A 55327-nucleotide genomic window follows, 5' to 3' on the forward strand; every position below is an offset into this window, starting at 1 on the left:
GACAGCCGCCGTACCGTCTCCTGCCAGGCGGTGCCCCGCGCGCCCCCGCCGATCAGCAGCAGTGGCGTGGTGCGGTCCGCGTCCTCGTCGAGGACCAGGTCGAGTGCGCCGAGCAGGGCGTGCACGGCACCGTCGTAAGCGGCCTGGAGGAGCTGGCCGCCGGTGGTGTCGTGGCGCAGGCCGTGCAGGAGGCCCGAGGCGTTGGGGAGGTTCGGGGTGCGCTCGCCGTCCAGGTAGGGGAGCAGCGTGACCGATGTGCCGGGTTCCACGGCATTCCGGTCCAGGCCGAGCAGGGTCGCGATCCGGTCGACGGCGAGGGTGCAGTTCAGGGTGCAGGCCAGAGGCAGCCAGTCGCCGTGCGCGTCGGCGAAGCCCGCGACCGTGCCGGACGGGTCGGCAGGGCGGTGCCTCGACACGGCGTACACCGTGCCCGAGGTGCCGAGGCTGAGCACGGGCGCGCCGGGGCGCAGGCCCAGGCCCAGCGCGGCGGCCGCGTTGTCGCCGGTTCCGGGGGCGACGAGCGTGCCCTTGGAGAACGGCAGGTCGTGGCAGTCCCGCACCGTGCCCGCCACCTCGCCCGGCCGCACCACCCGGGGCAGCAGCGCCGGGTCGAGCCCGACATGCCGGAGGATCTCCTCGTCGTACGACTCGGTCCCCGAGGCCCACCAGCCCGTGCCGGAGGCATCGCCGCGGTCGGTGGTGCCCTGGCCCGTGAGCCGTTCGGTGAGGTAGTCGTGGGGGAGACGGACGGCCGCCGTGGCCCGTACCGCCTCCGGCTCGTGCTCGGCGAGCCAGGCCCACTTCGTGACCGTGAAGGAAGCCCCGGGCACGCTGCCGGTGCGCTCCGCCCAGGCCTTCGGACCGCCCAGTTCCTCGATCAGACGGGTGGCCTGCGGCGCCGACCGCACGTCGTTCCACAGCATGGCCGGGCGCACCGGCTCGCCCTGCGCGTCCAGGGTGACCAGGCCGTGCTGCTGGCCGCCGATCGACACGGCCGCCGCTTCGTGGGCCGCGTCCCCGCACTGGCGCAGGGCCTCGCACAGGGCGTCCCACCACTGCCGGGGGTCACTCTCCCGGCCCGCCCCCGAGGAGACGGTGTGCGGCGCCTGGCCACTCGCGACGATCTGGCCGGTGGACACGTCGACGACCAGTGCCTTGGTGGACTGCGTGGACGAATCCACGCCGACGACGAGCGGACCCTCGGCTGCTGACATCGGGTTTCTCCCTTGTGTGCGGCATGTGTCTCCGCCCGGAGACACATTGTCCCTTCCCAGGGACGCTCCGGCATACTAATTTGTAAACTGCCATGACGAAATAGTCGGAGCGAAGCAACAAGGAGCCGCATCATGAACTACCAGCCCACCCCCGAGGACAGGTTCACCTTCGGCCTGTGGACCGTCGGCTGGCAGGGAAGGGACCCGTTCGGCGACGCCACCCGCCGTGCCCTCGACCCGGTCGAGACGGTGCAGCGCCTGTCCGAGCTGGGGGCCCACGGTGTGACCTTCCACGACGACGACCTGATCCCCTTCGGGTCCTCGGACACCGAGCGCGAGGCGCACATCAAGCGCTTCCGCGAGGCCCTCGACGCGACCGGCATGAAGGTGCCGATGGCGACCACCAACCTCTTCACGCACCCCGTCTTCAAGGACGGCGCGTTCACCGCGAACGACCGCGACGTGCGCCGCTACGCCCTGCGCAAGACGATCCGCAACATCGACCTCGCCGTCGAACTCGGCGCCGAGACCTACGTCGCCTGGGGCGGCCGTGAGGGCGCCGAGTCCGGCGCAGCCAAGGACGTACGCGTCGCGCTCGACCGCATGAAGGAGGCCTTCGACCTCCTCGGCGAGTACGTCACCGAACAGGGCTACAACCTGAAGTTCGCCATCGAGCCCAAGCCGAACGAGCCCCGCGGCGACATCCTGCTCCCCACCGTCGGCCACGCCCTGGCGTTCATCGAGCGCCTGGAGCGCCCCGAGCTCTACGGCGTCAACCCCGAGGTCGGCCACGAGCAGATGGCCGGGCTCAACTTCCCGCACGGCATCGCCCAGGCCCTGTGGGCGGGCAAGCTCTTCCACATCGACCTCAACGGCCAGTCGGGCATCAAGTACGACCAGGACCTGCGCTTCGGCAACGGCGACCTGCGTGCCGCCTTCTGGCTGGTCGACCTCCTGGAGAGCGCCGGTTACGCCGGCCCGAAGCACTTCGACTTCAAGCCGCCGCGCACCGAGGACCTCGACGGCGTGTGGGCGTCGGCGGCCGGCTGCATGCGCAACTACCTGATCCTGAAGGAGCGTTCGGCCGCGTTCCGTGCCGACCCGGTGGTCCAGGAGGCGCTGCGCGCCTCGCGTCTGGACGAGCTGGCCCAGCAGACCGCGGCCGACGGCCTCAAGGCGCTGCTCGCGGACCGCTCGGCGTTCGAGGACTTCGACGTGGAGGCCGCCGCCCAGCGCGGGATGGCCTTCGAGCAGCTCGACCAGCTAGCCATGGACCACCTCCTGGGAGCACGCGGCTGACGGCACGCACGCGTGCGTCACTCGAACCCCAGGCTGTGACCGACCCCCGCGCGGAATGCTCCGGAATCATGCGATCCACGGCATGAGTCCGTATCAACCACCGCGCGGGGGTCGCGTCATGACCTCCACGAGACGACTCTTGTCGGTATGGCCATGCCGCCCGTACCGCCTCGACCGCCCGGGCCACCGGACGCCACCCCGCCTCAAGGAGGCGGCTTCGGACCACCTCCCGGAGACTTCGGGCACGGATCGGGAGGGGGCTACGGAGACTATGAACCGCCGCCCCGCAGGCGCCCCCGACCGCTCTTCGTCCTGCTCACCGTGATCGTGGCGGTCGGAGCCGTCGTCGCCGTCGCACTGATGGTCTTCGGGGGACACGACTCACCGGACAAGAAGCAGCCGGCGGAGAGCAGTTCGAGCAAGAGCCCGTCCCTGAGCCTCCCGACGAAACTCCCCACCAGTCTGCCGACCAAGCTCCCGACGGCGCTCCCCTCGAACCTCCCCTCGGAACTGCCGAGCGAGGTCCCGAGCGACATCCAGTCGCTGCTCCCGTCCCTGCTCGGCTAGTTCCCTCAGGAGCCGGCGCGTCCTAGACGCCGTGGGGGAGCTTCAGGTACACCAGGGTCGTCTCGATACCGCTGTCGACCAGTCGCCCCTGTGCGTCGAACGCGCCCGCGCTGTCCGTCATCCCGAAGTCGTTGTCATTGATCAGGGCGAGCGTGTCGTGATCCACGCGCGCGATGCCCTCGATCTTCTGCGGCACCCCGGAGACGGTCCCCAGGTCCACGACCAGCTTCTTGGCCAGCACCGGGACACCCGCGGCGGCGGGGTCGTCGAGCTGCTCCAGCGACGGGGACGTCGTGTCGTCGTCGTAGCGCCCGCCCAGGATGTTCGACTTCCGCTCCAGCTCGACGAGTTGGAGCCGGGCGGCCTTGTCGGTGCGCTCCTCGACCAGCAGCCGGTCGTCGCCCACGGCGACCACCGATGAGATCTTCAGTTCGGAGGTGTCGTCCTCGCTGGGGTCGACCACGTTCACCGGGTCGAAGCGGTACGCGTACTCCGCCGTGACCGCCTTCTTCTTCGTGGAGAAGCGCAGCAGACGGGTGTTGAGCGACGCGTTCCCGGCGTCCCCGTCCGGCAGCGACAGCGGGCTCTGCAGGGCCATCACCAGGTCACCGCCGGGCAGTTGGGTGAGTCCCTCGAAGCCGCGGTTGATCTTCCGGTGCAGCAGTACGGCCGGCAGCGCCTCCACCACCGGATAGTCGGCCCCGGTCAGATGCAGCCCCTTGGGCACGTACCGCGTGAGCACCTTCCCGCGCGCGGAGACATGCACCAGGGAGGGGCCGTACTCGTCGACGAGCCAGAACGAACCGTCCCCGGCCCGCACGATGCCCTCCGTGTCCAGCCCGTTCGGGTTGTACGACAGTGGCGTCTGCGCGTCGTAGGAGTACGGCGCCTCGTCGCGTCCCTGCTGGTTCGAGAGCCCCGTGACGCCCTTCCCGGAGGAGGTGGTGATCGGGATGGCGTCCAGGACCTTGATCGTGTCCCCGGAGACACGGATCTTCACGATCGCCGGGTCGAAACCGGGCACCGGGAACGTGCGGCGCTTCGTCCCGCTCGCCTTGATCTGGCCGTTGGGCCCGCGGTCGGTGATCGTCCAGTACTCGCCCTTGCGGCCGGCAGGGTAGAGGTCGCTGCCGATGCCGCCGAGGTCCACTCCCCGGTCGTTGTCCACCGACCCGGGCAGCAGCGCGTCGCTGAACGCGCCGAGCGGAATGTCGCCCAGTGTCGCCGTGCGGGTGACATGGGCGGCCCCGCTCCCGGAAGGGGCTCCGGCGGCGGTACCGGCCGCCATGAGGGCGACCGCCACGGCGAGCGGAACGCCCGCCACGACGGGACGACGGACGCGGCGCCGGGCGGGGGCGTGCGGGGACATCTGGCCTCCTGAGGGCAAATTCGTTGACAGCGGCCAGAGTTGGTCCTCAGGAGGAACCGCGGTCGACGGCCGGATGAATCCAGGGTGTCGGCCGCTCGTCGGGCAGGCGCGGGTTCGAGGGCCGCACTCAGCGCGCGGGACCGAACCACGTGGGCAGCCGATCGAGCAGGTCCTTCTGATCGTCACCGACCCAGGCCACATGACCGTCGGGCCGCAGGAGCACGGCGGGTACGTCCAGTTGGGCTTCCACGCCGACATCGACGACGTGGTCGACACGATCCGTCCACCCGGCCACCGAGAGTTTGCCCGTCTGGTCGAGCAGCAGCCCCCGACCGCCGTGCATCAGCCCGTAGAGGTGCCTCTGCGTCAACTTCACGTCCCGCATCCGTCGGCCGACGAGTTCATGGTCGTCGCCGAAGTCGTAACGGATGCCGACCGCGGTGATCATCTCGGTCACGTACCGGTTCACCTCCTCGAAGTCCATCAGCGTGGAGAACAACTCCCGTAGTGCGGTCGCACCCGGATCGGTCGCCAGGAGCGTGATCTGCGCGCGCGTGTTGTCGAGAACGCGGGCGCCCACCGGATGCCGTTCGACGTGGTAGCTGTCCAACAGCCCTTCCGGAGCCCACCCGTTGACCGCGGCGGCCAGTTTCCAGCCGAGGTTGAACGCGTCCTGCACGCCGAGGTTGAGCCCCTGCCCGCCGGTCGGCGGATGGATGTGCGCCGCGTCGCCGGCCAGCAGTACCCGGTCGACCCGGTAGCGCTCGGCCTGCCGCGTGGCGTCGCCGAACCGGGACAGCCAGCGCGGCGAGTGGACGCCGAAGTCGGTGCCCGCGACGGCCCGCAGCTGCCGCTTGAAGCCCTCCAGGGTCGGCAGTGTCGCACGGTCCTCGGCCACGCCGTCCGCGGGCACCACGACGCGGTACATGCCGTTCTCGCCGGGGCTGAGGCCGAACCGCAGTTGGGTCTTGCGGACTTCCTCGACGACGGCGGCGATCGTGGCCGGATCCTCGGCCACCGCCATCTCGCCCAGGAGGGTCTCGACCGTGGCGGGCTCCCCGGGGAAACCGACGCCGAGCGACTTGCGTACCGCGCTGCGGCCACCGTCGCACCCGACGAGGTAGCGCGAGCGCAGGCGCGTACCGTCCGCCAACTCGGCGGTCACCCCGGCCGCGTCCTGACTCAGCCCGACGACTTCGCAGCCGCGCCGGATCTCGGCACCGAGTTCGACGGCACGCTCGCCGAGCAGCCGCTCGGTGACCGGCTGCGGAGTGGCGACGCCATAGGGGTGCCCCGTGTCCAACCGGTCCGGCCAGGGCTTGACGATGCCACCGAAGAGACCACCGACAGCGAACTTCTCACTCACGGCGAGAAACCGGTCGAGAAGACCGCGCTGATCCATGATCTCGACACTGCGCGCGTGCAGACCCTGCCCGCGGGACTCCCCGGTCGGCTCGGTCAACTTCTCCAGAACGACCACGCGCACGCCGTGCAGCCGCAATTCGCAGGCCAGCATCAAGCCGGTCGGTCCGCCGCCGACCACGATCACGTCCGTCATCGAAACACCCATCTAACGAGATTGGTTCCGGTCGGCCGCCCTGAGGGCAGCCGGTCCGCGAACCCTGCGTTTCCGCAGGTCCTGGCCTCGGTCGGCCATTTTGCGGCACTACAGGGGCCTTGCCGCAAGCCCCGTACTGCGCTATACGTTGGGTGTGGCAAGGAGTGGACGACCTCCTTGCCATTGCCTTTTTCCGACGCCTTTCCGACGGACTTCTCCGGGCATCCGATTTCTTGGGACCGGGTCATCGGGGGTGTCGTCAACCCCCCTGGGAGGACCCTGGTGACCCCCGTACGGACACGGGGGGTGCCGCCATGGTCGCGACCGGTCACCGATTCGTACGTTTGCTCAGGTCACCCCGTTGCCTGAGAGAGCCGGAGACCGGACATGTCCCAGACCACCGCAGTCGTCGGCGCGCATGATCCCGGGGATGCCGTCACGGCGTCCCCAGGAAGCGAGTTCGCGCCCCTCCTGCGCACGGTCAGGAGCCGCTGCCTACTGGAGCGGCGGCGCCTCTGGTACGCGTTCTGCGTCTCCGTCAACGCCCTCGCGCTGGCCGGCATCGTGACCGGCATCGTTCTGACCGGCGACTCCTGGCTGACCCTCCTCCTGGCCCCGCTGCTCGCCGTGTTCGGCGCCCGGACGGCCTTCATAGGCCACGACGCGGGCCACTCCCAGATCGCCGGCGGCAAGGCCGCCAACCGCCTCATCGGCCTGATCCACGGCAACCTGCTGCTGGGAATGAGCTACTCCTGGTGGAACGACAAGCACAACCGCCACCACGCCAACCCCAACCACATCGACAAGGACCCGGACGTCGTCGCCGACATCCTCGTGTTCACCGGTGAACAGGCCAAGGACCGTTCCGGCTTTCGGCGTTGGCTCACCCGCAACCAGGCGTGGCTGTTCTTCCCGCTCACCCTGCTCGAAGGCGTCGCCCTCAAGGTGCACGGTTTCCAGGACCTGCGGCGACAGCCCCGGCGCGAACGGACCGTCGAAGGCGTGCTCCTGGTGAGCCATGTCGCGGCCTACGCCACGCTGCTGCTGACCTCGATGTCCCCGGGGAAGGCGCTCGCGTTCGCCGCACTCCACCAGGCCCTGTTCGGACTGCACCTCGGTCTTGCCTTCGCCCCCAACCACAAGGGCATGGAGATGCCGGACCCGAACGGCGAGCGTTGGGGCCATCTCCGTCGCCAGGTGCTCACCTCACGGAACATCCGGGGCGGCCCCCTGACGGACTGGTTCCTCGGCGGGCTCAACTACCAGGTCGAACACCACCTCTTCCCGAGCATGCCGCGGCCCAGTCTGCGGCTCGCCCAACCGCTGGTGCGCGCCCACTGCGAGGATGTGGGTATCCCCTATGTGGAGACCGGGCTCGTCGACTCCTACCGACAGGCCCTGCGCCACCTCCACGAGGTGGGGGAGCCGCTGAGGCCGGAGTGGACGGAGTGACGACGGAGCGTTGACGGCTCGGGGACAGGTGGCCCTCGGGGACCAGTAGGGGAGGCGTCTCAGGGATGTCTCAGGGTCGCGGTCCGGAACTGTGGGAAGCGCGGACCCGTTTTCAGATCAGAGAGCGGCCGCGGCCGCGGAGGAGGCGACACATGTCGAGAAACACGAAGGTCGTTGTAGGAGGCGTGGCGGTCGGACTGATCCTGTTGATCTGGCTGCCCTGGTGGGTCTCATTCCTGATAGTCGTGGGAGTGCCGACGGCCGCGTATCTCACGCTGGATCCCGCGCAGCGGCGTCGGCTGCGCCGCGTCGCGGGCAAGGAGATCGGCCGCTGACACCGACACACCGATGCCCCACCGCGCTCCCGCCCGGCCCGCGGGAGCGGAGAACAGCACAACGCCGTCCGCGCGGCTGCGGACAGCAGCTTCGCGGACGGCGCCCCACCATCTGACGCAAGTGCCCGAGGGCTCAACTGGGCCTTACGGCAAGCTTGTCCAGTGCCTCCAGGAGGCCCGGCAACTCGGGGCCCCGACCCACCGGCAGCACCTCGCCCGGCTCCTCGTCGAGCAGGACGAACGCGATGTCGTCGGTGCGGGCCACCATCGACCAGCCGGGGCCGTCAGCACGCAGCGTGCGCGCCTCGCCCGGCGCGAAGGACGATCTGACGCGGCCGAGAGGCGGCGGGGCGTCCACATACGCCCGGGCCTCCGTCAGCACCCTGCGGACCCCGCTGTGGCCCGTCTGCGGGCCTTCCCCGGTGTCGTCCGAAGCGACCTCGTCCGCCTCGGACGCGTCTTCGGAGGTGACGTTGTCGGACGACGGCTCCGCAGCCTCGCCCGCCTCGCCCTGGACGGGGAAGGTCGAGTCGTCGATCTGCTCCCGCCACAGGGCCCACTGCAGCGCGATCTCGTCGGCACCCAGCCGCCGCTGCGCCGGGCCCCATGTGGTGGTGTCCGGCGGGGCCAACGGCGGCCGGTCCACGAGGTCGGGATCCGGATCGTGCGGCGCGGGCACATTGGGAGCCGCCACCGCGACCGCGAGCGGCCAGCCCGGCAGCGCCGCGACCACCGTGCGCTCGCTCGGCGACAGGTCGTACTCCATGCCGCAGTCCCAGGACGCGATGGCGACCGCGACCAGCGACACATCGTCGATGACGACCGTCCACCGCGCACCTTCGCCGTCCTGGCCGAGCACCAGGCCGTACCCGTCGGCGAGCGGCGCCATACCGAGCGCGGCGCAGGCCTCCGGATAGTCGTCACCCAGCACACTCGGGAACTTCGCCGGCGTCAGCAGCACCGCCGTGAGCACATAGAGCGCGTCGTCCTCGGCGGCGACGGCCTCTTCATCCGTGTCGGCCATCCCAGCCTCCCCATCGTTCGTCCAACGGCGCGCACCCTAGTGTGCGCGGAAGCCGCTTGTCACGACTCCCAAGTACACCCGGAGCTGCAGTTTTCCGTCTGGACGGGGCGAAACAACCACCGGCAACCCGAAGTGTCAGGCCGCGGGGAGCCCGAGAAGGGCCCGGGCCACCGCCCGCGGCGACTCGTCACGCTCCCTGGCGAGCGCGACCACGGCCCGGCACGCCAGCTCACTCACCCCGAAGGACAGCGCCTCCGGCGACACCCAGCCCGCGGCCTCGTCGATCCGGTCCTGGTCGTCCTCCGCGCGTGCCGACACATAGACGGCCGCGGCCTCGAAGAGGTTGTGCGCCCGCCGTTCGGGTCCGTCGCCGGCCTCCGTGCGCGTGGAGGCGAGAATTCTGGCGAAAGTCTTGCGGGGCCTGTCGAACATGCTGACCACCTTCCCCCTGCGTGGTGTTCCGTCGTCGACCGTCCATTTACTGCTACCCAACATAGAGTTGGAGTTGCGGCGACAGCAGGGCGACGTTGCGGTGAAGCGCTTCGGGCCTCCCGCAGTCGCACGACTCAGTCCTCGCGCACGGCCAGCGCCAGGAAGTGGACGTCCTCGTCGGTGTACGAGGTCATGCGCCACCCCGAACAGGCGAGCAGCGGACGGAGATTGGGCTCCGCCCGCAGGTCGTCCGGGGTGATCTGCCGCCCCTGACGCGCCGCGAGCGCCGCGCGGCCGATCGGATGGAACAGGGCCAGCGTTCCGCCGGGGCGCACCACACGCGCCAACTCCCGCAGATTCGACTCCGGTTGAGGCAGATGCGCGATCAGGCCCGCCGCGAACACGGCGTCGAGCGATTCCGAGCGCAACGGCAGCGCGGCGACATCGGCGAGCAGCAGGCACCCTTCACGACCGCGTCCTGCCCGTACGGCGGCCTCCAGCATGGCCGGGGTCAGATCGGCCCCCACCACCACTCCCGAAGGCCCCACGGCCGCACGCAGCGGCGGCAGCGCGCGTCCCGTCCCGCAGCCCGCGTCGAGCACACGGTCCCCCGCGCGCAGCGCCAGTTCGTCGACAGCAGCCGCGTAGGCGGGGCCGTCGTCCGGGAAGCGGCTGTCCCAGTCCGCGGCGCGCGCACCGAAGAACTCCCGGACATGCGTGTGGTCGTCGTTCATGTTCCGCATGATCCCTCACCGACATGGATGACGCTTCGGTGCACACGTTCGAACGTGACGCGGTCGTTCAGGCACCTCTCTGCGTCATATTGCAACACCTTTCGAAATGCGCCCCCTTTGTGCGCCCATGCCCCTACTAGCGTCCCCTGGTCATGGGACACCTGGACCACGCGACCTTCGGTTGGCTGACCCCCGTGCTGTCATACGTGATGGCCTGCATGGGCTCCGCACTCGGACTGCGGTGCACCGTCCGCGCGCTCGGCGCCACCGGCCGGTCGCGCCGCAACTGGCTCATCACCGCCGCCTCCGCGCTCGGTACCGGCATCTGGACCATGCACTTCGTGGCCATGCTCGGCTTCGGAGTCAGTGGCACCGACATCCGCTACGACGTGCCACTGACCGTGCTCAGCCTCGTCGTCGCCATCGTCGTCGTCTGCGCGGGCGTCTTCGTGGTCGGCTACGGCCGCGACCGTGGCCGCGCGCTCGTCCTCGGCGGCCTGGCCACCGGACTGGGCGTCGCGAGCATGCACTACCTGGGAATGGCTGCCGTGCGACTGCACGGCGATGTGACCTACGACCCGATGCTCGTCGGGCTCTCCGTCGTCATCGCCGTCGTCGCGGCGACCGCGGCCCTGTGGGCGGCCCTCAACATCAAGTCGCCCATCGCGGTCACCGTCGCCTCACTCGTCATGGGGGCGGCCGTCGCCAGCATGCACTACACCGGGATGTTCGCGGTGCGCGTGCACGTCACCCCGTCCGGCGCGGTCCTGCCCGGGGCCACGGCGATGCAGTTCATCTTCCCCCTCGCCGTCGGCCTCGGGTCCTACCTGTTCCTGACCTCGGCGTTCGTCGCACTGTCGCCGACGACGGGAGAACGCGAGGCGACCGCCTCGGCCGAGCGGCCGGTCGAAAGCGTCGCCCACTGACAAGCGGCCCGACCGACCAGGGCCCGCCACGGCACGCCCGAACCACTCCCGAGCGAGGAGGCCATGCGTAACCCCCGTAGGACCCCGAGAACCGGCGTCGAGGCGCCGCCGCCCGTGCGCGGTCGCCGCGCACACGCCGGACCACCCGCAGAAGAACTCTTCGACGAGCTCGACGCACCGCAGGACGAGATGCCCCCGCGCGCGGGACGCTGGCGGATGCGTCCCCGCACCGTACGGGCCAAGATTGTCTGCCTGCTGATGGTGCCGGTCGTCTCGCTGCTCGCCCTGTGGGCGTACGCGACCGTCAGCACGGCCCAGGACGTCGCCCGGCTACGGCAGTTGCAGCGCGTGGACTCGACCGTACGCAGCCCCGTCGCGGTCGCCGTCGCCGCGCTGCAGGCCGAGCGGTCGGCCGCGGTGCGCTACGCCACCGACCCCGGCGCCGAGCCGAGCGGTGACCTGAGGAAGCTGGCCGCGAACACGGACCGGGCCGTCGCCCGGCTGCGGCTCGGCGACACCAGCACCGTCGCCGACGGCGAGGAACTGCCGGCCGGAGTCGCCCAGCGCCTGGAGACCTTCGTCACCGGAGCCGAGCGACTGCGCTCGCTGCGGGCCGACGTACTCGCCCACCGCGCGGGATGGGACGAGACGTACGGGCAGTACACGAGAACCATCTCGTCGGCCTTCGCCGTGGGCGGAGCCCTCACCGGAATCCAGGACGCCGCCTTCGGCTCCGACGCGCGCGTGCTGCTGGAGTTCTCCCGGGCCGCGGAATCGCTGTCCCAGGAGGACGTGGTGCTCGCCGGCGCCCGGCTCGACGGCCGCCTCGACAGGGAGCGGCTGCGGCTGTTCACCGGCGCGGTCGACACGCGCCGTACCCTCACCGACTCCGCCACCGCTGATCTGCGCGGTTCCGAACGCACCGCCTGGCGGAACCTCGCCGACTCCGGCGCCTACACCGTCATCGGCGCGGTCGAGGACAAGGTCCTCGCCGCCAACTCGGCCACCCGCGCGATCGGTTCGGCCCCGGAAACCACCTGGAACAACGCGCACGCACGCGTGCAGGACGGGATGCGCGCAATTGAAGCGGACGCGGGCAGCGGAGTCGCGGACCGCGCCGATCCGTTCGCACGAGGACTGCTCACCCCGGCCGGCGCCGCCGTCCTGCTCGGACTCGCCGCCGTCATCGCGTCGCTCGTCATCTCGGTGCGCATCGGACGCGGTCTCGTCGTCGAGCTGGTGAGTCTGCGCAACGACGCCCTGGCGATCGCCCGCCACAAACTCCCCGAGGCCATGCGGAGACTGCGCGCGGGGGAGGAGATCGACGTCCGCGCGGAGGCTCCGCCCGGACCGGCCGCGGAGGACGAGACCGGACAGGTCGCCGAGGCCCTGGGCACCGTGCACCGCGCCGCCCTGCGGGCCGCCGTCGAACGCGCCGAACTCGCGAGCGGCATCTCCGGGGTCTTCGTCAACCTCGCCCGCCGCAGCCAGGTCCTGGTGCACCGTCAACTCAGCCTTCTGGACAGCATGGAGCGCCGCTCCGAGGACCCGAACGAACTGAGCGACCTGTTCCGCCTCGACCACCTCACCACCCGTATGCGACGGCACGCCGAGAGCCTGATCATCCTCTCCGGCGCGGCACCCGGCCGGGCCTGGCGCATGCCGGTCTCCCTCACCAACGTCGTCCGCGCCGCAGTGTCCGAAGTCGAGGACTACGCGCGCGTGGAGGTACGCCAACTCCCCGAAGCCTCCGTCCTCGGAACCGCCGTCGCCGACCTCACGCACCTGCTCGCCGAGATCGTGGAGAACGCCGCCCAGTTCTCGCCGCCGCACACGCGCGTGCGGGTCACCGGTGAACCCGTCGGCAACGGGTACGCCGTAGAGGTCGAGGACCGAGGCCTGGGCATGGGCCCGGAGACGCTGGCCGAGGCCAACCGCCGCATCGAGCAGTCCGAGGCCCTCGACCTCTTCGACAGCGACCGGCTCGGCCTGTTCGTGGTCAGCAGGCTCGCCGCCCGCCACGGCATCAAGGTGCACCTGCGGACCTCGCCCTACGGCGGAACGACAGCTGTCGTACTGCTGCCGACGGCCCTGCTGCACGGCGGCGCGGCCGAACGCTCCCCCCGCGCGGCGGTGGACGACGGACAGCGGGCAGTGGTACGCGAGTACGCGCGCGTGCCGTCCCCGCCCCAGCACCAGGAGTCCGTCCCGGCGCAGGCCGACCGCCCCGCCCTGGCGTCCCCGCCCCGGGCCTCGGCGGAGCCGGCGAACGGCACCCCGCCCCCTGGAGTCACCACCTTGCGACTGCACCGTCCTCCCGAGGACACCGAAGGCCCCGAGGACGGCGACGACCTCCCCCGCCGGGTACGGCAGGCGAGCCTCGCACCCCAGCTCCGCGAACAGCCCACCGCGGACCGGGAACGGACGCCCGCCGCGCCACACGACGAACACCGCAGTCCGGAGGTCGTACGGGACCGGATGGCGGCCTACCGCGAAGGCTGGACGCGCGGCGGCGGCAGGAAACCGGGCCGTGGCGTCACCCCAGGCCCCGCGACGGGCAGCGACAGCAGCGAAGGAGACCCCGCATGATCCAGGACCCGAGCATGAGGGCCGCCCAGCGGTCCGGTGAACTCGACTGGCTGCTGGACGACTTGGTGCTGCGCGTCGGCGAAGTACGGCACGCGGTCGTGCTGTCCAACGACGGCCTCGCCATCGGCGCCTCCACCGACCTCGACCGCGAGGACGCGGAACACCTCGCCGCGGTGGCCTCCGGATTCAACAGCCTCGCCAAGGGCGCCGGGAGGCACTTCGGCGCCGGCGGAGTGCGGCAGACCATGGTGGAGATGGACGACGGCTTCCTGTTCGTGGCAGCGGCCGGAGACGGCTCCTGCCTCGCCGTCCTCACCTCTGTGACCGCCGACATAGGCCTGGTGGCGTACGAGATGGCACGGCTGGTCAAGCGCGTCGGCGAGCACCTGTACACGCCGCCGCGCGTCGGTGCGCGGCCACCCGCCGCCGGATGAGGCGAGAAGGCGGTCCGTTCCGATGACCGAAGACATGACCGGTGTCCCGCACGAGCCGGGCAGCCAGTGGTACGACCAGGAGGCCGGGCCTCTCGTCCGCCCCTACGCCATGACGGGCGGACGTACCAAACCAGGCCCTACAGGAGTGAAGTTCGACCTGATCGCCCTGGTCACGCTGGACGCGGGCGCGCCCGGTTTCGACGACGACACCGGGCTCGGACCGGAACACCGGGCCCTCATCGACCTGTGCCGCGCGGAAACACAGTCCGTCGCCGAACTGGCCGCCGGAGCCGACCTTCCCCTGGGGGTGGTCAGGGTGCTCCTGGGCGACCTGCTGGAGCTCGGCTGTGTCACCGTCAGCCGTCCGGTGCCGCCCGCGCAGCTTCCTGACGAACGGATTCTGCGCGAGGTGATCGAAGGACTTCGGGCACTGTGATGAAACTTCAGCACCACTCGAACGCGTACGACGACGACTTGTGCAGCCATCCGGACACCGAACAGGTGCGAGACGGTCACATCGGGCAAATAGCGGTCCAACCGCCCAGTGCGAGGCCGTACTTGTCAGGATGCACACCTACGGACGTCGACCGTTGCCGGTACTCCCGAGAGAAGTGATCGATGGTCTCCGAGCACTCCGATGCCGAAGGCGGCGAGACGACCGCCCTGGCGTTGAAGATCCTGGTCGCCGGCGGATTCGGCGTGGGCAAGACCACCATGGTGGGCGCGGTCAGCGAGATCAGGCCGCTGCGCACGGAGGAACTGCTCAGCGAGGCCGGCCAGTTGGTGGACGACACCGACGGCGTGGACCAGAAGGTCACGACGACCGTCGCCATGGACTTCGGCCGCATCACCATCAGGTCCGGCCTCTCCCTCTACCTGTTCGGCACACCGGGCCAGGACCGCTTCTGGTTCCTGTGGGACGAACTGTCGCAGGGCGCCCTGGGAGCAGTGGTCCTCGCGGACACCCGGCGCCTTGAGGACTGTTTCCCGGCGGTCGACTACTTCGAGCACCGGCACATCCCGTTCGTGGTGGCCGTCAACTGCTTCACGGGCGCGCGCAGTTACGGCGCCCACGACGTCTCCCGCGCCCTCGATCTCGACCGGGGAACACCGGTGGTCCTGTGCGACGCCCGGGACCGCGACTCGGGGAAGGAGGTGCTGATCCGGCTGGTCGAGTACGCCGGGCGGATGCACACCGCCCGGATGCTCGACTCGGTGAGCTGACCGGAGCTCTCACTCCGAGATCCCCTTCAGGGCCACCACCTTCTCGACCGTGACGCGGACGAGGAGTTCGCCCGGCACCCCGTTGCGGGCGCCGAACTCCTCGGCGCGCTCCTCGCCCATGTACCGGGCCCCGATCCGGGCGGCCCAGTACCGGAGTTCGCCCGGTTCCTCCGACAATGCGGCGCGCCCTTGCAGCACCACGAAGTCGAACGGCGGCCGATCGTCGTCCACGCAGAGGGCGACTCGCCCATCACGGGCCAGATTGCGCCCTTTTACCGTTCCTTTCGCGGTGTTGAACACCACGTCGTCCCCGTCGAGCAGGAACCAGATCGGCGCGACATGTGGGCTCCCATCGGCGCGAACGGTCGACAGCTTGCCCGTGCGCGTGCCGTGCGAGACGAACGCCCGCCACTCCTCGTCGGTCATGTTCTGTGCCATACCCCTATCCTCCTTGCCCGGGCGACGGGCGTGGTGAAGGCTGGCGGGAGTTCCTCCGGCCAGGGGGAGACGCGACACGGGGAGGCGGAACATGGCGCAGAACCAGGGACTGAGCTGGCTGCTGGACGATCTGACCGAGCGCGTCGAGCATGTGCGCCACGCTCTGGTCCTCTCCAACGACGGACTGGTGACCGGCGCCAGCACGGGACTTCGCCGCGAGGACGCCGAACACCTCGCCGCCGTCTCGTCCGGACTGCACAGCCTGGCCAAGGGCTCGGGACGCCACTTCGGCGCCGGCGGGGTGCGGCAGACGATGATCGAGTTCGACGATGCCGTCCTGTTCGTCACCGCCGCGGGCAGCGGCAGCTGTCTGTGCGTTCTCAGCGGCGCGGACGCGGACATCGGCCAGATCGCCTATGAGATGACACTGCTCGTCAACCGCGTCGGCGAACACCTTGGCGTGGATGCCCGACAGCCCGAGCGAACTCCCGTCACAGAACTCTGACCTGCGAGTTCTCCCCTTCCGTGGAGTTATCCACAGGCTCGCCACGAGATTCTTCGAACCGGCTACGGTTTGTCCATCGCGAACGCACACAGCGTGAGCAACGGACTCCGCGGGGGAGATCGACCATGGCAGGCAACACCATCACCACACCGCCGGAACTCTCGTGCACGCCGAGTCGTGCGGCACGGGAACTGGGTCTCAAACGAGGCGAGTTCGACCTCGCCGTCCATCTCGGCCGCATCCGCACCGTGCCCGACGAAGGGGGCGGCGGCCGACGCGTCGCCCGCACCGAGATCGACCGACTGCGCTCGGCGGAAGGGTTCCCGGAATCGCTCGCGGAGAGCGTCAGGACCGTGGGCACCACGGACGGCGCGGCCCTCATGGAAGTCACCTCCGCCAGGTTCACCCGCCTCGCGCGGCTGGGACTGGTGGTGCCGGTGAGGTTCTATCTGAACCGCTACCGAGCCGTGGTCTGGCTCTATCTCGCCGAAGAACTACGGCAGTTCGCCACCGACAAGAATCACACCTCACTACTGAACGGCCGTACGCCCGAAGGACTGCGCGACCAACTCCGAGAGGGTCTGGACCTACGGTCCCGCAACTGGCGCGGACGCCATCTGGGGTTCCTGCTGCGCGAGGCGGACGGCCCGTGGGAACGCGCGGGCGCCCTGTCCGCCTTGCTCGACCCCGTCCAGGTGGCCGAGATCGTCAAGGATCCCTACGAGCGTGCCCACGTGAACCGGTTCCGGCCCGACCCGCCCGCCCACGGCGCTCCGGGCTCGCCCTCCGCTCACCTCGCCGAGCGGATCATGACGGCGGCCGACCCGGACGAGATCAGCTGGCTGCGGGCGGACCTGGCTCAGGTACTGGACGAGGCGCGACTCCATCGCCCCGCACCGCGACCCGCTGCCCAACCGGCCGCACCGCTGCTGCCCGCGAGCGAGCACTCGTCCGAGCACTCGCCCGAGTCGGCTGCGGAACCCGAGCGATCACGCGGCATGTTGAGCTGGCTGCGCCGCAGAAGCGCGTGAGCCGCGGCGTGAACCCACCGATTACAGTGCTCTGAACAGCCCTTCCTGGACGACCGAGACGAGCAGGCGTCCCTCCAGGTCGTAGATGCGCCCGCGGGCCAGACCGCGGCCGCCCGTCGCGATCGGGGACTCCTGGTCGTACAGGAACCACTCGTCCGCGCGGAACGGCCGGTGGAACCACATGGCGTGGTCCAGCGACGCCATGTCGAAGTTCCGCGGTCCCCACAGGGGTTCGACGGGGATCCGGACGGCGTCCAGGAGCGTCATGTCGCTGGCGTACGTCAACGCGCAGGTGTGCACCAGCGGATCGTCGCCGAGCGGCCCCACCGCGCGCATCCACACGGCGCTGCGCGGCTCGGCGTCCTTGATCTCCTCGGCGCTCCAGCGCAGCCCGTCCGCGTACCGGATGTCGAAGGGCTGACGGCGTGCCATCCGCTCCAACTGTTCGGGCAGTACGCCCAGATGGGCCCGGACCTCCTCAGACACCGTCGGCAGGGACTCCGGGTCCGGGACCTCGCGGGCCGGCAGCTGGTGCTCGAAAGGACCTTGCTCAGGTTTGTGGAAGGAGGCGGTGAGATTGAAGATCGTGCGGCCCTGCTGCACGGCGGTGACCCGACGGGTGGTGAACGACCGCCCGTCCCGCACCCGCTCGACCTGGTACACGATCGGCACGCCCGGCCGACCCGGGCGCAGGAAGTACGCGTGCAGCGAGTGCACGGGGCGGTCGCCCTCCGTGGTGCGCCCGGCGGCGACCAACGCCTGGCCGGCCACCTGGCCGCCGAAGACCCGCTGGAGGGACTCGTGCGGGCTGCGGCCACGGAAGATGTTGACCTCGATCTGCTCCAGGTCGAGCAGGTCGACGAGCCGCTCTGCCGGGTTCGTCATGGGTGCGATTCTCCTGTGTTCACAGCTGGCCGACGTCGGTGACACGGACGACCGCACGGCCCTCCGCGTCGGAGGCCGCGAGATCGATCTCCGCGCTGATGCCCCAGTCATGATCGCCGTTCGGGTCGGCGAAAATCTGCCGAACGCGCCACAGGTTGTGCTGCGGCTCCTCCTCGATGAGCAGCAGCTTGGGCCCGCGGGCGTCGGGGCCGGTGCCGAGGTCCTCGTACTCGTCCCAGTACTTGTCCATCGCCTCGCCCCACGCGTCCTCGTCCCAGCCGGACTCGGCGTCCATCTCGCCCAGTTCCGCGACATGGTCGAGGGCGGCCAGCTCGACACGGCGGAACATCGCGTTGCGGACGAGGACCCGGAAGGCACGCGAGTTCGCGGTGACCGGTTTGACCTGGTCGGCCTTCTCCTGGGCCTCCTCGGCGGTCATCTCCTCCGGGTTGGCCAACTGCTCCCACTCGTCCAGCAGGCTGGAGTCGACCTGGCGCACCATCTCGCCGAGCCAGGCGATCAGATCCTCCAGGTCCTCGGACTTGAGGTCGTCCGGGACGGTGTGATCGAGGGCCTTGAAGGCACCGGCGAGGTAGCGCAGCACGATGCCCTCGGTGCGGGCCAGCTCGTAGTACGAGGTCAACTCCGTGAAGGACATGGCCCGTTCATACATGTCCCGGATCACGGACTTCGGCGACAGCGGGTGGTCACCGACCCAAGGGTGGCTCTTGCGGTACGTGTTGTACGCGTGGAAGAGCAACTCCTCCAGCGGCTTGGGGTAACTGACGTCCTGGAGGCGCTCCATGCGGTCCTCGTACTCGACGCCGTCCGCCTTCATCGCGGCCACTGCCTCGCCGCGCGCCTTGTTCTGTTGGGCGGCCAGGATCTGCCGGGGGTCGTCCAGAGTGGACTCGACGACGGACACCATGTCCAGCGCGTACGACGGCGACTCGGGGTCAAGCAGTTCGAACGCGGCGAGCGCGAAGGTCGACAGCGGCTGGTTGAGCGCGAAGTCCTGCTGCAGGTCGACCGTGAGGCGCACGATGCGGCCCTCGGCGTCCGGGGTGTCGAGTTTCTCGACGATGCCGCCGTCCAGGAGCGAGCGGTAGATCGCGATCGCCCGCCGGATGTGCCGCAACTGCTGCTTGCGCGGCTCGTGGTTGTCCTCCAGGAGATGCCGCATCGCCTCGAAGGCGTTGCCCGGTCGTGCGATGACGGACAGCAGCATCGTGTGCGTGACCCGGAACCGGGACGTCAGCGGTTCCGGCTCGGAGGTGATGAGCTTCTCGAAGGTGCCTTCCGTCCACCCGACGAAACCCTCGGGCGCCTTCTTGCGGACGACCTTCCGGCGCTTCTTCGGGTCGTCGCCCGCCTTGGCGAGCGCCTTCTCGTTCTCGACGACATGCTCCGGAGCCTGGGCGACCACGAGCCCCGCCGTGTCGAAACCGGCACGGCCCGCGCGGCCCGCGATCTGGTGGAACTCACGGGCGCGCAGCGTGCGCACCCGGACGCCGTCGTACTTGGCCAGCGCCGTGAACAGCACCGTGCGGATGGGCACGTTGACGCCCACCCCGAGCGTGTCCGTACCACAGATGACCTTCAACAGGCCCGCCTGCGCGAGCTTTTCCACCAGGCGCCGGTACTTGGGCAGCATGCCGGCGTGGTGCACACCGATGCCGTGCCGCACGTAACGGGAGAGATTGCGGCCGAACTTGGTGGTGAAGCGGAAGTTGCCGATCAGCTCGGCGATCTGGTCCTTCTCCTCACGCGAGGACATGTTGATGCTCATCAGCGCCTGCGCCCGCTCCACGGCCTGCGCCTGCGTGAAGTGCACGATGTAGACCGGCGCCTGCCGGGTCTCCAGCAGTTCGGTCAGCGTCTCGGTGAGCGGAGTCAGCTTGTACTCGTAGGACAGGGGCACCGGCCGGACCGCCGAGCGGACCACCGAAGTGGGGCGCCCGGTGCGCCGGGTGAGGTCCTTCTCGAACATCGCGACGTCGCCGAGCGTGGCCGACATCAGGATGAACTGCGCCTGCGGCAGCTCCAGGATCGGGATCTGCCAGGCCCAGCCGCGGTCCGCCTCCGCGTAGAAGTGGAACTCGTCCATGACGACCTGGCCGACGTCGGCGTGCTTGCCGTCGCGCAGCGCGATCGACGCGAGGACCTCCGCGGTGCAGCAGATGATGGGCGCGTCCGAGTTCACAGACGCGTCGCCGGTCAGCATGCCGACGTTCTCGGTGCCGAACATCTTGCACAGTTCGAAGAACTTCTCCGAGACCAGCGCCTTGATCGGGGCGGTGTAGAAGGTGACCTCGTCACGGGCCAGCGCGGCGAAGTGCGCACCGGCGGCGATCATGCTCTTGCCGGAGCCGGTGGGCGTCGACACGATCACGTTCGCACCGGAGACCACCTCGATCAGCGCCTCCTCCTGATGGGGGTAGAGCGTGAGACCGCGCTCCTGGGCCCACGACTCGAAGGCTTCGTAGAGGGCGTCGGGATCTGCGGTCGGCGGCAACTGGTCGATGAGGGTCACGACCCCATCTTGCCTGGCGTCCCGGTCGATGGGGGAATCGGCTGCGGAGATGAAGATCGCTACCGCTACGCTGTGTCGCCGACAGAGTGTCAGGGCGCCCGAGCAACTGACCGGCGGCGTAAGAGGAATGGGGCGGGGAACGGCCATGATGGGACCAGCACACTCACTGTCGGGAGCGGCGGCCTGGCTCGGCGTCGGAGCGGCGACCGCCGCGGCCGGGCATCCCATGCCCTGGCCGGTGATCCTGGTCGGCGCCCTGATCTGCGCCGGCGCCGCGCTCGCCCCGGACCTCGACCACAAGGCGGCGACCATCTCCCGGGCCTTCGGACCCGTCTCGCGGACCGTGTGCGAGGTCGTCGACAAGCTCTCGTACGCCGTCTACAAGGGGACCAGGAAGCAGGGCGACCCGCGCCGCAACGGCGGGCACCGCACGCTCACCCACACCTGGCTGTGGGCGGTCCTGATCGGGGCGGGGAGCGCGGCCGTGGCGATCCTGGGCGGTCGCTGGGGAGTGCTGGCGATCCTCTTCGTGCACATGGTGCTGGCCATCGAGGGCCTGCTGTGGCGGGCGGCCCGCGGCTCCAGCAGCGACATCCTGGTCTGGCTGCTGGCGGCGACCAGCGCGTGGATCCTCGCCGGAGTACTGGACAAGCCGGGCAACGGTTCGAACTGGCTGTTCACGGACCAGCACCAGTACCTCTGGCTGGGACTGCCGGTAGTGCTGGGCGCACTGGTGCACGACATCGGGGACGCGCTGACCGTCTCCGGCTGCCCGATCCTGTGGCCGATCCCGCTGGGCCGCAAGCGCTGGTACCCGATTGGGCCGCCGAAGGTGATGCGGTTCCGCGCGGGCAGCTGGATCGAGCTCAAGGTGCTGATGCCGGTGTTCATACTGCTCGGGGGAGTGGGCTGCGCGGCGGCCCTCAACGTGATCTGAGGTCCGGCCCCGACCTCGGTTCCGGCGCCGACGCGAGCAGTGGCTCACGCCTCGCCGGAGCCTTGGCCGCCGCCGTAGCGCCGCTCGAACTGGGCGATGCGGCCCTCCGAGTCCACCGTCCGGGCCTTGCCGGTGTAGAAGGGGTGGCTCTCCGAGGAGATCTCCACGTCCACGACCGGGTAGGTCTCGCCGTCGTCCCAGTCGATGGTCCGGTCGCTGGTCGCGGTGGACCGGGTCAGGAAGGCGTATCCGGCGGAGCGGTCGCGGAAGACCACGGGGTGGTAGTCGGGCTGCTTGTCCTGCTGCATGGCTGCTCCTCCTGCTGCGGGGATGTGGGCGACGGCCGAGGGACGGCGAGGTCAGCCGTAGAGCGAGTCCTCGTCCTCGCCGACGATGTGCATCGCGGCCTCCTCGGCGGATGCGGCCGCGCCGTCGATGCCCACGTCGGTGGCGACCAGACCGCTCTCCTCGTCCTCGTGCGCCCCTTCGTCGGGTGCCACGAGCCGGCCGGAGCGAAGGTCACCGACCTCGGTGTCCCGGAGTTCGCCGTCGGTGTCCTCGGAGTCGCCGAGGCCGTCACCGTCGGACACCACGAGATCCGGGACCTCCTCGGCGAGGCGCTGGTCGAGCGTCTCACCGTGCTGACGCTCGGCGGCCGTGACATCGGCGCGCTCCACCGCCCAGGGGCGGTCCGGTGGGGACCAGCCGCGGTCGAGTGGGTCCTCGACACCGTCGGCCAGGAGCGTGTCCTCCGCGTCGAGCAGGCCCGCGTCGTCCTGAACCTCGGATCCGTCGGGCTGGTAGACGTCGTCTCCCCATCCGTCGACGCTGTTCACGGGTACCTCCAGGTGGTGGGGACCGGCCCGTACTCACCGCGCTCGGCGGCGGGCCGCCACTGTGCGGGGCACAGGCGGAGCCCGGCACGAACCACATGGTTCCCGGGCACTCCCCGAACCGGTGCCGCTCCCCAGACTTCCACCCCTTTTCCCCCGCGCGCAACGGCACGGGCCCGGACCGGGGGTCCTGGCGCGCCGGGACCGTGCCCCGTCAGGGGCGCGGGGAACTGCGCGACCAGCCCCCACCGGTCCGCAGTCAAGCCACCGGCCCGCAGACCAGTCACCGCTCAACCGGCGGAGCTACCCGTGCCAGGACCGCCAGAGCGCCGCGTACGCACCCTCCGCCGCCACCAGCTGATCGTGGCTGCCCAGTTCGCTGATGCGGCCGTTCTCGACCACGGCGATGACGTCCGCGTCATGGGCGGTGTGCAGCCGGTGGGCGATCGCGACGACCGTGCGGCCGTCGAGGACGCGGGCCAGGGAACGCTCCAGATGGCGGGCCGCACGCGGGTCGAGGAGCGAGGTCGCCTCGTCCAGGACCAGCGTGTGCGGATCGGCCAGCACCAGCCGGGCCAACGCGATCTGCTGGGCCTGGGCCGGGGTGAGGGCCAGCCCGCCCGAGCCCACCTCGGTGTCGAGGCCGTCGTCCATGGCCCTTGCCCAACCGTCCGCGTCGACCGCGCCCAGCGCCGCCCACAGCTCCGCGTCCGCCGCGTCGGTCCGGGCGAGCAGGAGGTTGTCGCGCAGGGAGCCCACGAAGACGTGGTGCTCCTGATTGACGAGGGCCACATGGGAGCGGACGTGTTCCGCGGTCATCCGGGAGAGTTCGGCGCCACCGAGGGTGATCCGGCCGTCCCGGGGCGCGTAGATACCGGCGAGGAGCCTGCCCAGGGTGGACTTGCCCGCGCCCGACGGGCCGACCAGGGCCAGCCGGGTGCCGGGCGCGACCTCCAGGGACACCTTGCGCAGCACGTCGACGCCCTCGCGGTAGCCGAAGTGCACCCGGTCCGCGTGCACGTCCCGGCCCTCCGGGGACAGCGCGGTGTCCCCGGCGTCGGGCTCGATGTCCCGGACGCCGACCAGCCGGGCCAGCGAGACCTGGGCGACCTGGAGCTCGTCGTACCAGCGCAGGATCAGGTTCACCGGGTCGACGAGCATCTGCGCGAGCAGGGCGCCCGTGGTCAGCTCGCCCACTCCGATCCAGCCGTGCAGGACGTACACCCCGCCGAGCATCAGGACCGAGCAGAGCACCGTGACATGAGTGATGTTGATGACCGGGAAGAGCACCGACCGCAGCCAGAGCGTGTAGTTCTCCCAGGCCGTCCACTCCTTGACCCGGCGCTCCGTGAGGGCGATGCGCCGGTCGCCGAGGCGGTGTGCCTCGACGGTGCGTCCCGCGTCGACGGTCTCGGCGAGGGCCGCGGCCACGGCGGCGTACCCGGCGGCCTCGGAGCGGTAGCCGGCGGGTGCGCGCTTGTAGTACCAGCGGCAGCCGACGACCAGCAGCGGCACCGCGATCAGTACGGCGGGCGCCAGCGCCGGCACGGTCACGACAAGGCCGCCGAGCAGCAGCAGCGCCCATACGACACCGATCGCCAGCTGCGGTACGGCCTCGCGCATCGCGTTGGCGAGCCGGTCGATGTCGGTGGTGATGCGGGACAGCAGGTCGCCGGTGCCCGCCCGTTCCAGGACTCCGGGAGGGAGCCCGACCGACCGTACGAGGAAGTCCTCGCGCAGATCGGCCAGCATCCGCTCGCCGAGCATCGCGCCGCGCAACCGCACCTGCCGGATGAAGAAGGCCTGGACGGCGAGCGCGATCCCGAACAGCCCGATGGTGAGGCCCAGATGAAGTTCCCGCGCTCCGTCCGACACCCGCTCGACCAGGTCGCCGAGCAGATACGGGCCCACCATCGACGCGACCACCGCGACCGTGTTCACCGTGACGAGGAGAAGGAAGGCTCGGCGATGCCGACGGAACAGTTCGGACACGTAGGCGCGTACGGTCGCGGGGGCGCCGACCGGCAGGGTGTTGGCCGTGGTCGGGGCCGCCGGGTCGTACGCCGGGGGCGCCACGCCGATCATGCGGTCTCCTCGATTTCTTCCAGCGCGCCACGCAGCGCGACATCGTGGTCGTCCAGGGTGCTCCGCAGAGCGGCCTCGTCGTTGACGGCGTTCCTCAGTGCCGTCTCGTCCTCCGTCTCGCGGGTCACCACGGCCCGGTACCGAGGCTCGCTGCGGAGCAGTTCGCGGTGGGTGCCGACCGCCACGACCTCGTCCTCGTGCACGAGGACCACCCGGTCCGCGTGGTCCAGGAGCAGGGGCGAGGAGGTGAACACCGCCGTGGTCCGGCCGGCCCGCAACGTCCGTACGCCGTCAGCGATCCGGGCCTCGGTGTGGGAGTCGACGGCGGAGGTCGGCTCGTCCAGGACGAGTACCTCGGGATCGGTGATCAGCGACCGGGCCAGGGCGAGCCGCTGGCGCTGGCCACCGGAGAGGGAGCGTCCACGTTCGGTGATGCGGGCGTCCATCGGGTCGTCGGTGTCGAGCGAACCCTGCGCCAGCGCGACCAGCACGTCACCGCACTGCGCGGCGGCCAGGGCCTCCTCCGCGCCGACCGCGCCCGAGGAGGGCACATCGAGCAGTTCGCGCAGCGAGCCGGACAGCAGCACCGGGTCCTTGTCCTGGACGAGGACGGCGGTGCGTGCCGAGGCGAGGGGGAGTTCGTCGAGCGCCACGCCGTCCAGGAGCACCGAGGTGCCCGTCTCGGCGGGGTGTCCGCCGAGGCGTTCCGCCAGCCGTCCGGCCGCGTCGGGGTCGCCGCACACCACGGCGGTGAACCGGCCGGACGGCACAAGCAGTCCGGTGGCCGGGTCGTACAGATCCCCGGCCGGCACCTCGGCCGCGCGCGTTCCCACGGTGTCGGTGACCCGCTTCAGGGACAGCACGCGCGCGGCACGCTTGGCCGAGGGACGGGAGAAGGAGTACGCCATGGCGATCTCCTCGAAGTGCCGCAGCGGGTAGGACAGGACCATCACCGCGCTGTAGACGGTGACCAGTTCACCCACCGTGATCCGGCCCTCGCGGGCCAGGTGCACACCGTGCCAGACGACGACGATCAGCAGCAGACCGGGCAACAGCACCTGGATCGCCGAGATCAGCGACCACATCCGGGCGCTGCGCACGGCCGCGTGGCGCACCTCCTGGGAGGCACGGCGGTAGCGGTCGAGGAACAGTTCCTCACCGCCGATACCGCGCAGCACCCGCAGTCCGGCGACCGTGTCGGAAGCCAGCTCGGTGGCACGTCCGGCCTTCTCGCGCTGCACATCCGCGCGCCGGGTGGCACGGGGCAGCAGCGGCAGTACGGAGACCGCCAGCACGGGCATGCCCACGGCGACGACGACACCGAGTGCCGGCTGGTACACGAAGAGACCGACACACACGATGACGACGGTCAGCGCGGCGGCCAGGAAGCGGGACAGCGCCTCCACGAACCAGCCGATCTTCTCGACGTCGCCCGTGGACACGGCCACGACCTCACCGGCCGCGACCCGCCGGGTCAGCGCCGAGCCGAGATGGGCGGCCTGACGACCGAGCAGCTGCTGGACGCGGGCGGCGGCCGTGATCCAGTTGGTGACGGCGGCCCGGTGCAGGAAGGTGTCGCCCACGGCGATGCCCGTTCCGCACAGCGCCATCAGCCCACCGGTCAGGGCGAGCCGGCTGCCGGAGCGGTCGACCACGGCCTGGACGGCGAGTCCCACGCAGAACGGCAGCGCGCAGACGGACACGAAGTGCAGCAGTCCCCAGGCGAGCGACTTGAACTGTCCGCCGAGCTGGTTGCGGCCGAGCCACCACAGGAATCGGGGCCCCGAGCGGGCGTCCGGGACACCCGGGTCGGGATACGGAAGGTCTTGAATCTGCATGACGTCCCAGTGGCTCTGGTCGGGGCGGCGGAAGGAACCGCGGAGTGCGGCAACAAACCGTGAAAGGTTCGCCTCGCAGCGTGGTCGGAAGCAAGCGGTTTTCCCTGCCGGAGGTCAGAACCGGCGTTCACCCATCCGTGGCGAGATGTCCGTGACCTCACGCAATGTCACCGAACGCGATGTGACCATGGGCCGATGCAGAGTGGCGGCACACGACGTGCGATGGTCGCGATGGCGGCTCTCGGTTCCCTCCTGACGATGACGACCCTGTCGGCGTGCGGAAGCGCGGACACACGACACACCGGCGGCCGGGAGGGGAGACCGGGACCCCAGGCGACCCACCCGAGAAAGGCGGTCGCCGCCCCGGCCCCGACCCGCATCCCGGACGTCGGCGACCGGCTCCACCGCGACATCCCTGCCGGCACCCGCCAGGTCCTGGCGGTCTACGGCGACGGCAAGGACTCCCCGACCTCCACCGCCGTCCTGTTCACGAAGCGCGGCTCCACCTGGAACCGGACCCGCAGTTGGCCCGCGCACAACGGCAAGAAGGGCTGGACCCTCGACCACCACCTCGGGGACGAACGCAGCCCCGTCGGCGTGTTCACCCTGACCGCCGCGGCCGGTGTGCTCGACGACCCGGGCGCGGCCCTGCCGTACACGCAGGACGAGGGGTACGCGGCGCCGCGCGACTGGGACGAGTCGCACTGGCACGACTTCGACTACGTCATCGCCATCGACTACAACCGCGTCCCGGGCACCCCGCCCGACGACGCCGAACAGCCCGAGGGCGAGGACAAGGGCGGCGGGATCTGGCTGCATCTGGACCACGGCAGCGGTACGTCGGCCTGCGTCAGCCTGCCCAAGGAGGCGATGGAGTACCTGCTGCGCACGCTCGATCCGGAGCAGCATCCTGTGGTGCTGATGGGGGACAGGGTGGACCTCAAGGGGTAGAACACCGCCCATGAGAAGCCGGATAGTCATGTCCATGCTCGCCGGGGCGACCCTCCTGGCGAGCGCCCTTCTAGGCGTGAGCCCTGCCCAGGCGGTCGATGCGAAGGCTCGATCAGCCGACGTCCCCGCCGAGTTCGGCACCGACTGGCACGACCCCCTGACCGCCGCCCCGCCCATCGCCAGGCCCGCCGGCAAGTCCTGCCAAGTCACCCTCGCCGACACCGAGTTCCGCGACTTCACCCCGTACCAGGGGACGTACACACCGCCCAAGGCCTGCGGCGACCACTGGAGCAAGGTCGTGCTCCGCCTCGACGGCACGGTCAAGGGGCGCCAGTACGACCGGCTCGGCTACCTGCATGTCGGCGGGGTCGAGATCCTGCGCACCTCGACACCGGAGCCCTCGCCCGACGGCATCGCATGGTCCGTCGAGAAGGACGTCACCCGCTACAGCGCCACCTTCCGCAGCACCCAGAACGTCGAGATGCTCATCGGCAACGTCGTCGACGACACCTACACCGGAGTCATCGGCGTCAAGGCCACGCTGACGTTCTACGAGGGGAGACCCGCGGCGGCGCAGACCCCCGACCGCGTCTTCACCCTCGGCACCGACTCGACCGTCACCACCCCGCGCAACAGCGAACGCATCGTCGCCGAGGTGTACGCCACCGGATCCGGCGGCGGCTGCGAGGAGTTCTGGTATCTCGCGGTGCCCGACTCGGCGCCGTACTCCTGCCAGGCCGACAAGGGCCCCTACCGCGAGGTGCAGATCAAGGTCGACGGCCAACTCGCCGGAATCGCCGCGCCGTTCCCGAACGTGTGGACCGGCGGCTGGTCCGACCCCTTCCTCTGGTACGTCATTCCGGGCCCGCGCGCCTTCGACGTGAAGCCGATCGAATACGACCTCACCCCCTTCGCCGGGCTGCTCAACGACGGCCGCCCGCACCATGTCGACGTCTCCGTCGTGGGCGTGCCCGAGGGGCAGAGCGGTTGGAGCGCGCCGGTGAACGTGCTCGTCTGGCAGGACGCGCACCGCGCCCACGTCACCGGAAAACTCACCCTCGACCGGGCGGGCGCGCTCGCCAACTCCTCGACGTACACGCCCGGTTCGGAGGAACGCGTGGACACCGACGCGGGCCACCGGCTGACCGTCGCCGGATACGTCGACACCTCGCACGGGCGGGTGGCGACCACCGTCGACCGGAAGCTCACGAACACCTCCGTGCACCGCTGGATCGACGGCGAGAACATGGACGGGCTCGACGCGACCTGGACGGACGACGAGTCGGTGACCGTCGACGGACGGGGACCGGCCCGGACGACGACCACGTATCGGACGTACACGATCAACGGCGCGACGACGATCGGGACGGACGACCGGCTGCGTACCGTACTCACGCTGGGCGACCGGGCGGCGGTCGTCGATACGCGGGACGGTCGGCGGACCGGTTGGTCGCGGCTCGACGACACCTACAGCGGTGACGCGACGTACACGCTCAACGTGCCCCGTGATCAGCGGCATGCCGTCGGGACGTCGAGCGAGCGCTATCGGCTGTACGGCTCGGGCGGCTGCTACGACCGTTCGCTGGCGACCGCGCAGGGGGTGCTGACCGAGGACCGCAGCGGCTGCTGAGCCGTCGTGCGTGCGACGCGTCACTCAGGTGCGTGTTTTACACGGCTGTCACACGGAGGTTTTCCGGGGGATCAACAACGGCTTCAAAGTGATCCACCGGAAGCCGCTTTCCGTATCGCAGAAGTCACCCCACCCGACTTCCGCGAACGACCGTCCCCCTCCAAGGAGTGCCCGTGCCGCCGTCCGTCCCGTCCCTGCCGCGACGCGTCGCACGCATACTGCGTACCTCTCTCTTCGCGCAGGTCGCCTGCGCGCTCGTCCTCGGAATCCTCGTCGGAAAGCTGTGGCCCGACGTGGCCACGGACTTCCAGCCCCTGGGCGACGGATTCACCCGGCTCATCAAGACGATCATCTCGCCGCTCGTGTTCTGTGTGGTCGTCGTCGGCATCGCCAAGGCCGGTGACCTGAAGGCCTTCGGCCGGATCGGCCTCAAGGCGCTGATCTGGTTCGAGGTCGCGTCCACCGCGGCGCTGATCATCGGCCTGGTCCTCGCCAACGTTGTCCAGCCCGGTTCCGGGATGCACGTCGACCCGTCCACGCTCAACACCTCGGCGGTGGACGCGAAGACGGGCGGTGCCGCGCTGCCCTCGACGACCGAGTTCATCGTCAACGCGCTGCCCACCAGTTTCATTGGCGCCTTCGCCGAGAACTCCCTGCTCCAAGTCCTCATCCTGGCCTGCCTGGTGGGCGCCGCGCTGCTCCACCTCGGCCACACCAAGGTGCCGCGGGTGCTGCCCGCGATCGAGCAGGCGCAGGAGATCATCTTCGCGATCGTCGGCTTCGTGATGCGGCTGGCCCCGCTCGCCGTGTTCGGCGCGATGGCCGTCCTCGTCGGCCAGTACGGGCTCGGCGTGATCAAGACCTACGCCAAGCTGATCATCCTCTGCTATGTCGCCGCCGCGCTCTTCGTCGCCCTGCTCGCCGTAGCGCTGCGGCTGGTCACCGGGCTCAGCCTCTGGAAGTTCCTCCGCTACATCCGTGAGGAGATGCTCCTCGCCCTCGGCACCGCCTCCACCGAGTCGGTCATGCCGCGTGTGATGCAGAAGCTGCGCAAGGCCGGCGCCCGTGACGACGCCGTGGGCCTGGTGCTGCCCACCGGCTACTCCTTCAACCTCGACGGGGCCTCCCTCTACCTGTCCATCGGCACGCTGTTCATCGCCCAGGCCGTCGGCGTCGACCTCAGCCTCGGCCAGCAGATCACCGTGATCCTGGTGCTCATGCTCACCAGCAAGGGCATGGCCGGCATCCCCGGCTCGGCCTTCCTCGCCCTGTCCGCGACGGCCTCCTCGCTGGGCGCGATCCCGGCCGGCGCGGTCGCCCTGCTCCTCGGCGTGGACCGCATCATGGACTCGATGCGCGTCGTCACCAACCTCCTCGGCAACTGCGTCGCCGTCTTCGCGGTCTCCCGCTGGGAAGGCGCGCTGGACATCGAGCGGGCGAAGAAGGTCCTGGACGGCGAGATCACGGTCGTAGAAGACGACGCCGCGGAGATCGATGGGGAGGGAGACGCGGAGGTCCCCGCGCAGCTCGTCAAGGAATCGGCCTCCGAGGCCGGTTGAGCCCTGTCGTGACGGGTCGCGGCTCCTGATCCACCCAGGTGGTGGGGAGTCGCGGCCCGTTCTTCTATGCGTGGTCGACGAGGTCCGCCGGGTAGGGCTGGTCGAAGTCCGCCGACTGGCTCACCCGCTGCCATGCCTGCGCCTGTGTGATCTGGTCGCGCGAGTAGTTCTGCGCCAGCTCCACGGCATAGGCGCCCAGGAGGAGGTGTGAGGGCAGGGTCGGCTGCTTGACGACCCGGACCAGAATCTCCCCGGCGCGCTTCGGGTCGCCGGCGGCGGTCACGGGGCCGTCGAAGAGGCGGATCAGCGCGCCGACGGTCTCGTCGTACTCCGGCGGTACCTCCGGGATCTGCATCGACGAACCGGCCCAGTCTGTCGCGAAGCCGCCCGGTTCCACCACGAGGTACCTGATGCCGAACGGCGCGGTCTCGGCCGCGAGCACGCGGGTGAAGCCGTCGACCGCGAACTTCGCCGCCTGGTACGACCCGAGTCCGGGATTGCCGCCGACCCGGCCGCCGACCGACGAGAACTGTACGACCGTGCCCGAGCCCTGTGCCTTGAGGAACGGGAGCGCTGCCGTCGAGACGTTGTAGACGCCCCAGAAGTTCGTGTCGAACTGGCGGCGGAAATCGTCCTCAGGGGTTGTCTCGACCGGGGAGAGGTTGGCGTACCCGGCGTTGTTCACGACCACGTCGATCCCCCCGAAGCGGTCGACTCCCGCCTGTAGAGCCGCCGTTGCCGCCGCTCGGTCGGTGACGTCGAGCGCGACGGGGAGTACGCGGTCGCCGTACTCCTTCACGAGGTCGTCCAACTGCTCCGGCTTGCGTGCCGTGGCGACGACCCGGTCGCCGCCCTCCAGGGCGGCGACGGTGAGATTGCGGCCGAAGCCGCGGGATGAACCGGTGATGAACCATGTCTGCGTCATGGCTCTAGCAAAACACTGTTTCGTTATTAGTGCAACTGGGTTGCGCTATGCTCTGGGTCATGAGCACGCCCAGTCCGCAACGCGCCCGCAGTGCCGCTGCCAAGCAGCAGCGCGAACGGGCGATTCTCGACGCCGCCCAGGCGCTCGGCGCCGAACGCAGCGTGCGCGAGGTCACGCTCACCGACATCGCCGCGGCCGTGGGCATGCACAAGTCCGCCATGCTGCGGTACTTCGAGACGCGGGAGCAGATCTTCCTGGCGCTGACCGCCGAGGGCTGGGAGGGCTGGTCGGCGGCGCTCCGCGCACGGCTGAGTGAATTCACCGATGTCACCGATGTCACCGATGTCACCGATGCCACCAATGCCACCGAAGTCGCCGACGGGGATCGCGGCACGATCGCGGCCGTCATCGCGCAGTCACTCGTCGTGCGACCGTTCTTCTGCGACCTGCTCGCTCAGGCTCCGTTGAACCTGGAACGCAATGTGTCGCTGGAGTCCGTGTACGCGTTCAAGACCGTCGTACTCGGTGAAGTCGCCGCCGTGGCAGCCGAGTTGTGCCGACTGCTCGCGATCACCGAGCGTGCCGCCGTGGATGTGATCGCCACGGCCACGAGCATGGCCGGGGCGCTCCTCCAGATGGCCGCCCCCGGTACCCGGCTCCGTACGCTCTACGAGACCCATCCCGAGTTGGCGCACGCGCTGGTCGACGTCGAGCCCCAACTGACGCGCATCCTCACGGCGTTGCTGAACGGCATGCCATCGGCGGAGAGGTGAAGTGCCGCCAGTGACTCACGCCGTCGACGACCGCCCGCGCGTGCTCGCGAAACGGCTGCGGTAGTGCGTCGGTGTGGTGTCCAGATGGCGGGCGAAGGCGCGGCGGAGGGTCTCGTCGGTGCCGAGCCCGCTGTGGTGTGCCGCGGAGGTGACGCTGTGGCCTTCGAGGAGCAGGTGCTGGGCTCGGTCCAGACGGACCCGTTCGACCCAACGGGCCGGTGTGGTCCCGAGTTCGGTGCGGAAGAGCCGGGTCAGGTGCCGGGTGCTGACGGCCGCGGTCGCCGCCATGGCGGGCAGGCTGTGATCGGCGGCGGGGTCGGCCAGCACGGAGGCGATCAGTGACCGTAGGGGATCGGTGCGCGGTGGCGGGGTGGTGGTCGCAGTGGAGAACTGCGACTGGCCGCCCGGGCGTTGCATGAAGACGACCAGTTCGCGGGCGACGTCCCGGGCCACGGCCGCTCCGTGGTCGTCCTCGACGAGGGCGAGCGCCAGGTCGATCCCGGCGCTGATGCCCGCCGAGGTGACGAAGCGGCCGTCGCGGACGTGGATGGCGTCCGGGTCGACGCGCACCCGGGGGTAACGGCGCGCCAGCGTCGCGGCTTGTCGCCAGTGGGTCGTGGCCGAACGGCCGTCGAGCAGGCCGAGTTCGGCGAGGACGAAGGCGCCCGTGCAGACGGATGTGACTCGTGCGGCATGGTCGGTGAGGGCGCGGGTCGTGCTCAACAGCCTTTCCTCGGCGGGGTGTTGGGCCAGCAGGTCGCCCCCGGCGACCACCACCGTGTCGACCGGCCCGGCGTCGGCCGCGGTCACCGTGCCGGTCAGGGTCAGTCCGCTGGCGGTGGTGACCGGGCCGCCGTGCGGAGAGACCAGCACCAGCTTGTAGGGATGGCCGAGCTTGCCCGACTGGTGCAGCACCTCGGCCGGACCGCTGATATCGAGCATGGTCACGCCGTCGAAGACGATGAAGCCGACCCGAGGGGGCGAGGCCGCCGTCATGTCCGAATCCGTGGTTTTCGTGGCTCTGAGGACATGGTCCCAGCGTACGCCTCCGAAGATCCTTGAGGCACAGGCCATCGAGGAGAGGGAAGAACGATGAGTGAAGTGATCGCAGGCGTGGAGATCCCGGACAGCGCGCTGGCACGGGAGGTGACGGAACTGGTGCGCGAGGCCGCGTCGCCGCTGCTGTTCGACCACTCGCGGCGGGTGTTCCTGTGGGGCGCCCTGCGCGGACGGGAGCAGGGGCTCAGCTACGACCCCGAACTGCTCTATGTCGCCGCGATGTTCCACGACCTCGGGCTCACCGAGAAGTTCCGCAGGACCGACCAGCGCTTCGAGATCGACGGCGCCGACGAGGCCCGCCGGTTCCTGCACGCGCACGGCATCACCGGTGAGCCGGCCGACCGGGTCTGGACGAGCATCGCCCTGCACACCACCCAGGAGATCCCACTGCACATGTCGGCCGAGATCGCCCTGGTCAATCGGGGTGTGTCGCTGGACGTCGTGGGCATCGGCTACGACGCCGTCTCCGACGAGCAGCGCGCGGCCGTCGTGGCGGCGCATCCCCGTCCGGACTTCAAGAACGGGATCCTCGCCGCCTTCACCGAGGGCATCAAGGACCGCCCCGAGACCACCTTCGGCAACATCAAGGCGGACGTACTGGCGCACTTCGTCCCGGGCTTCGTGCGCGGCGACTTCGTCGAGAAGATCAAGGACTCGGACTGGCCGGAGTGACGCCGTGGCGACCGCCGGTGGTCAGCAGGTCCGCCCGTGCTTCTCATGGGACCCGTGCTTCTCATGGGTACCGGGCGTCCCGTCCACCAGCGTGTCCAGCAGCGTGCGCAGCACCTCGCGCTCCACATTCGTGAGCGGCGCGAGGATCTCGTCCGCGGCGCCCCGCCGGGCGCTGCGCAGCTCGCTGAGCGCCTTGCGGCCGTCGTCGGTGATCTCGATCCGGATGACCCGCCGGTTGGACGGGTCGGGCACCCGCCGCACCTTGCCGCTCGCCTCCAGGCCGTCGACCAGTGTCGTCACGGCGCGCGGCACCACCTCAAGGCGCTCGGCGAGGTCGGCCATGCGCGGCGGCGACCCGAAGTGCGCGAGGGTGCGCAGCAGCCGGGACTGGGCCGGGGTGATGCCGAGGTCGCGCTGCTCCAGATGGCGCTTCTGGATGCGGTACACCCGGCGGGTGAGCCGGAGCAGCTGCTCCGCGAGGAGGCCTTCGGAATCGGGGGTGGTCATGCGGGAACAATATCAGGACCTGGTTCATTGTGAGTATAGGTAACAATGAGCTATGCTCCACCAGATCTCATTGCTCCACGAGTTCTGAGTGCTCGACCAGTCCTGATCACCTCACCATCCGCAGGAGACCATGCCCCGCGACGAAATCAAATGGACACCGTCCCCCGGCACCTCGACCGACCAGCCCCGGCAGGTGCGCCGCATCCTCAAGCTCTTCAAGCCCTACCGCGCCCGGCTCACGGTCGTCGGCCTGTTGGTCGGCGCCGCGTCCCTGGTCACCGTGGCGACGCCGTTCCTGCTGAAGGAGACGCTGGACGTCGCCATCCCGCAGGGCCGCACCGGACTGCTGAGCCTGCTCGCGCTCGGCATGATCCTGAGTGCCGTCCTGACCAGCATCTTCGGCGTCCTGCAGACCCTCATCTCCACGACGGTCGGCCAGCGCGTCATGCACGACCTGCGCACCGCCGTCTACGGTCGGCTGCAGCGCATGTCGCTCGCCTTCTTCACCCGGACCCGCACCGGCGAGGTCCAGTCCCGCATAGCCAACGACATCGGCGGCATGCAGGCCACCGTCACCTCCACGGCCACCTCCCTGGTGTCGAACCTGACCAGCGTGGTCGCCACGATCATCGCGATGGTCGCCCTGGACTGGCGGCTCACCGTCGTCTCGCTGCTGCTGCTCCCGGTCTTCGTGTGGATCAGCCGCCGGGTCGGCAACGAACGCAAGAAGATCGCCACCCAGCGCCAGAAGCAGATGGCCGTGATGGCCGCCACGGTCACCGAGTCGCTGTCCGTCAGCGGCATCCTGCTCGGCCGCACCATGGGCCGCTCCGACTCGCTCACCCGGTCCTTCTCGGAGGAGTCCGAGGGCCTGGTCGACCTGGAGGTCAGGTCGAACATGGCGGGGCGCTGGCGCATGGCCGTCATCTCGATCGTCATGGCCGCGATGCCCGCCGTCATCTACTGGACCGCCGGAATAGCCCTCCAGATGGGCGGCCCGGACGTCTCGATCGGCACCATCGTCGCCTTCGTCTCGCTCCAGCAGGGCCTGTTCCGTCCGGCCGTCAGCCTGTTGTCGACCGGCGTCCAGATCCAGACCTCGCTGGCGCTCTTCGCGCGGATCTTCGAGTACCTCGACCTCCCGATCGACATCACCGAACGCGAGAACCCGGTCCACCTGGACAGCATCAAGGGCGAAGTCGCCTTCCAGGAGGTCGAGTTCCACTACGACGAGAAGAGCGGCCCGATCCTCGACGGCATCGACATCACCGTCCCGGCCGGCAACAGCCTCGCGATCGTCGGCCCGACCGGCGCCGGAAAGTCGACCCTCGGCTATCTCGTGCCCCGGCTCTACGACGTGACGGGCGGCCGGGTCACCCTCGACGGGGTCGACGTCCGCGACCTGGACTTCGACACGCTCGCGCGTGCCGTCGGCGTCGTCTCCCAGGAGACGTACCTCTTCCACGCCACGGTCGCCGACAACCTCCGCTTCGCGAAGCCGGACGCCACCGACGAGGAGCTGTACGCGGCGGCACGCGCGGCGCAGATCCACGACCACATCGCGGGCCTGCCCGACGGGTACGACACGGTCGTCGGCGAGCGCGGCCATCGGTTCTCCGGCGGCGAGAAGCAGCGGCTGGCCATCGCGCGCACGATCCTGCGCGACCCGCCGGTCCTCATCCTCGACGAGGCGACCAGCGCCCTCGACAACCGCACCGAAGCGGCCGTCCAGGACGCCATCGACGCCCTGTCGGCCAACCGCACCACGCTCACCATCGCCCACCGCCTGTCCACCATCCGCAGCGCCGACCAGATCGTGGTCCTCGACTCCGGGCACCTGGCGGAACGCGGCACGCACGAAGAACTGCTGGAACTGGACGGGCGGTACGCGGCCCTCGTACGTCGGGACGCCCAACTGGAACCGACAAGCTGAACCGAAACCGACAAGCTGAAGATATGCCGGGATTGTGACGATATGCGGGTTACCGTGCCCGCATGCAGATGAACACTCCGCCACGGAGCACGATTCGACTGACCCGCCGGGGCCGGGTCGCCCTCATCGCGACCGGGGCCGTCGTGGCCGGCACCGCCGTGGCGGTGCCGCTGCTCAGCCTGGAGGGCGAGGGGGACGCACGCCCCACCTCGCTGGTCATCCCGGAGGGCTGGCGCTCGGGCCAGATCTACGACGCCGTCGACAAGGCTCTCGCGCTGCCGGCCGGCACCACCAAGAAGTCCATCCCGAAAGCCGGCCTCAAGCTGCCGAACGACGCGGAGGGCAACCCCGAGGGCTACCTCTTCCCGGCGACCTATCCGCTGAAGGAGAAGGCCACACCGGAGTCGCTGCTGTCGTTCATGGTCAACACCGCGAGCCAGAAGTTCAACGGAGCACCCGTCGCCGCCGGCGCCCAACGCAACGCGATGAACGTCTACCAGGCCGTCACCATCGCGAGCATCGTGCAGGCCGAAGCGGCCTCCAAGGCCGACATGGGGAAGGTGGCCCGAGTCATCTTCAACCGCCTCGAACGCGGGATGCCGCTCCAGATGGACTCGACCATCAACTACGCCCTCAACCGCACCACGTTGAGGACGACCACGAGCGACACCCGGGTCGACAGCCCCTACAACTCCTATCAGCGCATGGGCCTGCCGCCGACCCCGATCGACAACCCGGGCGAGGACGCGATGCGCGCCGCGATCAACCCGCCCCCGGGCGACTGGCTCTACTTCGTCACGGTCAAGCCCGGCGACACGCGCTTCGCGGCCACCTACGAGGAACACCAGCGCAATGTCGCGGAGTTCAACGCGGCCCAGAAGAGCGGCAGTTCACAGCCCACGAAGTGATCCGCCCGGGACGACGTCGGGCGGCGACCGGCTCCCCGGCCGGCAGCCGTCCGATGTCCCGTGGGGCTGTGCCGAGGCGTATGCGGACGGTCTCCGCAACGGGCGGGGCGGTGCTCGGCGGCGGCTGTTTCTCCGGCGCGGAGTTGCTCGATGGTGGCCATGGCCGCGCGGCCGGCGTCGTGGGCGGTTGCTCGCAGGCCGTCCGTGGCCGACGAGCGGGAGGCGCGGATCGGCGGCGGCATGCGCGCTCTCGCCCTGGTCACTCCGCCCTGCCCACGAAGCGCCCTCGCCGGAACAACCTCAGACCGCCACCGGCTCCCCGGCCAACAGCCGTCTGATGTCCCGTACGGCCGCACGGCCCGCGCGGTTGGCGCCGATGGTGCTCGCGGAGGGGCCGTAGCCGACGAGATGGATGCGCGGATCCGCGGCCACCCGGGTGCCGTCGAGGCGGATGCCGCCGCCCGGGCCGCGCAGCTTCAGCGGTGCCAGGTGGTCGATCGCGGCCCGGAACCCGGTCGCCCACAGGATGACATCGGCGTCCACATGCCGGCCGTCGTCCCAGGCCACGCCGTCGGGGGTGATCCGGTCGAACATCGGCTGCCGGTCCAGGACTCCGTCCGCGATGGCCTGCCGGATCGCGTCGTTCAGCGGCAGCCCGGTCACGGAGACGACACTCCTCGGCGGCAGCCCCTGCCGTACCCGCTCCTCCACCAGTGCGACGGCGGCCCGCCCCACGTCCTCGGTGAAGGGCCCCTCGCGGAAGACCGGCGGACGCCGGGTCACCCACGTCGTGGCCGCCGCGTACGGCGCCAGCTCCAGCAGATGCTGCGTACCGGACGCACCTCCGCCCACCACGACCACCCGCAGCCCGGCGAACTCCTCGGGCCCCGGATACTGCGCGGTGTGCAACTGCCGTCCCCGGAACGTCTCCTGGCCCGGATAGCGCGGCCAGAACGGCCGGTCCCAGGTGCCGGTCGCGTTGATCAGCGCCCGCGCCGACCACACCCCGTCCGACGTCTCCACGAGCAGCCGCCCGCCCTCGCCCTCCCGTACCGCCCGCACATCCACGGGCCGCCGTACCCGCAGGTCGAAGGCGCGTTCGTAGGCCGCGAAGTACTCGGCGACGACTTCGGAGGACGGCCGGTCCGGATCTCCGTCCGTGAGTTCCATGCCCGGCAGCGCGTGCATCCCGTGGACCTTGCCGTACGTCAGGGACGGCCACCGGAACTGCCAGGCGCCGCCCGACGCGGGTGCGTGATCCAGCACCACGAAGTCGCGCTCCGGCTCGAAACCGGTGCGCCGCAGGTGATAGGCGCCGGCCAGTCCTGCCTGCCCGGCGCCTATGACGACCACGTCGACCTCACGGGTGTTGTTCACGCTTCTACGAACAGCACCGAGGCCGTGGATCTTCCCGAAACCCTCCCGCGCGCTCAGCGCCCGCTGCCCACCAGGAACGGCACACCCGCCCGTGCCGGCCCCTCGACCAGCCCGCGCGCCGCCAGCTCGGGAATCACGCCCTCGCCGAACCAGTACGCCTCCTCCAGGTGTGGATACCCGGACAGCACGAAGTGCTCGACGCCCAGCGAGTGGTACTCCTCGATCAGATCGGCGACCTCGGCATGGCTGCCCACGAGCGCGGTGCCCGCACCGCCCCGGACGAGACCGACCCCCGCCCACAGGTTGGGGTGGATCTCCAGATCGGCGCGCGAACCGCCGTGCAGCGCCAGCATCCGCTGCTGGCCCACCGACGCACTGCGCCCGAGGGCGGTCTGCGCCGCCGCGACGGTGTCCGCGTCGAGGTCGTCGAGCAGCCGGTTCGCGGTCGCCCACGCCTCGGCCGACGAGTCCCGCGAGATGGTGTGCAGCCGTACCCCGAACCGCACGTCCCGCCCCTCGCGCTCGGCGAGCCCGCGAATCCAGTCGATCTTCTCCTTGACCTGTGCGGGCGGTTCTCCCCAGGTGAGATAAACGTCCGCATGCCGGGCGGCGACCGGCCCGGCCGCCGCCGACGACCCACCGAAGAACACCTGCGGCACCGGATCGGGCGGCAGCGCGGTGAGCCCGCCCTCGACCTGGTAGTGCACACCGTCGAAGTCGTACGGCTCTCCCCGCCAGACCCCTCGTACGACCGACAGGAACTCGTCCGTACGCGCGTACCGCCGGTCGTGGTCGAGATGGTCGCCGAAGCGTCGCTGCTCGGCCGAGTCGCCACCGGTGACCACGTTGAGCAACAGCCGCCCGCGCGTGAGGCGTTGATAGGTCGCCGCCATCTGCGCGGCGAGCGTCGGCGAGATCACCCCCGGCCGGAACGCCACCAGGAACTTCAGCCGCTCGGTGTGCTGCGCGAGCGCCACGGTGGTCAGCCAGGCGTCCTCGCACCACGTGCCGGTCGGCGTGAGCACCGCCTCGAAGCCCAACTGCTCGGCGGCCTTGGCGATTTGGGCGAGGTACTCGATGTCCGGCGGGCGCACCCCGCGGACCGTTCCCGCTCGGCTGGGCCCGTAGGCGTGCCGGTCGACGAGCGTACGGCCGTCGCCGCCGGTCGGCAGGAACCAGTGGAGACGGACCGTCATCTCACTTCTCCTTGTAGACGCGCGGCGCGGTCGTCGAGACCGGCAGGCCGCCGTTGAAACGGGTGTCGACGAACTGCGCGAAATCGACTTTGCCGGGGATCAGCTTCAGCGAGGTGAACTGGTCCGCGATCGCCTGCTCCGAGGCGATCAGCGGCTTGTCCACGGCGACCGCGATCCGGGAGGCGTTGGTGCGCTTCACCGAGGCCAGCGCCACCGCGTACGGCAGCCCGGTGTCCTTCGCCCACACCTTGGCCCACGCGTCGGGGTGGTCGTAGACCCAGTCCTGGGCGCGCCGCAGCCGCTCAAGATAGTCCTTGATGGCCGCGGCCTTCTTGCCGTCGGCCAGCGCGGAGGGCGCCGCCACCTGGAAGTTGAGCCCGTTGACCAGGCCCTGACCGGTCGTCAGGATGCGCCCCTGCTTCGCTTCGAGGATCTGCGAGGTGTACGGGTCCCACACCGTCCACGCGTCCACCTTGCCGCTGGTGAACGCGGCCAGGGCGTCGGCCGGCTGGAGGTACTTGACCTTGACGTCGCTGAGGGTGAGCCCGGCTGCCTTGAGGGAGGCGATCAGCTGGTAGTGCGCGGAGGAACCCTGCGCCACGGCGATGGACTTGCCCTTGAGCTGCTCCAGACTGGTCAGCTTGGAGTCCTTCGGTACGAGGATGGCCTCGCCCTGGGAGTTGCCGTGCCAGGCGGCCACCACCTTGATCTTGGAGCCCGCGCCGGCGGCGAACACCGGCGGGGTGTTGCCGACGCCGCCGATGTCGACGGCCTTGGCGTTGACGGCCTCCAGGAGCGGCGGGCCGGAGGTGAACGTGGACCACTTGATTTTGTAGTTCAGGTTCTTGAGTTCACCGGCGGCCCGCAGGATCGCCTCTGAACCACCTTTCTGATCACCGACGTCGAGCGTGACGGAACCCGTGCCGTCGGTGTCGGTCCCCGTGCTGGCGGAGGAGTTGCCACCGCAGGCGGTGAGCAGGAGGGCGAAGGGGAGGAGCAGCGCGGCGGGGACGAGGTGACGTCGCATGGGGGATCCGTTCTGTGCAAGTGAGCGGTGGGTGGGGGGAGTTCAGGCGGCTTCGGCGGCGGTGTCGACGCCGAGGCGTTCCAGGAGTCCGGCGCGGAGTTCGGCGAACCGGGGGTCGGTGATGTCGCGCGGCCGGTCGAGGCCGATGTGCTGCTCGTGCGCGATGACGCCGCCGTCCATCACCAGGACGCGGTCGGCGAGCAGGACGGCCTCCTCGACGTCATGGGTCACCAACAGCACGGCGCAGCCCCGCCGTTGCCACAACTCGCCCACCAACCGCTGGGCCTTGATGCGGGTGAGGGCGTCGAGCGCGCCGAACGGCTCGTCGAGCAGCAGCAGATCGGGCTCGCGCACCAGGGCACGGGCCAGCGAGGCACGCTGCGCCTCACCGCCGGACAGCGTCTTGGGCCAGGCGTCGGCGTGGTCCCCGAGCCCGACCTCCGCCAACGCCCGCTCCGCCACGGCCCGTTCGGGCTTGCCGGGCAGTCCGAGCAGGACGTTGCGCCATACCTTCTTCCACGGCATGAGCCGGGGTGCCTGGAACGCGACGGCCTTGCGGCGTGGCACGAGGACGGTGCCCTCGATGTCCCGGTCGAGCCCGGCGAGGATGCGCAGCAACGTGGACTTGCCGCAGCCGCTGCGGCCCAGTAGCGCCACGAACTCGCCCTGCCGTACGTCGAGTTGAAGCCTGTCGATGACGGGCCGGCCGTCGAAGGAGCGGGTCAGCCCCTCGACGCGCACCGCCTGCGAGGTGACCGGCTGTGCGGTCACCGGCCCGTGAACGTCGGTCGCCATTGCAGCAGCAGCCTTTCGAGGGTTCGGACGACGAAGTCGGCCAGCAGGCCGAGGAAGGCGTAGACGATCAGGCAGACCACGATCACGTCGGTCTGCAGGAAGTCCCGCGCCTGCACCATGAGGAAGCCGATCCCGGCGTCCGCGTTGATCTGCTCGGCGAAGACGAGCGCAAGCCAGGCGATACCGAGGGAGTAGCGCAGCCCGGTCATCGCGTTGGGCAGCGCGCCCGGCAGCACCACATGCCGTACCAGCCCCCAGCGGGACAGCCCCAGCGACTCCCCGGCCTCGATCAACTGGCTGTCCACGCCCCGGATTCCGGCGTAGACGTTGAGATAGAGCGGGAAGGTCACACCGAGCGTGATGATGGCGACCTTGGGCGCCTCGCCGATACCGAACCAGATGATGAACAGCGGGATCAGCCCCACGAAGGGCACGGTCCGCAGCATCTGCACGGGCGCGTCGACCAGGTCCTCGCCGATCCTGAACAGGCCGGAGACCAGGGCGAGTCCGGTGCCGATGACGGTGCCGAGGAGCAGCCCGATCGCGACCCGCTGGAGCGAGGTGGCCATGGCCGAGGTCAGCGAACCGCTGTCGATCAGATCCCGGCCGACGTGCGCGATCCGCCCGGGCGAGGCGAGCATGTCGGAGGCCAACACGCCGGTGCTGCTGAGGAGTTGCCACAGCGCGAGCAGCACGAGCGGGCCGGTGGTGCGGCGCAGCCAGCGGGGGACGCGGGTGCGGCGGGAGGAGGTGGGGACGAGGGGGACGAGTTCGAGGGGCGCAGGCTCGTCCGGGCCGGCCTTCGAGGTGGATATGCGGGAAATGTCGGGCCCGGAGGAGCCGGGTGGGGCATGGCTGATGCTCATGGGTGCTCCACGGAGTGGGGGAGAGCGTCCGGTGAGGAGAGGAAGGGGGTACGAAGGGGGGTGCGCCTCAACGCCGCCGCGTCACGACGGTGTGCGCGGGCGCGACGGAGTGCGGGAAAAGAGGGGGGAGGCGGAAGAAGGCGTCAGCAGCCGCGACAACACGCGGCGGAGGCCACCCGCAGCAGGTCGATGTGACCGCGCGTGGTGAGCAGAACTGAACGCAACATGCGGCCGAAAATAGGTCAGATGGCGTGCCACGGTCAACGGTGTCTCGCGGGCTGAACCCCTCGTATCACGGGCCGGTCGCCCGAGCGGGTGGGTGACCCGACGCATGGGCCAGGATGGGAACATGTCAGCTGCCTTCACCACCCGAGTTCTGCACGTCGCCACCGGCTCCCGGGAGCGGGTCATGGACCTGACCCGCGACTGCGAGGCCTTCCTGCGGGAGGTGGCGGCCGGCCGCGACGGCCTCCTCAACGTCTTCGTCCCGCACGCCACCGCGGGCGTCGCGATCCTCGAAACCGGCGCCGGCAGCGACGACGACCTCCTCGCCGCCCTGCACACCCTCCTCCCCGCCGACGACCGCTGGCAGCACCGCCACGGCAGCCCCGGCCACGGCCGCGACCACGTCCTCCCGGCCTTCGTACCGCCGCACGCGACGCTGCCGGTGCTGGGTGGGCGGCTGGAGTTGGGGACGTGGCAGTCGGTGTGTCTGGTCGACACGAACCGGGACAACCCTGAGAGGACCGTTCGGCTGTCCTTCCTCGGGTGAGGGCTCGGGCGTGGCGTACCTGCGGAAAGCCGGTGGAGGCCTTGTGGCCTGCTCTGTTACGGTCCTGGGGCCGGCCGCGGGACTCCGGCGCGACTTCCGGAACCTGCCTATGAAGCAATGATTCGCAGCTCGTGCCCCCATTCCCCGGCCGGCGTCCACACCTACGGGGCCGACGGGGGAAGAGTCGGATGGATTCGTACGGGGACCTCATCGCGGCCGACGACGTCCTGCTCTTCGTCAACGCGGCGATCACCTCCACCGGCCAGCGCGAGTTCCACAGCGACGCGGGCGAGCAGCGGCTGTCCCTGGACTTCCTCCACGCGTACATGCTGGGCAACTACCGCGACCTGTACGCCGGGGTTCTCGCACTCGACATCAACGACCACAACGCGGTCCTCGTCATCCGGCACCTGCTGAAGACGAGCGGTGAGGCCACTCCTGAACAGCGGTGCAGCGAGGGCCGGTTGATCGCGGGCCGGCTGGCGACCCTGCCGCCGCAGCGCGTGTACGGGCTGTTCGACGCCCTGCGCCGGGCCCGGGTGAACAACCGTCGCACCCGCGCGATCATGCGCGACTGGCTGGCCGCCCGACCGGACGCGGTGTTCGACGCCGTGAAGTACCGCGGCGGCCTCAAGCGAGCCCTCCGCCACGCCCATCTCGCGCCCGCCACCGAGGAGTTGGGGGCGTTCGTCTTCGCGCCGCACACCCGCAAGCACTACGAGGCACCTCTCCTGGAGACCTGGCGCCGCGCCCACTACGAGCAGGGCGCGCTGTACGACCTGCCTTACACCGCGGCCGAGGGCTTCGCCGCCAAGCACGGCATCCCCCGGAAGGTGTTCCTGGAGCGCATAGCCCCGCGGATGACCCGCCTGGAGACCCTGCGGCTGCGGGAGTCCGCGCAGCGGATCGGCGTCACCGGGACACCGGCGGACCTCGCCAGGATGCCGCTGACCCGGTTGGCGACCTATGCGCTCTCACTGCCGGTCGAGGAACGCCTGCGCCGGCGCGCCGAGTTGACCCACGCCCTGGAATCGGCCGCCGGGCGGGTCGCCGGACCGCACCGGGGGAGCTGGGGCAAGGTCACCGCCGTACTCGACGACAGCTTCTCCACCTTCGGCTCGGTCCACAAGCGACGCCGCCCACTGGCCGTCGCCCTGGCCTGCCACCATCTCCTCGCGGCCCTCGCCGACGACTACACCGCACTCTGGACGTCCGGGCGGACCGACGCGCTGCTCGCCCGTCCCTACGGCCCGACGCCCTTGGGCCGCCGGATCCTGGACGCGCTGGACACCGCCCCTACCCGGCTGGTGATCGTCTCCGACGGCTGGGACAACGCGCCCCCCGGCCTGGCCGGCGAGGTGCTGCGCGTCTTCAGGACCCGGCTCGATCCCGAGCGCCGCACCAGCATCGTGCACCTCAACCCGGTCTACGACGCGGCCGACTTCGACGTACGCCGACTGTCGCCGACCGTGCCCACCGCCGGTGTCCGCGACGCCGAGGACCTTCCCGCACTGGTGGAACTCGCCCAGTTCGCGGAAGGCCGCACCGGGCTGGCCGAACTCATCGCCTACCTGGACACCAGGGCGGCCCGTATGCAGGAGCAGGCGCGATGACCACCCTGGACCTGACCGGCCTGACCACCCGCCCCTCCCAGATCTGGGGCGGCGTCCGCCTCGTGCCGCTCGTACGCGACGAGCCCGTCGTCGACCTCCGCCTGAACGCACGGCTCTACGACGACACGATCGGCCTCGTCGAGGTCGGCCCGCGGCAGGCCTACATCTCCTACGTCCCGCACGGCTTCGTCGCCACCTGGACCGGAGACGGCACACCGGCGGCCGCCTACGGCACCCAACTCTCCGCCGACACCGACTCCGTGCCCGCCGCCACCATGGGCCTGCGCATCCACCGCAGAATGGCCCGCCGTGAGGCCAAGGGCCGGCTGCGTTTCCTGCCCATGCACCTCGCCCTGGAGGGCTACCTGGCGCTGCACTTCGGCGGCCCCTCGATCGTCTGGGAGGAATGGGCCCAGCGCGCGATCCGCCAAGGACTCTCCCCGCGCGTCGAGGAGGCCTACGCGGGCGCCGAAGTACGCGGCCTCGCCGACGCGTTGCGCGTCTTCGAGATCCACCCCGGGCAGTGCGGCGTGATGGTCTACGTCTCCGACGCACTGGCGGCCGCGTTCGTGGTCCCGCATCCCGACGACTACCGGGCGCTGCACGCCTCGCTCCTCCAGGACCTGTACGGCGAACTGATCCACCACTACGCCCTGTTGATGCCGCCGGTCCAGGACTTCCGAGCCCGCGTCCTCGACACGGAGATCCGCTCCCTGGCCCAGCTGCGCACGGCGGTCGCCGAACAGGAGGACTCCTGGGCGCAGTTCCACGACACCACCATGGCGACCGAACTGCTGGAGCAGGAGCACACCTGGCAGTCGGTGTACCGCATGGGGCGTTTCACCCTCTCCCGCTTCCTGCCGCAGTTCCGCCCCAAGCAGGGCAACCACATCGGCGAGGCCATCACCGACGACCGGGGCCGGATCACCTACCTCAAGACCTTTCGTCTGTCGGAGAGCCAGGTCCGCCGCGGACACCTCCTCAGCAGACTCGCCGCCCACGACTGGCACCTGGCGGACACCGCGGCCGAACTCGGCCTCAGCGACGACCAGTTGGGGCTACGACTGGACTCCGCCGGTTTCGGGTTCCTGCTCCGCCAGGACGTCCTGGACGGATACCGCAAGCGGCGGCGAACCTGACCATGCCTACCGGTGCGCCGTATAGACGGTCGCGGTCATCGGCGCGGTGACACGGCCCGTGCCGAGCCGGTCCGTCATCTTCTGCGTGACGGCGGCCCGGAGTGCCTGGGCGTCCTCGCGGGCCTCCACGGCTGCGCTCACCGGTGTGCCCGTGAGGAACCCGGTGGCGACGGAGGCCGCGGACTCCGCGACGCCTTCCAGCGTGACCTCCTCGGCGGCGGCCAGGGGCAGTCCGGCGGCCGTGAGATCCGCGGTGACCACGGCCGGGTCGGCGTAGCCGTGGGGCACGTCCTTCAGGAACGGGGGCGCCCCGTCGGGCATGGACCGTTCCAGGGCGGTCTGGAAGGCGGCCCCGAATCCGTGCGAGGCCAGCGGACCCCAGCTGTTGAACAGGAACCGCCCCTGCGGGGCCAGGACCCGGCGCACCTCGGTGTAGGCGGCGGGCCTGTCGGGGAAGAACATCACCCCGAACTGGCACACGACGAGGTCGAAGCTTCCGTCCTCGAAGGGCAGCTCCTGGGCGTCCGCCTGCCGCCAGTCCGCGTGCGGTTCCCGGGCCGAGCCCGCGGTGACCATCGCTTCGTTGAGGTCGGTCGCCACCACCGAGGCCGTGGGCACCGCGGTGAGCAGGGCCGAGGTCAACGCCCCTGTTCCGGCGGCGAGTTCCAGGACCGTGCGGGGCCGCAGCGCCACCGCCCTGGCCGCCAGGTCGAGGGCGAAGGGCCGGAAGAAGACCGGCACCAGGTGACGTTCGTAGGCCTCGGGCATGGACCGTGTCCACCGCCGGTTCGCATCGTCCGTGCTCACCCGACAGACACTAGCCCCGTGCGGACTCCGACGGCGGACGGCCGTGGCCACGGCGGCTTCGTGTCATGTTGGTCGACCGTCCAAGACGCTGCGATAGCATGAAGGGCACACGCATTCCGTTCCGGACGCAGAAAGCGGGCCAGATGTCTCGTATGGCAGCGAAGGACCGACGCGAAGAGCTGATCGCGGCGGCGCTTCGGGTGATGATCCGCGAGGGGGTCGCGAAGGCGACGACGCGCGCGATCGTCAACGAGGCGAAAATGCCGCTGGGCGTCTTCCACTACTGCTTCACCTCGCGTGAGGAACTGCTGCAGGAAGTCCTCACCCGCTTCACCGACAGCACGGTGGCCGCCGCGCGCAGGACGTTCGAGGGGGAGGGCGACCTCGGATCACGGATCACCAGGAGCCTGAGTGCCTTCTGGGGCACGGTCGAGCTCAACCCGGGGGAGCACCAGGTCAGTTATGAGCTGACGCACTACGCCCTGCGCCAGGCCGGGTTCGAGGACCTGGCCCGACGCCAGTACCAGCACTACCGCGAGGTCCACGAGGAACTCCTGGCGGAGGCCGCCGAGGCCGCGGCCATCGAATGGGCCGTGCCCGTTCCGGTGCTGGCCCGCTACCTCAACTCGGTGCTCGACGGCATCACCCTGAGCTGGCTGGTCGACCGCGACAGCGAGCAGAGTCGCGAGGTCCTGCGGCTGACCGGCGAGCACCTTCTCTCGCTGGCCCGCGAGCGGACCCCGTCGGCAGCCGGGCCGAGCCCGGTGGCGGAGCCGAGCCCGGCGTCGTAGTCGCGTGCCGTGGGGGGCCTACTCGAACAGATCGGGCTCTTCCGCCGTGACCTGGTCCCACAGCGGACGGAACTGGAACCAGCCCGGCAACGGACCGGAGATCTGGTCACGGACCGCCAACGCCGTCCCGGAGTCGATGAGTTGAGGCTCTCCGGCGGCCATGGCCAGCAGCTGGGCCTGGCAGGACCGCTCCATGGTGATGAAGTACCAGGCGGCCTCCGCGACGGAGGCCCCGACCGTGAGCAGTCCGTGGTTCTTGAGGACGACCGCCTTGCCGTCGCCCAGGGCCGCGCCGATCCGCCGGCCCTCCTCGGTGTCGTTCACGACGCCTCGGTAGTCCGCGTAGACGCCGTGGTCGTCGTAGAAGGCGCAGGCGTCCTGGGTGATCGGCAGCAGGGGTACGCCGAGGCTGGAGAAGGCCTTGCCGTGCACGGAGTGGGTGTGTGCCGCCGCGACCACGTCCGGCCTGGCCCGGTGCACCTCGGAGTGGATGCAGAACGCGGCGTTGTTGACCGGGCGCCCGCCCTCCAGGAGCCTGCCGTCGTGATCGACGAGGATCAGGTCGGACACGCGGATCCGGCTGAACGACATGCCGAACGGGTTGACCCAGAAGGCCGACGGGTTCTCGGGGTCGCGGGCCGTGATGTGTCCGGCCACGCCCTCGGAGAAGCCGAAGCGGGCGAACAGCCGGAAGGCGGCGGCGAGTTCCCGCTTGCGCACCTCGCGCTCCTGCTCGAAGGTCAGGTTCTGCTGGGGCAGCGGCAGGAAGACGCCCTCGGGCAGGGCGGCGACGGAGGCGTGCGTGGGCGTCTCGGGTGTCGTGGTCATGGGCCGGCCTTTCGTGATCCGAACAGCGGGGTGGGTACTGCTACTTGGCACGGCCGCGGAGGCCGGCTCCGTACATGACGTCCACCAGGCGGAGGACGAACCGGTAGGCCGAGGGCTCGTACGGGATCATGTGCATGTCGCGGCGCATCGGGAACCGGTTCGTGCTGATGGCCTGGAGCCGCGTGTACTTGTGGAAGCCCTCGGCCCCGTGCCGGACGCCGAGGCCCGATTCCTTCCAGCCGCCCATGGGCAGGCCGAGGGCCATGTAGTTGGTCTGGGCGTCGTTGATGGTGACGCAGCCGGCCTCGAACCGTTCGGCGAGGCGGCGGGCGCGCCTCATGTCCGAGCCGATGATCGAGGCCTGGAGTCCGTACGTGCTGTCGTTGACGAGCCGGAGGGCCTCCTCGGCGTCGGCGACCTTCATCACGGGCAGCGTGGGGCCGAAGGTCTCCTCGCGCATGCACTTCATGCCGTGGTCGACGTCGACCAGCAAGGTCGGTTCGAAGAACCGGCCGGGTCCTTCGGGAGCGTGCCCGCCGACGAGAACCCGGGCGCCCTTGCGCACGGCGTCGTCGACATGGTCCTGGACGACCGCCAGTTGGGGCGGGAAGGTGACGGCTCCCACGTCGACGCTGCCGAGCCCGGCCGGCCTGCCCGAGGTGACCTGCTGGAACCGCTCGCGCAGCAGGGCGAGGTAGGCGTCGTAGACCGGCTCCTCGACGTAGACCCGCTCCACCGAGGTGCACATCTGGCCGCCGTTGGACAGGGCACCCTGGATCGTGACACTGACGGCCCGCTCCAGGTTCGCGTCGGCGAGGACGACCAGGGCGTCCTTGCCGCCGAGCTCCAGTGAGCAGGGGACGAGCCGCTCGCCCGCGCGGGCCGCGACCAGGCGGCCGGTCCTGGTCGAGCCGGTGAACATCACGAAGTCCACGGTGTCCACGACCGCGCCGCCGGTGGCACCCGCGCCGGTGACGACCTGGAAGACGTTCTCGGGCCAGCCGCACTCGCGGGCCATGCGCTCCATCAACAGCGCGGTCAGCGGGGTCTGTTCGGACGGCTTCAGGACGACCGCGTTGCCCGCGGCGAGGGCCGGGATCGCGTCGCCGAAGGAGTTGAGCAGCGGGTTGTTCCACGGGCCGATGACCCCGACGACACCGCGCGGCACCCGGCGCGTGTACATGGAGCGGCCAAGGACGAACGGCGAGAGGGAGCGGATTCTCGTCGTCGCGAGCAGACCGCGGGCCCGCTTCGCCCAGTGGGCGAAGGCACTCGCGCAGTAGACGATCTCGACGACCGCGTCCTCCCGCGCCTTGCCGTTCTCCTCGACGATGAGGTCGGCGATCTCCTCCCGGTGGGCCAGCAGCCAGCGGCGGCCTCGCGCGAAGAACGCGGCGCGGGCCCGTGTGTCCAGCTCGGCCCAGCCCCGCTGCGCCCGCCGGGCGCGCTCCACCGCCTGCGCCACCTCTGCCGCGGACGTGTCGCGCACTTCGCCCACGACCGCTCCGGTGGCGGGGTTGTCCACCGCGATTCCCGTGCCCGCCGGGGGGCCGTCCGCCATCAGGGCTTGATTCTGCGTCACCGAAAACTCCCCACCGGAACGTTGACTTCTCTGAACTCAGAATGAGACGGTCGCTCGTACAAGTCAAGCGTCTTGTACAAGCGTCCAAGTGTGGACGTGGAGGAGCGGTTGGATGAAGAGAACGACATCGATCGCACTGAGCGGCCTGGGAGTTCCCGAGTCCCTGCGCTGGCACCGGGGAGCCCTGTGGTTCTCGGATCTCGCGCACGGCACGGTGCACCGATGGGACGGCGCCGGGGAGCCGGAGACGGTGATCGAGGTCCCCGGCCGGGCCGGCGGGCTCGGCTGGCTTCCCGACGGCCGGCTGCTCGTCGTGTCCATGGACGGGGGCCGCGTCCACCGCCTGGAGGCCGACGGCCAACTGGTCGTACACGCCGATCTGCGGCACATCGTCGGCGGTCCGGTCAACGACATGCTCGTCGACCCCGAAGGGCGCGCCTACGTCGGCAACTTCGGCTTCGACTACCACGCCCACTCCCGCGAGCACCCGAACTCCATGCTCTACGCGCCGCCCGGCCCGCCGGGTGCCCCGCTGGCCTGCCTGGCGCCGGACGGCAGTCTGCTCGGACTGACGGAGCCCCTGCTCTTTCCCAACGGGACCCTGCTCACCCCGGACGGCGGGAGCCTGATCGTGGCCGAGACCCTGGCCATGCGGCTCACCGCCTTCTCCAGGAACCCCGACGGCACCCTGTCCCGTCCGGCACCGTGGGCACCCCTGATCGCGCCGCTCCTGTGGCGCCTGGTGAACCACCCGGGCGCGGCCGGCCGGATCACCCGCAGGATCTCGGCGCTCCTCGACCGTCCGGCGATCGCGAAACGCTCCTCGTCCCCGATCGCGCCGGACGGCATCGCGTGGGACGCCGACGGCGAGTCCGTCTGGGTCGCGAACGCCCTGCGCGGCGAGTGCGTGCGGATCGCGCGCGGCGGCCGGGTCCTCGACCGGGTGGTCACCAGCCGGCACACCCTGAGCTGCCTGATGGCCGGGCCGGACGGGCGCACCCTCTTCGCCGCCACCGTCCCGACCGACGATCCCGTCCGCGCCGCCGAACTCAACGGCGGGCGCATCGAGTGGGTGCGGCTGTGATTCCGGCCGCGCGTCCCCCGGTAACAATCCGGCAGAATTCGATCTGAACAATTGACTTGGACGATTGACCAGGAGAATCTGTGGCCATGCCAAAACCACCCGAGAAAGGCCAGATCGTCCTCGTGACCGGCGCGGCCGGCGGCATCGGAGCGGCCATCGCGGAACTGGCGATCGCGCGCGGCCATCGCGTCCTGCTGACCGACGTCGACGAGGAAGCCGTCCTGGCCCGGGCCCACGCCCTGGGCGAGCGGGCCGCCGCACACGCCCTGGACATCCGCCGCCCCGCGGACTGGAACACGGCGTTCGACGCGGCCCTGGCACGCTTCGGCGCCGTCGACGTACTGGTCAACAACGCCGGCATCACCCACACCGGAACCGCCCGCGAACTCCGCCCCCAGCAGCACCGCGACATCGTCGAGATCAACCTGCTCGGCACCATCACCGGGGTCTGCGCGGCGATCGAGCGCATGACCGCGCAGGGCCACGGACACGTCATCGACGTCTGCAGCATGACGTCGTTCCTGCCACTGCCCGGATACGCCACCTATGGCGCCACGAAGCACGCGCTCCGGGCCTTCCACCACAGCGTCGCGATCGAGGAACGCGACGGACCGCTGGACTTCACGATCGTCCATCCGCCGTCCACCCGGACCGGCATGCTCGACCAGGAGATGGCCGATCCCTCCTCCGCCATCGCCTTCGCGGAGAAGTCCTACGCCCCCGAGCGCATCGCCGAGGCCGTTGTCGACGCCATGACCGCCAAGCCGGTCGAAGTGGTGTTCCCGCCGTTCGCCGGCCGTTTCCAGCGGGCCGTCGGAGTCTTCCCCCGGCTGATGCGCCGCGTGATCCCCCTCGTCGAGGCCAAAGGCCTCAGAGAGCGGGAGAGGCTGCGCGCCGCCCAGGGGATCCCGGCAGCCGGGAACCCGCGAACCTCCCAGAAAGGACGCTGAGTTGAGTACGCACATGACGTCCCGGCCGGACACGAAGAGGCCGGTCATGAGAAGGGCCGCATCCGCCGTCACCGGGCCGGACGAGGGCCGGATGGTTCAACTCAGCGGGGCGACCGAGCACTTGGACCCGCCCTTCGCCGTGGTGGACCTGGACGCCTTCGACGCCAACGCCACGGAGCTGGCACACCGGGCCGCGGGCCTGGCGACCGTCCGCCTGGCCAGCAAGTCGGTCCGCAGCCGTGAACTGATCGGGCGTGCCGCCCGCCACGAGGGATACCGGGGCATCCTCGCCTTCACCCTGCCCGAGGCCCTGTGGCTGGCCGAGGACCACGAGGACGTGGTGATCGGCTACCCGACGACGGACCGCACCGCGCTGAAACGCCTCGCCTCGGACGAGCGGGCCGCCGCACGCGTCACCCTCATGATCGACTCGATCGGCCAACTGGACTTCGTCGACGAGGTGGTGGGCGTCCCCCGCCCCGACCTCCGCGTCTGCATCGATCTGGACGCCTCGCTCGAACTGGCGGGTGGCCGCGTCCACTTGGGCCCCTACCGCTCGCCCGTGCACTCACCCCGGCAGGCCGCCGCACTCGCCCGCGTCATCCGGGAACGGCCGGGATTCCGGCTCGTCGGGCTCATGTCCTACGAGGGCCAGATCGCCGGTCTCGGCGACAACCAGCCCGGGTCGCTGCTCAGGCGGGCGGCGATCCGCGCCATGCAGCGCGTGTCCGCCGGTGAACTGGCCGACCGGCGGGCAGCGGTCGTCGCCGCCGTCGAGGCCGTGGCGCCACTGGAGTTCGTCAACGGCGGCGGCACGGGCTCCGTCGAGCAGACCGCCGCCGAAGACGTCATCACGGAGATCGGTGCCGGATCGGGGCTCTACGGGCCCGGACTCTTCGACTTCTACCGGCGCTTCCGCCCGCGGCCCGCCGCCTACTTCGTGATGTCCGTCGTACGCCGCCCGAGTCCCAGGATCGCCACCGTGCTGGGCGGCGGCTGGATCGCCTCCGGTCCGCCCGGCCTCGACCGCCAGCCGACGCTCACCTGGCCGCACGGCCTGCGCACCAACCCCAGGGAAGGGACCGGCGAGGTCCAGACACCGGTCCTGGGCGCCGCCGCGCACGGGCTGCGGCTCGGCGACCACGTGTGGTTCCGGCACGCCAAGGCCGGCGAACTGTGCGAACGCGTCAACACGCTCCACCTGGTGTCCGGCGCGGAGATCGTCGACGAGGTCGCGACCTACCGGGGCGAGGGACACGCCTTCCTGTGATCCGCACCTGAACAGGCCCGTTTCCGTTCCCCGGAGGTCGTATGCCCACCGAGTTCCACCCTCCGGCCCCGGTGTCGGCAGCCGCCGTCGCGACGGACGCCGGACATGCGCCGGACGAGCCCGTCTCCCGTGGCTGGATCACCCTGTTCGGCCTGGTCTGGTTCGGGTACTGGATGGCGAGTCTCGTGCCCCTCCAACTGCTGCTGCCCCAGCAACTGGAGATCATCGACCCCGCCTCCAAGGTCCACAGCTTCGCCGTCGTCAACGCCCTCGCCGGAGTGGTCTCGCTGCTCGCCCTCCCGGTGTGCGGTGCGCTGTGCGACCGTTCCCGGAGCCGCTTCGGACGCAGAAGACTCTGGCTCGCGGGCGGCGCCCTGTTCTTCGCGGCCGGGCTGACGGTCACCGGCGAGCAGACGACGGTGGTGGGCGTGACCCTCGCCTGGTCGGCGAGCATGCTCGGCCTCAGCGCCGCCACCGCGGGCCTCACCGCGATGATCGCCGACCGCGTCCCCGTCGACCAGCGCGGTGTGGTGTCCAGCGCGATCTACGGCCCCCAGGCCCTCGGCGTGGTGGTCGGCATCGCCCTCGTCTCCGCGTTCGCGCTGTCCCCGGCCAGCGGCTACCTGGTGGTCGCGGCCCTGCTGGTCGTCTGTACCGTGCCGTTCCTCGCGCGCTTCCGTGACACCTCGTACGACTCCGAGCCCGCGCTGCGGCTGCGCACCCTGCTCGCCTCCATGGGCCGCTCGCTGAGGAACCGCGACTTCGCGTGGGCGTTCGGCGGACGGCTCCTGGTCAACCTGGCCAACTCCCTGGGCGTCTGTTACACCCTCTACTTCCTGACCGACGACCTGAAGGTCTCCGATCCGGCCGGCAGCCTGCTCGCCTGCACGGCCCTCTACCTCGTGGCCGGCGTCCTGGCCGGCTCCGTCGCCGGAGTGCTGTCCGACCGCCTCGGCCGACGGCGGATCTTCGTCGCCCTGGCGGCGCTGCTCCAGGCGGCGGCCGGGTTCCTGCTGGCGAGCTTTCCCGACCTCGGCGTCACGCTGGTGGCGTCGGCCGTCATGGGCGCCGGGTTCGGTGCGTACATGGCCGTCGACCAGGCGCTGATCACCCAGGTTCTGCCCGATGCCGAGAGCCGGGCCCAGGACCTCGGGATCATGAACATCGGGACGGTCGTCCCGCCCGCGCTGGCCCCACTGATCGCCACCTTCCTCATCACCTCCGACCGCGGCTATCCGCTGCTGTTCTCCTGCGTCGGCGTCGCCGCGACCGTGGGGGTCGTGCTCGTGTACCGCGTTCGGTCCGTCAGGTAGCTCCCGCGCCCTGAACAGAACCCCGCGAAGAACCCCGCGAAGAACCCCGCGAAGAACCCCGCGAAGAAAGGAAAGCCGTGGACACGCTCCCCTCCAACGCGCCCCGGCACAGAGCCAATCCGAGCCCGAAGCCGGACAGCTGGCGGAACTGGGCCGGGAACGTCACCGCACGCCCGGCCCGGGTCGTCACCCCCGCCTCGGTGGAGGAACTGCGAGCAGTCGTCCGCCGGGCGGCCGAGGACGGCCTGCCCGTGAAGGCGGTGGGCAGCGGCCACTCCTTCTCCGCCGCCGCCGCGACCGACGGCGTACTGATCCGCCCCGACCGGCTCAGTGGCATCCGTGCGATCGACCCCGAGGCCGGCACCGTCACCGTCGAGGCGGGTACGCGGCTGAGGACGATGAACATGGCCCTGGCCCAACACGGCCTGTCGCTCCGGAACATGGGCGACATCATGGAGCAGACCGTGGCCGGCGCCACCAGCACCGGTACCCATGGCACAGGGCGCGAGTCGGGCGCGATCGCGGCGCAGCTGCGTGGCCTGGAGCTGGTGACGGCGGACGGATCGCTGCTGACGTGCTCCGCGATCCGGAACCCGGAGGTGTTCGCCGCCGCACGTGTCGGGCTCGGCGCCCTGGGCGTCGTCAGCGCACTCACCTTCGCCGTCGAGCCGCTCTTCCTGCTCGCCGCGCACGAGGAACCGATGACGTTCGACGCGGTCACCGCGCGCTTCGACGAACTCCACGCGCACAACGACCAC

53 protein-coding genes (2 of these 53 running past the window's edge) are annotated in these 55327 nt (G+C 70.4%); 28 read left to right on the plus strand and 25 right to left on the minus strand.

Annotation, left to right across the window (positions count from 1 at the left end):
* Window positions 1-1214: the 5' portion of a xylulokinase gene (gene xylB / locus ACIBJH_RS34150; RefSeq protein ID WP_399120785.1), read on the minus strand. The gene continues 232 nt to the left of window position 1, outside the view; the window shows 1214 of its 1446 coding nt (coding positions 1-1214); the start codon lies at window positions 1212-1214; the stop codon falls past the left edge of the window.
* A 132-nt stretch (window positions 1215-1346) separates the two neighbouring features.
* On the opposite strand from xylB, the gene xylA reads away from it, so the two are divergent.
* Both xylA and ACIBJH_RS34160 read left to right on the plus strand, forming a co-directional pair.
* Window positions 1347-2513 carry a xylose isomerase gene (gene xylA / locus ACIBJH_RS34155; protein WP_399120786.1) on the plus strand — a complete coding sequence of 389 codons (1167 nt, stop codon included), beginning with the start codon at window positions 1347-1349 and terminating at the stop codon, window positions 2511-2513.
* Between the two features lie 327 nt (window positions 2514-2840).
* On the plus strand, window positions 2841-3080 hold the full coding sequence (locus tag ACIBJH_RS34160; RefSeq protein WP_399120787.1) for a hypothetical protein: 240 nt from the start codon (window positions 2841-2843) through the stop codon (window positions 3078-3080).
* Between the two features lie 22 nt (window positions 3081-3102).
* On the opposite strand, the gene ACIBJH_RS34165 is transcribed toward ACIBJH_RS34160, so the two are convergent.
* Both ACIBJH_RS34165 and rox read right to left on the minus strand, forming a co-directional pair.
* A complete protein-coding gene (locus tag ACIBJH_RS34165) occupies window positions 3103-4449 on the minus strand; it encodes an esterase-like activity of phytase family protein (protein WP_399120788.1) in 1347 nt (448 codons plus the stop codon).
* Between the two features lie 127 nt (window positions 4450-4576).
* Entirely contained in the window at window positions 4577-6007 is a 1431-nt protein-coding gene (gene rox, locus ACIBJH_RS34170; RefSeq protein WP_399120992.1) for a rifampin monooxygenase, read from the minus strand.
* Window positions 6008-6394: 387 nt separating this feature from the next.
* Here rox and ACIBJH_RS34175 point away from each other — a divergent pair, with 387 nt between their 5' ends.
* A complete protein-coding gene (locus ACIBJH_RS34175; RefSeq protein ID WP_399120790.1) occupies window positions 6395-7459 on the plus strand; it encodes a fatty acid desaturase family protein in 1065 nt (354 codons plus the stop codon).
* Between the two features lie 152 nt (window positions 7460-7611).
* The gene (locus tag ACIBJH_RS34180) at window positions 7612-7794 is read left to right on the plus strand and encodes a hypothetical protein (RefSeq protein ID WP_200708978.1); all 183 of its coding nucleotides are present in this window, start codon (window positions 7612-7614) and stop codon (window positions 7792-7794) included.
* Between the two features lie 133 nt (window positions 7795-7927).
* On the opposite strand, the gene ACIBJH_RS34185 is transcribed toward ACIBJH_RS34180, so the two are convergent.
* The 3 genes from ACIBJH_RS34185 to ACIBJH_RS34195 form a co-directional block, all read right to left on the minus strand.
* On the minus strand, window positions 7928-8818 hold the full coding sequence (locus tag ACIBJH_RS34185; protein ID WP_399120791.1) for a hypothetical protein: 891 nt from the start codon (window positions 8816-8818) through the stop codon (window positions 7928-7930).
* A gap of 135 nt (window positions 8819-8953) precedes the next feature.
* The gene (locus ACIBJH_RS34190) at window positions 8954-9250 is read right to left on the minus strand and encodes a hypothetical protein (RefSeq protein WP_399120792.1); all 297 of its coding nucleotides are present in this window, start codon (window positions 9248-9250) and stop codon (window positions 8954-8956) included.
* A gap of 134 nt (window positions 9251-9384) precedes the next feature.
* Complete coding sequence (locus ACIBJH_RS34195; protein WP_399120793.1) at window positions 9385-9984, minus strand: class I SAM-dependent methyltransferase; 600 nt, start codon at window positions 9982-9984, stop codon at window positions 9385-9387.
* A 152-nt stretch (window positions 9985-10136) separates the two neighbouring features.
* On the opposite strand from ACIBJH_RS34195, the gene ACIBJH_RS34200 reads away from it, so the two are divergent.
* The 5 genes from ACIBJH_RS34200 (at window position 10137) to ACIBJH_RS34220 (ending at window position 15157) form a co-directional block, all read left to right on the plus strand.
* A complete protein-coding gene (locus ACIBJH_RS34200; RefSeq protein WP_399120795.1) occupies window positions 10137-10910 on the plus strand; it encodes an MHYT domain-containing protein in 774 nt (257 codons plus the stop codon).
* A 63-nt stretch (window positions 10911-10973) separates the two neighbouring features.
* Window positions 10974-13499: a nitrate- and nitrite sensing domain-containing protein gene (locus ACIBJH_RS34205; RefSeq protein ID WP_399120796.1), complete on the plus strand. Its 2526-nt coding sequence runs from the start codon at window positions 10974-10976 to the stop codon at window positions 13497-13499.
* On the plus strand, window positions 13496-13933 hold the full coding sequence (locus ACIBJH_RS34210; RefSeq protein WP_262057243.1) for a roadblock/LC7 domain-containing protein: 438 nt from the start codon (window positions 13496-13498) through the stop codon (window positions 13931-13933). Before ACIBJH_RS34205 ends, ACIBJH_RS34210 begins: the two co-directional genes overlap by 4 nt.
* 22 nt (window positions 13934-13955) lie before the next feature.
* Entirely contained in the window at window positions 13956-14369 is a 414-nt protein-coding gene (locus ACIBJH_RS34215; protein WP_200708985.1) for a DUF742 domain-containing protein, read from the plus strand.
* A 182-nt stretch (window positions 14370-14551) separates the two neighbouring features.
* Window positions 14552-15157 carry a GTP-binding protein gene (locus tag ACIBJH_RS34220; RefSeq protein WP_399120797.1) on the plus strand — a complete coding sequence of 202 codons (606 nt, stop codon included), beginning with the start codon at window positions 14552-14554 and terminating at the stop codon, window positions 15155-15157.
* A 9-nt stretch (window positions 15158-15166) separates the two neighbouring features.
* Here ACIBJH_RS34220 and ACIBJH_RS34225 read toward each other — a convergent pair whose 3' ends face one another.
* Window positions 15167-15595: a PPOX class F420-dependent oxidoreductase gene (locus ACIBJH_RS34225; protein ID WP_200708986.1), complete on the minus strand. Its 429-nt coding sequence runs from the start codon at window positions 15593-15595 to the stop codon at window positions 15167-15169.
* Between the two features lie 91 nt (window positions 15596-15686).
* Here ACIBJH_RS34225 and ACIBJH_RS34230 point away from each other — a divergent pair, with 91 nt between their 5' ends.
* The gene (locus ACIBJH_RS34230; protein WP_318014814.1) at window positions 15687-16100 is read left to right on the plus strand and encodes a roadblock/LC7 domain-containing protein; all 414 of its coding nucleotides are present in this window, start codon (window positions 15687-15689) and stop codon (window positions 16098-16100) included.
* Window positions 16101-16225: 125 nt separating this feature from the next.
* Window positions 16226-17131, plus strand: a complete 906-nt coding sequence (locus ACIBJH_RS34235; RefSeq protein ID WP_399120798.1) for a DUF6397 family protein — start codon at window positions 16226-16228, stop codon at window positions 17129-17131.
* 21 nt (window positions 17132-17152) lie between these two features.
* On the opposite strand, the gene ACIBJH_RS34240 is transcribed toward ACIBJH_RS34235, so the two are convergent.
* Together ACIBJH_RS34240 and ACIBJH_RS34245 are read right to left on the minus strand one after the other, a co-directional pair.
* Window positions 17153-18016 (minus strand): acyl-CoA thioesterase, encoded by an 864-nt coding sequence (locus ACIBJH_RS34240; protein ID WP_399120799.1) that lies wholly within the window; start codon window positions 18014-18016, stop codon window positions 17153-17155.
* Between the two features lie 19 nt (window positions 18017-18035).
* On the minus strand, window positions 18036-20549 hold the full coding sequence (locus ACIBJH_RS34245) for a DUF3516 domain-containing protein (protein ID WP_399120800.1): 2514 nt from the start codon (window positions 20547-20549) through the stop codon (window positions 18036-18038).
* A 145-nt stretch (window positions 20550-20694) separates the two neighbouring features.
* Between ACIBJH_RS34245 and ACIBJH_RS34250 the strand changes: the two genes are divergently transcribed.
* Window positions 20695-21486, plus strand: a complete 792-nt coding sequence (locus ACIBJH_RS34250; RefSeq protein WP_399120801.1) for a metal-dependent hydrolase — start codon at window positions 20695-20697, stop codon at window positions 21484-21486.
* Window positions 21487-21530: 44 nt separating this feature from the next.
* Here ACIBJH_RS34250 and ACIBJH_RS34255 read toward each other — a convergent pair whose 3' ends face one another.
* The 4 genes from ACIBJH_RS34255 to ACIBJH_RS34270 form a co-directional block, all read right to left on the minus strand.
* Window positions 21531-21794, minus strand: coding sequence for a type B 50S ribosomal protein L31 (locus ACIBJH_RS34255; RefSeq protein WP_399120802.1), 264 nt, complete (start codon window positions 21792-21794; stop codon window positions 21531-21533).
* Between the two features lie 51 nt (window positions 21795-21845).
* Window positions 21846-22322, minus strand: coding sequence for a DUF5709 domain-containing protein (locus tag ACIBJH_RS34260; RefSeq protein WP_399120803.1), 477 nt, complete (start codon window positions 22320-22322; stop codon window positions 21846-21848).
* A 300-nt stretch (window positions 22323-22622) separates the two neighbouring features.
* Entirely contained in the window at window positions 22623-24404 is a 1782-nt protein-coding gene (locus ACIBJH_RS34265) for an ABC transporter ATP-binding protein (protein ID WP_399120804.1), read from the minus strand.
* Window positions 24401-26242, minus strand: a complete 1842-nt coding sequence (locus ACIBJH_RS34270) for an ABC transporter ATP-binding protein (protein ID WP_399120805.1) — start codon at window positions 26240-26242, stop codon at window positions 24401-24403. The genes ACIBJH_RS34265 and ACIBJH_RS34270 overlap by 4 nt, the downstream gene beginning before the upstream one ends.
* A gap of 195 nt (window positions 26243-26437) precedes the next feature.
* On the opposite strand from ACIBJH_RS34270, the gene ACIBJH_RS34275 reads away from it, so the two are divergent.
* The 3 genes from ACIBJH_RS34275 (at window position 26438) to ACIBJH_RS34285 (ending at window position 30382) form a co-directional block, all read left to right on the plus strand.
* Complete coding sequence (locus ACIBJH_RS34275) at window positions 26438-27193, plus strand: L,D-transpeptidase family protein (RefSeq protein ID WP_399120806.1); 756 nt, start codon at window positions 26438-26440, stop codon at window positions 27191-27193.
* 10 nt (window positions 27194-27203) lie between these two features.
* Window positions 27204-28823, plus strand: a complete 1620-nt coding sequence (locus ACIBJH_RS34280) for a peptide-N4-asparagine amidase (protein ID WP_399120807.1) — start codon at window positions 27204-27206, stop codon at window positions 28821-28823.
* 173 nt (window positions 28824-28996) lie between these two features.
* Window positions 28997-30382 (plus strand): cation:dicarboxylate symporter family transporter, encoded by a 1386-nt coding sequence (locus tag ACIBJH_RS34285; RefSeq protein ID WP_399120808.1) that lies wholly within the window; start codon window positions 28997-28999, stop codon window positions 30380-30382.
* Window positions 30383-30446: 64 nt separating this feature from the next.
* On the opposite strand, the gene ACIBJH_RS34290 is transcribed toward ACIBJH_RS34285, so the two are convergent.
* Entirely contained in the window at window positions 30447-31307 is an 861-nt protein-coding gene (locus ACIBJH_RS34290; RefSeq protein WP_399120809.1) for an SDR family NAD(P)-dependent oxidoreductase, read from the minus strand.
* Window positions 31308-31366: 59 nt separating this feature from the next.
* On the opposite strand from ACIBJH_RS34290, the gene ACIBJH_RS34295 reads away from it, so the two are divergent.
* Window positions 31367-32080 (plus strand): TetR family transcriptional regulator, encoded by a 714-nt coding sequence (locus tag ACIBJH_RS34295; RefSeq protein WP_399120810.1) that lies wholly within the window; start codon window positions 31367-31369, stop codon window positions 32078-32080.
* A gap of 15 nt (window positions 32081-32095) precedes the next feature.
* Here ACIBJH_RS34295 and ACIBJH_RS34300 read toward each other — a convergent pair whose 3' ends face one another.
* Window positions 32096-33076: a GlxA family transcriptional regulator gene (locus ACIBJH_RS34300; RefSeq protein WP_399120812.1), complete on the minus strand. Its 981-nt coding sequence runs from the start codon at window positions 33074-33076 to the stop codon at window positions 32096-32098.
* Between the two features lie 96 nt (window positions 33077-33172).
* Between ACIBJH_RS34300 and ACIBJH_RS34305 the strand changes: the two genes are divergently transcribed.
* The gene (locus ACIBJH_RS34305; protein WP_399120813.1) at window positions 33173-33811 is read left to right on the plus strand and encodes an HD domain-containing protein; all 639 of its coding nucleotides are present in this window, start codon (window positions 33173-33175) and stop codon (window positions 33809-33811) included.
* Between the two features lie 21 nt (window positions 33812-33832).
* Here ACIBJH_RS34305 and ACIBJH_RS34310 read toward each other — a convergent pair whose 3' ends face one another.
* On the minus strand, window positions 33833-34318 hold the full coding sequence (locus tag ACIBJH_RS34310; RefSeq protein WP_399120814.1) for a MarR family winged helix-turn-helix transcriptional regulator: 486 nt from the start codon (window positions 34316-34318) through the stop codon (window positions 33833-33835).
* Window positions 34319-34448: 130 nt separating this feature from the next.
* Here ACIBJH_RS34310 and ACIBJH_RS34315 point away from each other — a divergent pair, with 130 nt between their 5' ends.
* On the plus strand, window positions 34449-36251 hold the full coding sequence (locus ACIBJH_RS34315; protein WP_399120815.1) for an ABC transporter ATP-binding protein: 1803 nt from the start codon (window positions 34449-34451) through the stop codon (window positions 36249-36251).
* 62 nt (window positions 36252-36313) lie between these two features.
* On the plus strand, window positions 36314-37159 hold the full coding sequence (gene mltG, locus ACIBJH_RS34320) for an endolytic transglycosylase MltG (RefSeq protein WP_399120816.1): 846 nt from the start codon (window positions 36314-36316) through the stop codon (window positions 37157-37159).
* Window positions 37160-37459: 300 nt separating this feature from the next.
* Here mltG and ACIBJH_RS34325 read toward each other — a convergent pair whose 3' ends face one another.
* The 6 genes from ACIBJH_RS34325 to ACIBJH_RS34350 all read right to left on the minus strand — a co-directional run bounded on the left by ACIBJH_RS34325 (window position 37460) and on the right by ACIBJH_RS34350 (window position 42647).
* Entirely contained in the window at window positions 37460-38536 is a 1077-nt protein-coding gene (locus ACIBJH_RS34325) for an NAD(P)-binding domain-containing protein (RefSeq protein ID WP_399120817.1), read from the minus strand.
* Window positions 38537-38589: 53 nt separating this feature from the next.
* Window positions 38590-39732 (minus strand): LLM class flavin-dependent oxidoreductase, encoded by a 1143-nt coding sequence (locus tag ACIBJH_RS34330; protein ID WP_399120818.1) that lies wholly within the window; start codon window positions 39730-39732, stop codon window positions 38590-38592.
* 1 nt (window position 39733) lies between these two features.
* The gene (locus ACIBJH_RS34335; RefSeq protein WP_399120819.1) at window positions 39734-40759 is read right to left on the minus strand and encodes an ABC transporter substrate-binding protein; all 1026 of its coding nucleotides are present in this window, start codon (window positions 40757-40759) and stop codon (window positions 39734-39736) included.
* Window positions 40760-40801: 42 nt separating this feature from the next.
* Window positions 40802-41554, minus strand: a complete 753-nt coding sequence (locus tag ACIBJH_RS34340; protein ID WP_399120820.1) for an ABC transporter ATP-binding protein — start codon at window positions 41552-41554, stop codon at window positions 40802-40804.
* A complete protein-coding gene (locus ACIBJH_RS34345; RefSeq protein WP_399120821.1) occupies window positions 41527-42420 on the minus strand; it encodes an ABC transporter permease in 894 nt (297 codons plus the stop codon). Before ACIBJH_RS34345 ends, ACIBJH_RS34340 begins: the two co-directional genes overlap by 28 nt.
* A gap of 143 nt (window positions 42421-42563) precedes the next feature.
* Window positions 42564-42647 (minus strand): putative leader peptide, encoded by an 84-nt coding sequence (locus ACIBJH_RS34350; RefSeq protein ID WP_315986669.1) that lies wholly within the window; start codon window positions 42645-42647, stop codon window positions 42564-42566.
* A gap of 122 nt (window positions 42648-42769) precedes the next feature.
* Between ACIBJH_RS34350 and ACIBJH_RS34355 the strand changes: the two genes are divergently transcribed.
* From ACIBJH_RS34355 to ACIBJH_RS34365, 3 genes are all read left to right on the plus strand, one after another.
* Window positions 42770-43192: a YjbQ family protein gene (locus ACIBJH_RS34355; protein ID WP_399120822.1), complete on the plus strand. Its 423-nt coding sequence runs from the start codon at window positions 42770-42772 to the stop codon at window positions 43190-43192.
* Between the two features lie 188 nt (window positions 43193-43380).
* Window positions 43381-44805, plus strand: coding sequence for a hypothetical protein (locus ACIBJH_RS34360; protein ID WP_399120823.1), 1425 nt, complete (start codon window positions 43381-43383; stop codon window positions 44803-44805).
* Window positions 44802-45944 carry an ARPP-2 domain-containing protein gene (locus ACIBJH_RS34365; RefSeq protein ID WP_399120824.1) on the plus strand — a complete coding sequence of 381 codons (1143 nt, stop codon included), beginning with the start codon at window positions 44802-44804 and terminating at the stop codon, window positions 45942-45944. The genes ACIBJH_RS34360 and ACIBJH_RS34365 overlap by 4 nt, the downstream gene beginning before the upstream one ends.
* 6 nt (window positions 45945-45950) lie before the next feature.
* Here ACIBJH_RS34365 and ACIBJH_RS34370 read toward each other — a convergent pair whose 3' ends face one another.
* Window positions 45951-46712: a class I SAM-dependent methyltransferase gene (locus tag ACIBJH_RS34370; protein WP_399120993.1), complete on the minus strand. Its 762-nt coding sequence runs from the start codon at window positions 46710-46712 to the stop codon at window positions 45951-45953.
* A 191-nt stretch (window positions 46713-46903) separates the two neighbouring features.
* On the opposite strand from ACIBJH_RS34370, the gene ACIBJH_RS34375 reads away from it, so the two are divergent.
* On the plus strand, window positions 46904-47542 hold the full coding sequence (locus ACIBJH_RS34375) for a TetR/AcrR family transcriptional regulator (protein WP_399120825.1): 639 nt from the start codon (window positions 46904-46906) through the stop codon (window positions 47540-47542).
* 18 nt (window positions 47543-47560) lie between these two features.
* Here the strand turns inward: ACIBJH_RS34375 and ACIBJH_RS34380 are convergent, their stop codons facing one another.
* Both ACIBJH_RS34380 and ACIBJH_RS34385 read right to left on the minus strand, forming a co-directional pair.
* A complete protein-coding gene (locus ACIBJH_RS34380; RefSeq protein WP_399120826.1) occupies window positions 47561-48370 on the minus strand; it encodes a class II aldolase/adducin family protein in 810 nt (269 codons plus the stop codon).
* A 40-nt stretch (window positions 48371-48410) separates the two neighbouring features.
* Window positions 48411-49952, minus strand: a complete 1542-nt coding sequence (locus ACIBJH_RS34385) for a succinic semialdehyde dehydrogenase (protein ID WP_399120827.1) — start codon at window positions 49950-49952, stop codon at window positions 48411-48413.
* Window positions 49953-50064: 112 nt separating this feature from the next.
* Here ACIBJH_RS34385 and ACIBJH_RS34390 point away from each other — a divergent pair, with 112 nt between their 5' ends.
* From ACIBJH_RS34390 to ACIBJH_RS34410, 5 genes are all read left to right on the plus strand, one after another.
* The gene (locus tag ACIBJH_RS34390; protein ID WP_399120828.1) at window positions 50065-51036 is read left to right on the plus strand and encodes an SMP-30/gluconolactonase/LRE family protein; all 972 of its coding nucleotides are present in this window, start codon (window positions 50065-50067) and stop codon (window positions 51034-51036) included.
* An 86-nt stretch (window positions 51037-51122) separates the two neighbouring features.
* Window positions 51123-51986: an SDR family NAD(P)-dependent oxidoreductase gene (locus ACIBJH_RS34395; protein WP_399120829.1), complete on the plus strand. Its 864-nt coding sequence runs from the start codon at window positions 51123-51125 to the stop codon at window positions 51984-51986.
* Window positions 51987-52032: 46 nt separating this feature from the next.
* Complete coding sequence (locus ACIBJH_RS34400; protein ID WP_399120830.1) at window positions 52033-53256, plus strand: amino acid deaminase/aldolase; 1224 nt, start codon at window positions 52033-52035, stop codon at window positions 53254-53256.
* A gap of 41 nt (window positions 53257-53297) precedes the next feature.
* Window positions 53298-54569: an MFS transporter gene (locus ACIBJH_RS34405; RefSeq protein WP_399120831.1), complete on the plus strand. Its 1272-nt coding sequence runs from the start codon at window positions 53298-53300 to the stop codon at window positions 54567-54569.
* Between the two features lie 77 nt (window positions 54570-54646).
* Window positions 54647-55327, plus strand: partial view of a D-arabinono-1,4-lactone oxidase gene (locus ACIBJH_RS34410; protein ID WP_399120832.1) — the 5' portion only. 669 nt of this gene lie beyond the right edge of the window; only the first 681 of its 1350 coding nucleotides appear in the window; its start codon is at window positions 54647-54649; the stop codon falls past the right edge of the window.

This window comes from Streptomyces sp. NPDC050548 (genome assembly GCF_044457385.1).
Taxonomy (GTDB): domain Bacteria; phylum Actinomycetota; class Actinomycetes; order Streptomycetales; family Streptomycetaceae; genus Streptomyces.

What these genes read in the sequence shown, in the direction of transcription:
- ACIBJH_RS34225 (WP_200708986.1), bottom strand. Translation starts at nt 15,595, where the DNA reads ATGGCACAGAACATGACCGACGAGGAGTGGCGGGCGTTCGTCTCGCAC.
- ACIBJH_RS34275 (WP_399120806.1), top strand. Translation starts at nt 26,438, where the DNA reads ATGCAGAGTGGCGGCACACGACGTGCGATGGTCGCGATGGCGGCTCTC.
- ACIBJH_RS34230 (WP_318014814.1), top strand. Translation starts at nt 15,687, where the DNA reads ATGGCGCAGAACCAGGGACTGAGCTGGCTGCTGGACGATCTGACCGAG.
- ACIBJH_RS34200 (WP_399120795.1), top strand. Translation starts at nt 10,137, where the DNA reads ATGGGACACCTGGACCACGCGACCTTCGGTTGGCTGACCCCCGTGCTG.
- ACIBJH_RS34215 (WP_200708985.1), top strand. Translation starts at nt 13,956, where the DNA reads ATGACCGAAGACATGACCGGTGTCCCGCACGAGCCGGGCAGCCAGTGG.
- ACIBJH_RS34405 (WP_399120831.1), top strand. Translation starts at nt 53,298, where the DNA reads ATGCCCACCGAGTTCCACCCTCCGGCCCCGGTGTCGGCAGCCGCCGTC.
- ACIBJH_RS34250 (WP_399120801.1), top strand. Translation starts at nt 20,695, where the DNA reads ATGATGGGACCAGCACACTCACTGTCGGGAGCGGCGGCCTGGCTCGGC.
- ACIBJH_RS34190 (WP_399120792.1), bottom strand. Translation starts at nt 9,250, where the DNA reads ATGTTCGACAGGCCCCGCAAGACTTTCGCCAGAATTCTCGCCTCCACG.
- ACIBJH_RS34315 (WP_399120815.1), top strand. Translation starts at nt 34,449, where the DNA reads ATGCCCCGCGACGAAATCAAATGGACACCGTCCCCCGGCACCTCGACC.
- ACIBJH_RS34300 (WP_399120812.1), bottom strand. Translation starts at nt 33,076, where the DNA reads ATGACGGCGGCCTCGCCCCCTCGGGTCGGCTTCATCGTCTTCGACGGC.
- ACIBJH_RS34270 (WP_399120805.1), bottom strand. Translation starts at nt 26,242, where the DNA reads ATGCAGATTCAAGACCTTCCGTATCCCGACCCGGGTGTCCCGGACGCC.
- ACIBJH_RS34290 (WP_399120809.1), bottom strand. Translation starts at nt 31,307, where the DNA reads ATGACGCAGACATGGTTCATCACCGGTTCATCCCGCGGCTTCGGCCGC.
- ACIBJH_RS34235 (WP_399120798.1), top strand. Translation starts at nt 16,226, where the DNA reads ATGGCAGGCAACACCATCACCACACCGCCGGAACTCTCGTGCACGCCG.
- rox (WP_399120992.1), bottom strand. Translation starts at nt 6,007, where the DNA reads ATGACGGACGTGATCGTGGTCGGCGGCGGACCGACCGGCTTGATGCTG.
- ACIBJH_RS34265 (WP_399120804.1), bottom strand. Translation starts at nt 24,404, where the DNA reads ATGATCGGCGTGGCGCCCCCGGCGTACGACCCGGCGGCCCCGACCACG.
- ACIBJH_RS34340 (WP_399120820.1), bottom strand. Translation starts at nt 41,554, where the DNA reads ATGGCGACCGACGTTCACGGGCCGGTGACCGCACAGCCGGTCACCTCG.
- ACIBJH_RS34365 (WP_399120824.1), top strand. Translation starts at nt 44,802, where the DNA reads ATGACCACCCTGGACCTGACCGGCCTGACCACCCGCCCCTCCCAGATC.
- ACIBJH_RS34355 (WP_399120822.1), top strand. Translation starts at nt 42,770, where the DNA reads ATGTCAGCTGCCTTCACCACCCGAGTTCTGCACGTCGCCACCGGCTCC.
- ACIBJH_RS34370 (WP_399120993.1), bottom strand. Translation starts at nt 46,712, where the DNA reads ATGCCCGAGGCCTACGAACGTCACCTGGTGCCGGTCTTCTTCCGGCCC.
- ACIBJH_RS34400 (WP_399120830.1), top strand. Translation starts at nt 52,033, where the DNA reads ATGAGAAGGGCCGCATCCGCCGTCACCGGGCCGGACGAGGGCCGGATG.
- ACIBJH_RS34240 (WP_399120799.1), bottom strand. Translation starts at nt 18,016, where the DNA reads ATGACGAACCCGGCAGAGCGGCTCGTCGACCTGCTCGACCTGGAGCAG.
- mltG (WP_399120816.1), top strand. Translation starts at nt 36,314, where the DNA reads ATGCAGATGAACACTCCGCCACGGAGCACGATTCGACTGACCCGCCGG.
- ACIBJH_RS34255 (WP_399120802.1), bottom strand. Translation starts at nt 21,794, where the DNA reads ATGCAGCAGGACAAGCAGCCCGACTACCACCCCGTGGTCTTCCGCGAC.
- ACIBJH_RS34360 (WP_399120823.1), top strand. Translation starts at nt 43,381, where the DNA reads ATGGATTCGTACGGGGACCTCATCGCGGCCGACGACGTCCTGCTCTTC.
- ACIBJH_RS34395 (WP_399120829.1), top strand. Translation starts at nt 51,123, where the DNA reads ATGCCAAAACCACCCGAGAAAGGCCAGATCGTCCTCGTGACCGGCGCG.
- ACIBJH_RS34205 (WP_399120796.1), top strand. Translation starts at nt 10,974, where the DNA reads ATGCGTAACCCCCGTAGGACCCCGAGAACCGGCGTCGAGGCGCCGCCG.
- ACIBJH_RS34185 (WP_399120791.1), bottom strand. Translation starts at nt 8,818, where the DNA reads ATGGCCGACACGGATGAAGAGGCCGTCGCCGCCGAGGACGACGCGCTC.
- ACIBJH_RS34335 (WP_399120819.1), bottom strand. Translation starts at nt 40,759, where the DNA reads ATGCGACGTCACCTCGTCCCCGCCGCGCTGCTCCTCCCCTTCGCCCTC.
- ACIBJH_RS34220 (WP_399120797.1), top strand. Translation starts at nt 14,552, where the DNA reads ATGGTCTCCGAGCACTCCGATGCCGAAGGCGGCGAGACGACCGCCCTG.
- ACIBJH_RS34375 (WP_399120825.1), top strand. Translation starts at nt 46,904, where the DNA reads ATGGCAGCGAAGGACCGACGCGAAGAGCTGATCGCGGCGGCGCTTCGG.
- ACIBJH_RS34295 (WP_399120810.1), top strand. Translation starts at nt 31,367, where the DNA reads ATGAGCACGCCCAGTCCGCAACGCGCCCGCAGTGCCGCTGCCAAGCAG.
- ACIBJH_RS34350 (WP_315986669.1), bottom strand. Translation starts at nt 42,647, where the DNA reads ATGTTGCGTTCAGTTCTGCTCACCACGCGCGGTCACATCGACCTGCTG.
- ACIBJH_RS34390 (WP_399120828.1), top strand. Translation starts at nt 50,065, where the DNA reads ATGAAGAGAACGACATCGATCGCACTGAGCGGCCTGGGAGTTCCCGAG.
- xylA (WP_399120786.1), top strand. Translation starts at nt 1,347, where the DNA reads ATGAACTACCAGCCCACCCCCGAGGACAGGTTCACCTTCGGCCTGTGG.
- ACIBJH_RS34380 (WP_399120826.1), bottom strand. Translation starts at nt 48,370, where the DNA reads ATGACCACGACACCCGAGACGCCCACGCACGCCTCCGTCGCCGCCCTG.
- ACIBJH_RS34165 (WP_399120788.1), bottom strand. Translation starts at nt 4,449, where the DNA reads ATGTCCCCGCACGCCCCCGCCCGGCGCCGCGTCCGTCGTCCCGTCGTG.
- ACIBJH_RS34305 (WP_399120813.1), top strand. Translation starts at nt 33,173, where the DNA reads ATGAGTGAAGTGATCGCAGGCGTGGAGATCCCGGACAGCGCGCTGGCA.
- ACIBJH_RS34180 (WP_200708978.1), top strand. Translation starts at nt 7,612, where the DNA reads ATGTCGAGAAACACGAAGGTCGTTGTAGGAGGCGTGGCGGTCGGACTG.
- ACIBJH_RS34310 (WP_399120814.1), bottom strand. Translation starts at nt 34,318, where the DNA reads ATGACCACCCCCGATTCCGAAGGCCTCCTCGCGGAGCAGCTGCTCCGG.
- ACIBJH_RS34195 (WP_399120793.1), bottom strand. Translation starts at nt 9,984, where the DNA reads ATGAACGACGACCACACGCATGTCCGGGAGTTCTTCGGTGCGCGCGCC.
- ACIBJH_RS34175 (WP_399120790.1), top strand. Translation starts at nt 6,395, where the DNA reads ATGTCCCAGACCACCGCAGTCGTCGGCGCGCATGATCCCGGGGATGCC.
- ACIBJH_RS34345 (WP_399120821.1), bottom strand. Translation starts at nt 42,420, where the DNA reads ATGAGCATCAGCCATGCCCCACCCGGCTCCTCCGGGCCCGACATTTCC.
- ACIBJH_RS34330 (WP_399120818.1), bottom strand. Translation starts at nt 39,732, where the DNA reads ATGACGGTCCGTCTCCACTGGTTCCTGCCGACCGGCGGCGACGGCCGT.
- ACIBJH_RS34280 (WP_399120807.1), top strand. Translation starts at nt 27,204, where the DNA reads ATGAGAAGCCGGATAGTCATGTCCATGCTCGCCGGGGCGACCCTCCTG.
- ACIBJH_RS34210 (WP_262057243.1), top strand. Translation starts at nt 13,496, where the DNA reads ATGATCCAGGACCCGAGCATGAGGGCCGCCCAGCGGTCCGGTGAACTC.